The organism is Streptomyces sp. NPDC107521, from assembly GCF_055598485.1.
Window position 1 is genome coordinate 76,844 of the sequence record NZ_JBVKAT010000009.1, and the last position, 55,426, is coordinate 132,269.

Below are 55,426 nucleotides of genomic sequence, written 5' to 3' on the forward strand. Positions count from 1 at the left end.
CACGGACTCGCGTCGTTGTTGGTGTAACGGTAGATGTTCCCGGCCGCGTTGACACCCCACACATTGGTCCGCGACCCCGCCGAGATCCGGACGAGCCCGCCGGGGATCTGCTTCCAGTGACCGCTGTCCTCGTCGCCGGTGTAGCGGTAGATGTTCCCCGCCGAGTTGACACCCCACACGGTGCCGTCCGCCGCCGCCCCGATGTCCGCCAGAGCACCGGGCACCTGCACCCACGGACTCGCGTCGTTGTTGGTGTAACGGTAGATGTTCCCGGCCGCGTTGACACCCCACACATTGGTCCGCGACCCCGCCGAGATCCGGACGAGCGCACCGCTGATCTGCTTCCAGTCGGCCATTTCACCGGCCCCTTTCCGTCTGGGACTGCTCTGCGGAGACCCTCCCGCGACGGAACGATTCAGCATTCACACGGACTTGTGGCACGATCCTGCCTTTGTCCGGAAAGAAGTGTTTACCGGATGGGCACACATCCGGACCGGACCGGCACGGCCCAGTGGTTCACCAAGGGTGACCGGAACAGAGGTCCCGCCTGTGGGTTATCCACGGCGCCCCCCTTGACGCCCGACGCCCCGAAACGGGGCGCGACCGACCGCCGGGGGGCCGAACCCGCACGGAAGGAGCCGGAACGGCGCCCGCCCTCGCCCGGCCTCGCTCCGGAACGGCGGCTGCCGAGCCCCCGGCACGTGCGCCCCCCGCGTTCATCTGCCCCACGCCACCGGACGCGTGCGGCCCGAGTCCGCCACGGAAGAGTCCCGCTACCGAGCCGCCCGTCGGCGCCGCCGCCGGGAACGGCCCCACCAGCCTTGCCCGCACGCCCGATTGACGGCACCCGCGTCCGACGGGGTGGCACGCGCCCTCGCCCCCCGCTCACGCCTCCGGCCGCCACGGTGCCGCCGTGGCGGCCGGAACGCGGGATCACGGCCTCGCCGCCGGTCCGCCGGGTCAGCTCACGGGCTGGCACACGGCGTAGACCTCGTAGGAACCCGAGGTGCCCGCCGAGTTGTTGAAGGACACCGTCCATGTGTCACCGGCGGACGGATAGGACTCGTACACCTGGACCGTGAGGTTGTTGCCCCCGAGCGGCGTCCTCAGCCCACCACCCGTGATGGCCGTCCCTTCCGGGCAGGTGGCGGTTCCCGTGTTGAGCCCGGACACCAGCATGTGGGTCGTGTGGACGATCTCGGTCGGCAGGGTGGGTCCGGCGGGCCCAGCAGGACCAGCAGGCCCAGCGGGCCCAGCGGGCCCGGCAGGCCCGGCAGGCCCGGCAGGACCAACAGGCCCGGCAGGCCCGGCAGGCCCGGCAGGACCAGCAGGCCCGGGCGGGCCGGGCGGGCCGGGCTCACCGGGCGGACAACTGCTCGGGCAGCCGTTCCCCGTCCCGTGGTCGCCCCCCTCGTCGGCCGCGGCCTGGGGCGCCACCACTCCCGTGAACACCGCGGCGGCCAGCACCGGCAGGGCGGCACCGCGCAGCAGGGCCATGCGTTTCCGTATCAACCCGTCCTCCATGGTTCGGCTTCGAGTCGGCCCGCGTTCCGAGCAGGAGCGACGGGGCGGGCGACATGCCGGAAAGATCTCAGATGCCACGATCTGAACACGTCCGAGAAGCCCGCGCGAGCGAGGAGACCCCTTTGGGCCCTCACCGGGCCGAGGAGGTCGGCACGGCCACCGGCGGACGAGGACACCCCGGCACCGCCCGGATCACCCCGGGCGGCACGGGACGCCCCGAAGCGAACCCGTCCCCGACTAATCAAATTTGATTAGACTCCCGGCATGAGCGAGACGACCATCCCGATCCTGCCGTGCCGGACCATCCAGCCCGTTCTCGACTTCTACACCGTCCTCGGGTTCACGGAGACCTTCCGGCAGAAGAGCCCCAACCCGTACGCGGTCGTGGAGCTCGGCGGCATCCAGCTCCACTTCTTCGCGATGAAGCGGTACGAGCCGACGGAGTCCCACAGCACCTGCTACATCCGCACCGACGACGTCGACGGGCTGCACGACGCCTTCCGGGCCCGGCTCAAGAAGGCGTACGGGAGGATCCCGACCCGTGGGCTCCCGCGGATCGGGCCACTGAGGGACACCTCCTACGGCATGCGGCAGTTCCTCGTGACCGATCCGGGCGGGAACTGCCTCCGCGTCGGCCGGCCGACGAGCCGGGACCAGCACCATCGCCCCGCCCCCGACGAACCCGTTTCCCGGGCCCTCCACCACGCCTCCCTGCTCGCGGACTCGAAGGAGGATCCCGAGGGCGCCGCGAGGGTCATCGACCGGATTCTCGGCGCCGAGGACCGGCGGCCCGCGCCGGCGCAGGCGCTCCGCCTCCTCGTGCTGCGGGCTGACGTCGCCGGACGCCTCGGTGACGAGGAGACCGTGAGGTCCGCGGTGGCCCGGGCCACCGCGATCCGCCTCACCCTCCAGGAGCGGGAGTCGGCCCGCGACGACCTGGAGCGCCTTGCCGAGCTGAAGGAATGAGAGGGTGCCGAACCGTCTGCCGGACGGGCTTGTCGGGGGCATCGGACGGCGTCGGCCTACGCGCCCCGGCCGTCCCGGACCTCACCGCCGGTGTGGACCACGGCACCGTCCGGCGGGCGGGCGGCGCACTCCGTGGGGCCGGGGGTCACCAGGGGAGCACCCGGCGGACGAACACGTCGTCGTGCCCGTTGGTGTCCCCCGGGTACCCGAACGCGTCGTCCGACCCCGCGACGACGAGCGCGGTGCCATGGCCGTCGACACCCGTGACGGCGCCCGCCTCGTCCGGCGCGTCCCCGAGGTCGAAGATCATCCCGGTGCGTCCGGTGAGCAGGTCGTGACGGAAGAGGTCGGGCCGCCCGTCGGTGTCACCGGGCACCAGGCCGTCCGACGAGGAGGTGAAGTAGACCCAGCGGCCGTCGCCGCTGGTGATGATCGTCGTGTCCTGGCCGTTGCCGTCCCCGCCGTCGGCGGTCAGGCCCGCCTCGGTCGTCCTCCCGGACCGCAGGTCGTGGACGTAGGCGACGTAGCGGTGGCGCAGCAGGCCCCCGGAAGGGGTGCCGGGCCGCTCGTCGATCTCCCAGCCGATGAAGGCGACGTGCCGCCCGTCCGGGGCGATACGGCCGCCGGCGGCGCCGAGTTGTCCCTCCGGCCCCCTGCTGCCGGTCCGCACCCGGCCGGTGGCCTGGTCGAAGACCCGGAGCGGGTAGAGGGTGGGCTTCCGGAGGGAGGGGTCGGTGCCCGCGTCGATCCCGTCCGTCCGCAGCTCCGGCGTTCGTGCGGTCTCCTCGGGCTCCTCCGTGTCGTCCCACGGGTCGTCCGTCGGCAGGTTGCTGGTCCGGGCGATGAAGGCGACGCGCTGCCCGTCGTCGCTGATGGTGGCCGCCCGGGACGGGTGGACGGGGACCGCGCCCTTGCTGGTGATGCTGGCCAGCCGGGTGGTGCCGGTCCTGCGGTCCAGGACGAAGACGTTCTGATGCCCCCGCCGCCCGCCGGGAAGGTCCAGCTCGCGGGTGGGGGAGAAGGCGATGTACCGGCCGTCGCCGCTGATCGCCGGGTCGAACCCGCCGCCGTCGGGACCGGAGGTGGCCCGTACGGTACGGCCGGTGACCCGGTCGAAGACGAAGATGTCGTGGCGGGTGTCGGTGTCGTCGTCCACCAGGCCGGGCTCGGCCGAGTCGAAGGCGACGTAGCGTCCGTCGGCGCTCAGCGAGGCGCCGCCGAGCCGCTCGGCGGTGAGCTGCCGGCCGTGATCGCCCCACGGTGACCCGCTGGACGCGCCCGGTCCAGGTGTCCCGCACGAACCCGTCCTCGATGCCGTTGGTGTCCCCGGGCACCAGATCGTCCGCCGCCGAGGAGAAGAGCACGTACCGCCCGTCCCGGCTCACGCCGCCGCCCAGCGCCGGGGCGTCGAGCCGGCTGCCGCCCGGCCCGTAGGACACCCGCTGGGTGATTCCCGGCACCGTGCGCACGGACCCACCCGGATCGGCCGCCGCCGGCAGCACCGTCCCGGCGCCCAGCAGGAGCGCCACCGCCGGCACCCCGCCGCCGCGGACCGCCCGCCGGGCCGGCGACCGCCCGTCGGCCGCCTTCCCGCCCGTCCTCGGCGTCCCCCCACCAGCCATGGCCGGTCCTCCGGTCCGCCCCGCCACGCGCCGTCGCGGCCCGCCCGGACCCGGGCGCCCGCCGCGCGCAGCAGAGCAAACCGCCCCGCCGCTCGTCCCGTCAACGGCCCGGGCGGACAGGGACCACAACGCGCCTAGGGAGGCTCGGCCTCCGCCCGGTGCCCGGCCGGCCCGTCCCCGCAGCGCCGGGCGGGCGGGGCAGGACGTCCACGGCCCGCTGCGCCGGTCCGGCGGCGGCTCCCCCGTGCGCCTCCGCGCCGACCGTGTCGATGAGGGCGTCGGGGCCGCGCCCGTCGGTCCCGTCCTGGAAGGCGGCGACCAGGGCCTTCTCCGCGTCGAAGGGGCGCAGTTCGTAGGTCTCCACGCCTTGGGCACGGACCCGTTCCAGGCGTTCCGGGACGAGGTCCGCGCCGAACACCCGTCCGGCGCCCTGGACGAGGGCGATCCGGGCAGGCCATGTCGCCGACGGGGCCGAGGCCGGCGAGGGTGCCTCCCCTGGGAACGTCGGCGTAGCGGACGGCCTGCCCGGCGACGGGCAGGCCGTCGGGGAAGTGGACGAAGCGGTCGTCGGCCGGTCCGTGGTCCGCCTTGACCGGCCCGAACCGGGCCTGCGGCATCCGCAGGTACTCGGCCTGGCCGCCGGGAACGGCACCGTACAGGCGGGTGCAGCCGAAGAGCTGGGCTCCCATGCCCTCGGCGGTGACCTGTGTGCTCTCGCACCGGGTGGGCGGGCTGGTCCCGCACCTGTGGCAGTGACCGCACGCGATCCGGAAGGGGACCACCACCCGGTCTCCGGGAGCGATGTGCGTGACCTCGGAGCCGACCTCCTCCACGATGCCCATGGGCTCGTGGCCGAGGATGTCGCCGGGGGTCATGAACGGGATGAGCACCTCATGGAGGTACGGGCCGGAGCCGCACGGGCCGCTGCTGGTGACGCGGATGAACCGACCGCCCCGGCTCCCCGCGCCGGGAACGCGCCTCCGGCACGGGAGGGGGCCCTCCGGGGCCGGGCACGGACGCGTGGAGGGCGGACCGGGGCGGGAGGCCGCTCGTCGGGGCGGTCGACGGCGCCCTCCGCGGAACACGGACCCACCTCCACTACGAGTTGAGGCGAGACGTCTCGTCTTGCTAGGGTGGGGTCATGGCCTTCCTCTTCTTCGTCTGAGTCCGGGCACGGCCCCGCCGCCGTCTCTGCCGCCCGTCGACCCTTCGTACTCCCGGGGAAGCCCCATGCGCGACCGCGCCCATCCCGCCCTGCCCTCCGTCGTCCCCGCCGCCGCCCAGCTGTCCGTCAGGTCCGTCACCAAGTCGTACGGCACCCGGACCGTCCTCGACCAGGTCTCCTTCAGCGTCCGGCCGGGCGAGAAGGCCGCCGTCATCGGGGAGAACGGCTCCGGCAAGTCCACCCTGCTGCGGCTGCTCGCCGCGGCCGAGCCGCCGGACGCCGGGGAGGTCACCGTCCGGTTCCCCGGCGGAACGGGCCATCTCACCCAGACCCTTGACCTCGGCGCGGACCGTACCGTGCGGGACGCCGTCGACCTCGCGCTGGCCGAACTGCGCGGCATGGAGCGGGGCCTCCGTGCGGCGGAGGAGTCCCTCGCCGGCGCCTCCCGGGAGGAACTCGACGCGTACGGCGGGCTGTTGAACGCCTACGAGGAGCGCGGCGGATACACGGCGGACGCCCGTGTGGACGCCGCCCTGCACGGACTCGGGCTGGCCGGGGTCAGCCGGGAGCGTCCGCTCGGCTCGCTGTCCGGCGGCGAGCGGTCCCGGCTCGCGCTCGCCTGCACCCTGGCCGCCGCCCCCGAACTGCTGCTCCTGGACGAACCCACGAACCACCTCGACGCGGCGGCCGTGCGCCGGCTGGAGGAGCACCTGCGCGCACACCGGGGCACCGTCGTCGCGGTCACTCACGACCGCGGTTTCCTGGAGCGCATCGCCACCACGGTCCTGGAGGTCGACCGGGACGAGCGCACCGTGCGCCGGTACGGGGACGGATGGGCCGGCTACCGCGCCGCGAAGGCCGCCGCCCGGCGCGGCGCGGAGCAGCGGTACGCGGACTGGGCCGAGGAGGTGGCCCGCGCGGAGGAGCTGCTGGAGGCCGCGGGAAGGCGGCTGACCACCACCGGCCGCGACCCGAAGCAGGGCTTCGGCAAGCACCGCCGCTCCAGCGAGGCCAAGCTCGGCGGGCAGGTGCGCTCGGTGCGGGAGCGTCTGGACCGGCTGCGGCGCGACCCGGTGGCGAAGCCGCCGGCACCGCTCCGGTTCACGACGGCGCCGCCGTCGGCGAGCGACGGACCGGCTCGGGGCACACTCGCCGCGCTCGACGGCGTACGGGTCGGGGAACGGCTGCGCCTGGACGGGCGCCTGGCCCTCGGGCCGGGCGGACGCCTGCTCGTCACCGGTGCGAACGGCGCGGGCAAGTCGACGCTGCTCCGCGTCCTGGCCGGGGACCTGCGGCCGGACGCGGGAACGGTGCTCCGCCCCGCCCGGACCGGCTACCTCGCCCAGGACCTGCCCGCGCACACCACCCGGCTGCCGCTGCTCGCCGCGTTCGCCGCCGGGCGGCCCGGACCGCCGGAGGAGCACGCCGAACGTCTCCTGTCCCTGGGCCTGTTCCGCGACCAGGACCTGCACGTCCCCGTCGCCGCCCTGTCCGTGGGGCAGCGGCGACGGTTGCAGATCGCACGGCTGGTGACCCGGCCCGCGGACCTCCTCGTCCTCGACGAACCGACCAACCACCTCGCGCTCGACCTGGCCGAGGAGCTGAGGACGGCCCTCACGGCGTTCCCGGGGGCGGTGGTCGCGGTCTCCCACGACCGCGACTTCCGCGCGCGCTTCGAGGCCGAGCGGCTGGAACTCCACGCCGGCCGCGGGCGCTGACCCGGCCCAGCGCGGAGGGCGCGTCCTCGAACCCGTCGCACGCTCACGGGCCGCCGCCGGGAGGCGGTTCCCCGGCGGCGCCCTCCGGCCCGTCCACGGCGGCTCCGCGAGCACCGCCGACGCGGGGGCGGCCGTGGCGCCGGTTTCGAGTCCGCCGCGCCGGGGTCGCGGCGGAGCGTTCCCGGCGGGCGGTGCCTCCCGGCCGCGGCGAGGAGAAACGTCACGGCTAGGGTGCGCGGGTACGCCGACCGTTCCTTCCTGGAGATCCCCCGCTCATGGAGCCGCTCCATCCGGCCCCGGTGGTCCGCCGTCACCGCCGGTCCCTGCAACTCTGCTTCGCGATACCCGGGCTGTCGCTCGCCACCTGGGTGACCCGCACCCCCGACGTACGGGACCGGCTGGGGGCGTCCACCGCGGAGATGGGCCTGGTCCTGTTCGGCATGTCGATCGGCTCGATGCTCGGCATCCTGGTGGCGGGCGCGCTGGTGGCGCGGTTCGCCACCCGTCCGGTGATCCTGGCCGGCATGGGCCTGGTACTGGCCGGTGTCGGGGCCGCCGCGCTGGGCGCGGCCACCGCCTCGGCCCCGGCGGTGGCCACCGGGCTGGCGTTCATCGGTGCGGGCATCGGCCTGTCCGAGGTCGCCAGCAACGTCGACGGGGCGTTGGTGGAAGGGGAGTTCGGCCGACCGGTGCTCCCGGCCCTGCACGGTTGCTACAGCCTCGGCACCGTGATCGGCGCCTGCCTCGGCGTGGCCGGAGCGGTCGTCGGCATGCCGGTGTCCTGGCATCTGGCCGCGACACTGCTGCTGGCGACCGCCCTGTTCGCCTGCGCGGTGCCGGGCCTCCGCCCCGGTCTCGGCCGCCCGCAGCCGGGCCCCGGAGCGCCGCCCCGGGGAGCGGGGCCGGGGGCCGGCGGTTCCCGGGGGCACCGGCTGCTCCTGGACCCCCGGCTGCTGATGATCGGCGGCGTGGTGTTCGGCGTGACGCTCGCCGAGGGCGCCGCCACCGACTGGCTGCCGCTGCTGATGGTCGACGGCCACGGCATGCCGACGGGTCTCGGATCGGCGGTCTACGCGGGGTTCGCCGCGACCATGGCGGTGGGCCGGTTCGCCGGCGGCCCCGTGGTCACCCGCTTCGGACGTCCCGCGGTGCTGGGCACGGGTGCGCTGCTGACCGCGGCCGGGATCGCCCTGGTGTCCTTCGTGGACGTCCCGGCCGCCGCGGCCTGCGCCGTGCTGCTGTGGGGGCTCGGCACCTCGCTCGGGTTCCCGCTGGCGCTCTCCGCGGCCGGTGAGTCCGGCCCGGACACCACCGCCCGGATCGCCCTCGCCTCCCGGATCGGCTACATCGCGCTGCTGGCCGGGCCGCCGCTGCTGGGCCTGCTCGGCGAACACCGGGGGCTGCGCGCCGCGATGCTGCCCGTCATGCTGCTGATGCTGCTCGCGGCCGTGCTCTCACCCGCCACCGCCCGAGGCGGGCCCGACCGGCGGCGGTGACGGCGGCGGCACCGCCCGGGACTCCGGAAGGCTGACCGATGCCGGCGGCGGCAACGCCACCGGCGGACGTGGCCACTGCCCGCCGGACGCCGATCGGCCCGCCAACCGTGTCGGGCGGGCCCTCCGTACCGCCCTGCTCCCACGCCGACGGTCCCTCCGGAAACGCGCGGGGCCGCGACATCCTCCCGGGCGGGGCCCGCTTCCGAACCGGGGCGGGCCGGCTCGTGACGGGCGCGCGCCGCGGACCGGCGGGCGCGCCCGCCGCACGAGCGACTCCCCGGAGCGCGATCCCGCTCACGCGGCCGAGGCCCGACGGTGGCCTCGGACAGCGGGTGTCACACCCGTGCGTCGACGTGGTGCGCTCCGGCCGTTCCGACCGGACGGGACGCCGTGACCGGTCCTCGGCGCCCGGGCGGACGAGGGCGAGCGGCGACGGCGCGCCGTGAGCCGTCACGCGCAGCCCGGGCGGCCACGGGCGCCCCCGCCGCGGATCGTGCCGCAGCCCGGTGGGGTCGTGGGGCGACGGGGTGACACACGCGCGGCGGGCGTGCTGTGGCGGGGGCCGCACACCTGACCGACCCTGGTCCGAAGGGGACGACCGGCGAGCGGGCCGACCGAAGGAGACCCATTCATGGCCATCACCACGACCGACCACGCGGTCCCTCACACATCGACCGTCCCCGCGAACGCGGGCCAGAAGGTGGAGCTGTTCGTCAGGGAACACGACGGCTCGCCCTCGGGTCCGCCCGCGGACCGCAAGGTCGTCCTCATGCTGCACGGCAGGAGCGTGCCGGCGCTGGCGGGCTACGACCTCCAGCACACCTCGTACGCGTGGGGCAAGGCCCTCGCCCAGGCCGGGTACGACGTCTTCATGATGGACCTGCAGGGCTCCGGCCGGTCGCCGCGGCCCCGGATGGACGACCCCTGCAATGTCAATCCCGGCCAGCAGGCCGCCGTCACTCCCCCGCTGGAGGGGCCGCGCCCGCCCAGCTACCCGTTCGTCCTGACCAACTCCCAGAGCGACCAGGACGAACTCGGCACCGTCGTCGAGTACATCCGCGACAAGCGCGGCGTCGCGAAGGTCGCCTTCATCGGCTGGTCGGCGGCGGCGTTCGCCATGGGGCCGTACGCGATCAGGAACCCGGGGAAGGTGGAGAGCCTGTTCCTCCTCGGCCCGATCTTCCCTCCGAAGGGGCCCTCGAACCCGCCGACCCTGCCGGTGCCCGGCTTCCCCACCCATGTGCTCACCCACGCGAGCATCGAACAGGCCCTGGCCATGAAGTGCCCGAACCAGCACGAGCCCGGCATGGTCGACGTCGCCTGGAACGCGCTCATGGAGAACGACCCGATCGGCCGCGGCTGGGGGAAGATCCTGCCCTCCGGACAGCCGGCGGGCGTCAGCCGCTTCCGGAACTTCGTTACATGGGGCTGGAACACCACCACCGCGGGGCAGGACGGCGTCCTCGGCGGCAGCGTGCCCGCGCTGATCGTGCACGGCGAGCACGACCAGACGGCCAACACCACACCGCCCAGCACCAACCCGGCACTCGACTTCCACGTCCCCGCGCTCTACGACGCCATCAAGGGGCCGCACAAGCTCCTCGTCACGGTGAAGTGCGCCGGCCACTCGATGCCCTGGGAGACCCAGCACAAGAACCTGCACAACCTGTCGAAGTACTGGCTCAAGCACACCAAGGTCGACGGCAAGAGCCAGGGCAGCTTCGTGATGGACGAGAACGGCGACTTCAGCCCGGCACCCTGAACCGGGCCGCCCCGGCGGGCCGTCAGGGCTCGGCCCCCGACGGCCCCGCACCGCCCGCGCGCAACTCCCTCGCCAACGCGCCCCCGATGCTTGCGGTGGTTCCGGTCACGAGGTTCAGGAGCGCGCTCTCCCGTCGTCAGGGCCGGCTCCGGAGCACGCCGGACCCGGGGAACCCGGCGCTTCGCCCGGGGAACCGCTCCCCCTCGATCGCCCGCGCCCTCGCCGCGGCAGGGCCACCACCGTCCGGACCCGGGACGACCGCGCTACTCGAAGAGCGGGAATCTCGCCTCGTCGGGGCACTCGATCTCCACCGCCGCCAGGGCGAGCCCGACGTCGCCCCGGAAGAGGCTGTGGCTCGACCCGGCCCCCGACGGGGACGACTCCCGGTCGATGAGGGCGCCGTGCAGTCGTTCCGCAGCGAGCCCGAGCCAGTGCCGCTCCCCCGTGGAGCGGTACATGTGGAGCAGCGCGAAGACGTGTCCGGCCCGGCCGCAGCACAGCGAGGTGTTGGCTCCCCCGTCGTCGACGGTGGCGAACCCGGCGGCGGCGGCGAGGTCGTGATGGGCCGTACCGCCCAGGAGACGGTGTGCCGCGTTCCAGAGATACACATGGCCGGGAGACCCGTGGCACCAGCTGTTCATGTACGACGGCGTCGCCTGGTGGGTGCGCACGGGCCACCGCAGCCCCCTCCCGCGCCGTACGCCGAGGTCCGCCAGTTCGGCGAGGGGCCCCACGATGTCGCCGTCCGCGTCGCGGTCGGTGACCTCCCACCACGCCATGAGCGTGTGGAGCAGGCCGGCCGAGCCGTGCGCGGCACCCGTGTAGCGGGGACCCGGATGACGGTCCCCGTGCCCGTGCCGCAGGGCGCTCCGGAGCACGTGGTCGGCGAACACGTCGCCGCGGCCGGTCAGTTGCGCGAGTACGGACGCCGTCGCGTCGTCCGGGTGCTCGGTCTCCCGCAGGCACCGCACGAGGTGCCGGCAGCCGGCGAGCACGCCGGGCGTTCCGAAGGTCGGATCCGTGCCGTGGTCGGGCTCGTCCATGAATCCCAGGTAGGCCCGGGCGGCACCGACGAGCGTCCGGGTGTCGCCCCGGGCGTGGGCGACCAGACCTCGCACCAGTTCGACTCCCGACCCGGTGTGGTAGGGGGACACCGAGCCGACGACGTCCCGGCCGACGCCCGCGCCCTCGTCGTACAGCCCCCGCGGTTCCCGGGCCGACCGGGCGGCGCGCTCCGCCCACCGGTCGGCCGCGGCGAGCGGCGCGGGGTCTCCTCCGAGCAGGGCCAGGCGCAGAAGGTAGTAGGCGATCCCCGCGGCACCGTTCGTGAAGGTCGCCCGCGGACCGGTCGCGGGCCCCTCGGCGAAGAGACGGCGGTCCGGGTCGATCCGCTCGCCCACGCTCCCGATCAGCCGGTCCGCGCGGTTGACGACCGGCACCGGGGGGCGCCCGGCGGGCCGCCCGTCGAGCACCACCCGGGAGACCGCCGTCGCCATCGCGGCCACCGAAGGGAACCTGGCGCCGGCGGACTTGGACAGCGCGCGGCGGAGCACGTCCTCCAGCTCCGGCCACGGGACGGCGCCCGCCTCGGCGAACGACCGGGGCGGTGTCCGCACGATCCGCTCGTGGAACCGGTCCGCCTCGGGCGGGAAGCTCACGTAGTCCCGACCGGTCGCCACCCGGTAGCAGAGCGCTCCCAGCGCGTACTGTTCCGCGGCGGCGGTCGCGGCGGGCGGTGGTCCGCCCGCGCGGGCGGCTCGGGCGTGGTCCGGGTCGAAGTACTCCGGCGCCCCTCCGCGGGGGACCCGGGTGCCGGGCTCGTCGAGCAGCCGAGCGAGCCCGAAGTCCAGGACTCTGACCGTTCCTCGGGCGTCGACCAGGACGTTCCCGGGGTGGACGTCGCCGTGGAGCACCCGGCGATCGTGCAGCGTCGCGTACGCGGACAGCAACGCGAGGAGCAGGTCGCGCGTCGTCCGGCGTGAGCCCGTGTCCCCGCCGACGGGAGCGACCGCCCGGGTGATGTCCGTGCCCTCGCACCATTCCATGACCAGGAACCGGTGTCGCCCGTCGTCGCCGAGCCCCAGGAAGCGGGGACCCGGGGAACCGTCCAGGCGTCGAAGGACGCGCCCTTCCCGCTCCAGCGCGGCGACGCAGCGGCCGCTCGTCGCGTCGACCGCCTTGATCGCGCGGAGGGCTCCCGTGGCCGTGCGCACGCGGTAGACCTGGGTGTCGTCGGTGATGTGGACGCACGCCTCGACCGTGTGGCCCGGGAGTGAGGCACCCGGGGCGTACCAGGGTGCGAGCTCCCGGCTCAGACGGGAGTCCTCGGGGACCAGCCACCTGGCGTGGAGGAAACGGGTCAGGACCGGCCAGGAGGCGTCGAGGACGCCTTGCGGGTCGAGCGCGTGCTCGCCGGCGTACCGGCCGATGGCGTCGGGGATCGTGCGGGGGGTACGAAAGCCCAGGAACAGCTCCGCCAGGTCCGGGGAGACGACCATGGACCGCGCACGCGATCCCGGCCGGGTGACGAGCCAGTCCCCCTCGTCGACCTCCAGACCGGCCAGGCCGGCGGGGTCGAAGTCTCCGGCGGGGGCCAGGGTGACATCGGGCGGGAGGACCAGTCTGTCGGTCGTCGCCTTCACAGGGCGCTCCGTTCCCCCGCGCGGACGGGCTCCGCCGTCGGTCGCCATGTGGCGGGGTCGACCCCCGCCGCCCGGACGCGGTGCAGCGCGGCGGAGTGCGCCCGGTGGCCGGTCAGCCCGCCGCGCCGGGCCTGGGTCAGCCCGCCGGCCAGTCGCGCGGTGATCCAGGTCCGCCAGCTGTCGACGAGTGCGTGGTGGCCGTCCGGCGCCGGTGCCGGGTCGAGCCCCCAGGAGAGCAGCCCGTCGAGGCCGGTGTCACAGGTGAAGGGAACGCCGTGCACCTCGGTTCCGGCCAGAACCGGCGCGAGCGCCGCGGCCAGGTCCCGCAGGGTCCGCTCGGATTCGAGGTAGACCACGAACTTGTCGGGCCGGGCCGTCGCGCCGACACTGTCGGCCACCTTCCAGCCGATGACCCCGTCGGCCTCCGCGATCAGCGGGACCGCCGCGGCCACGGTGTCCGCGAGGTGGCCGGGGGTGGGACTGACGTAGAGCTTCGGGGTCGTCCGTCCGGCGCGTGCCGGGAGGTCGCGGCGGCGGAGGGTGCGCCACGGGTGGTTCACGCTCTCGCTCCAGCGCGGCCCCGGTCGGTGCGGCGCGGCACGCCGCATCCGCGCGCGGAAGGCGTCGCCGTACGCGGTGGTGCGCCAGGCGGGGCGGATCGCCGTCCGGTGGAACGCGTACAGCCGCGCGGCGATGTCGGCCTGGGCGTCGAGGTGGAGCGACTCCGCGTGGGCGATCGCGTCGCGGGACAGGGTGGCGAGGCGGCCGACGGGCGGGGCCGGGCGGTCGGTGGCCAGTCGGGCGAGGGCGTCCACGCCGGTCACGAACCGGCCGGCGACACGGACTTCGAGCACCTCGGCGCCGACGAGGTCGCCGAGTGCCTCGCCGTCGAGAGCGGGCCACTCCGGTGAGGGCAGCCGGCACGGAGCGGCGAGTCGTGCGAACAGGCTCCCCAGTGACGGGCTCACGGCCTTGATCGTGCCGTCCTCCGGTGCGGCCGGGACGAGCAGTCCGCCGACGGCGGAGCGGGACGACGGGCCGGCCACCGCCCGTCGCTGCGAAGGGTCGAGAGCGTCCAGGCCACGCAACGCGTAGCGCGGGTTCGCCCGATAGAGGCGCCGGTCATTGGCCGGTCCGCCCACGTCGACTCCTGATCCGCCGTTCACGCACCGAACGCTCCGACCGCCTGGCAACGGGCCTCAGCTCTTCTTGAGCTCCGCCTTCGCGCTCCGCACCGCTTCGAGGGCCGCGGTGAGCTTCTGTTCCAGCTCGTCGGCCTCCTCGACCGTCGCGGGCGCGAGGCGGGTGTGCGACTCGACCTCGGCCGTGGCACGGACGACCTGAAGGGCCTGGTCCAGTTCGATCTTCATCTCGTCGAACTCCTCCCGCTGGATCACCGAAGTGATGCCGCAGGTGACGCCGCCGCAACCGACCGTCGGCAGGTCGCACGAGATGACCGAGCAGCCTCCACAGTGCGGACCGTCGACGTCCGCCACCGTGATCATCAGATCCTTGAACAGGAAACGCACGACCAATCCTCCTCAGGCGAATCGACATCGGACAAGATATACAAAAGCACACGAAAACCATGCCTGCTCACGATGGATCGCATATCACCTCAATGCACCACAGGGCGCGTGCACGGGTGGTGCACCGGACCACTGCCTGGAGCCCGTCCCGCCATGACACCGCCCAATCCGCCCGCCCCCCGTGTCGGCGCCGTGCTGCCGCACCCGCTCCTCCGGGACGCCGCCGAAGCGCTGGCCCGCGGAATCGCGTGCCCCGCGCCGCCGCGCCGGGATGCCGAGGCCGACATCGCGGCGGACTACACGGAACGCGTCGGACGCGATCTGACGGAGGGCGAGGCGCGCCTGCTGGAGTCGGTCGCCGTCGCGCGGGAGAGGGGGCTGGCGCTCTGCCGGGCCGGCCGCGTCCGGGAGGGCGGCTCCGTGCTGGCGGACGCGCGAGGGGCGCTGACCCGGGCGGAGACCGGCAGGGAGGCATATGTGCTGGCCGACTCGTTCCTCCGCGCGGCCGAGGGCTTCGCGCACTTCGCCTCGGGCCGGACCGGACCGGCGGTCTCCTCGATGCTGCTCGCGCTCGACCGGTGCCGGGAACTCCGCGACCGCTGGGACTATCCCGTCGAGGGCCGCCGCATCCACATCGCCTGCAACATCGAGCGCGTACGGGTCGAAGCGGGCCGTACGCGGGAGAGCGCGGTCGCCCTGACGCGGTTGCTGAGCCTGATCGACACCGCGGACCGGCACCACTGGCCCCACCCGCACCTCGAGTACGACGGCGAGCCCGACCTGCTGGACGACGACGTGCGGTGGGAGTTGACCGACCAGGCCCTGGCGGTCCTGTCGAGGCTCGACCCCGCGGCCCTCGCCCGGGCCGCCGCGCTGCTCGCCCGGCCGGACGGAGAAGCGACGGGCCCGAGGGCCGCCCGCGCCCGCTGCTTCACCGAGACGCTGCGTGCCGATGCGTCAGGTGATCCCGCGGCCTTTCTGTCGGGCTGTGCCGCGTTCCTCCCCTCCGGGCCGCAGCACCTCCCCCGGGCCTTCCGCATCCTGTCCGAGCGGCTGCTGAGGGTGATCGGGTGACGTCCGCCCCCGGCTCCCGGCCAGGACCGGGCGGGCGGGGTCATGGCGGGGAGGGCAGCGACGACGGGGACGGCAACCGGCCTCACGGGAACGTCCGTCGAGTTCCCGTGTCCAGACGCCGGGCCCGTGGTGCCTCCGCCGGGAAGCCGGTTCGCCCGGTCCGGAGCGAGCGGGCCGGCCGCCGCGGGCGTGACGCTCGACGACCCGAAGGAGCCGGTCCGTCGGCGGGTACGACGCGCTCCCGGTGCGCCCTGACGAGGCGTACGACTCCGACCCGGGTACCGGACGTGGACGGAGCCCGACCGCCCGGCACGGGAAGGGCAGCCGGGTGCTGGATCCGGGCCGCGGCGGTGGAGTCCCCGGCGGACCGGTCCCCGCCGCACGGCGGTTCGCGCCGACGACGGCGCGTAGCGCGGACCTCCCCGGGCTCCGTGCCCGGCGGAAGGGCGGCGAGCCCCCGGGCGGACTCCGTACGGGCACCGCCGGAGCGGGCCGCCGACGAACCCGCGAGCGCCAACAGCGGCCTTCTGTCATTCTGCCGGTCATGTCCGCACGCAAACGAAGGCTGCCCCGGCACCTCGCCTGGCCCCTGACCACCACCGACATCGACCGATGCCTCGGCCCCCTCATGAGCGACGTCACGGACCTCGGGTTCCTCACCGGGCACGACAGCGGGACCATCGTCCTGGGGGCCGCGTGGATCGCACCGATGCCCCACAACTACGGCGGGGGAGTCCACCCCGACATGGTGGGATTCCGCATAGACGTCCACCCGGTCGACGCCACTGAGCGCGCCGCCGTCCGCGCCGTGCTGCGGGCGCACGCCCTTCCGCAGCTCCACGCATGGATCACGCGGGCGCTCGCGGCCGACGAGACCTGGCGGCTGACACCCCACCAGCACTACTGGCGGCTCGCGGACGGCCGCCTCACGCACCGCGACGAGGAGTGAACCGGGCCCGGCCACGCGGCACGTGCTCGCGCCGGTGAGGTCACCCGCGCGGTCCCGGCGCGGCGCGCGCCGCCTCGGACGACGGCGACGCCGCCGACGGATACCGCCTCCCGCGGGTCGGCAACGAGGCCCGGTCCCGCGGTCGAACAGATCCAGGTCGGACACGTCCTCGTCGAGCGATACCGCCAGGTGGACGCGCGTTTGCCCGCCCCGGGCCCCGGGGAGCCGCCCCGGCCGGGGCACGGGACACATTCGCCTTCTCGCATGGTGACGGTTACATTCCACTTGGAACGTCGGCACGCCGGACACGGCGGTCAAGCACCGCGCCGCGCCCGGCCGCCACCGCCACGACCGCTGTCCCGACGCCGGGACGGCGGCACCGGCGGTATCAGTGTCACCAGCAAGTGGGGGAGAACATGCACAAGGCACGTATCGCGTTCGCGGCCGCCCTGGCCGTCGCCGGACTCGGCCTCACGGCCTGCGGCGGCGACGACGAGGCGGGACCGGAGAAGGAGACGCCCGCCGTGTCGGCCGAGGCGTCGCCGGAGGCGTCGGCCACGCAGGAACGGACTCAGGCGCCCGACGGGGACAAGGACAAGGAGGACGTCCCGGCCACCGAGGACGGTGACGTCACCAAGCCGGGCACGAAGCTCGGGATCGGCGAGCGGGCCGTCCTTCCGTTCACCTACGGGACGACGAAGAAGGGCACCATCGCCGTCACCGTCACGGCGATCGAGAAGGGCACCGAGGCGGACATGGCCAGGTTCGGCGAGAAGGCCAAGGGCATGACGCCGTACTTCATCAGGATGAAGGTGGAGAACGTCGGCGGCACCGACCTGTCGTACTCCTCCCTCAAGCTGGACGGCGCGCTGGAGGGCGGCGGCGGCACCGGCGTCATCCTGATCGGCGGCCTCCCGGACAAGTGCGCCGGCAAGAACGCGCCCGCCGATTTCACGACCAAGGGCGCCTCGTTCGAGACCTGCTCGCTCTCCGCCACCAAGACCGCGCCGATCGCCGCCGCCGAGTTCGACGAGGGCGACGCGTACCGCGACAACCCGGTGGTCTGGAGCAACTGACGGCGCTGCCCGCCGCATGCCCCACCGATGACCACTCCCCCGCCCGGCCGCTCCGCCCGAGCGGCCGGGCGGGCCCCGGCCGTCGGCCCGTACGGCGCGCCCGCCGGAACCGGACCGGCGGATCCGAGCCGGGCTCCTCAAGAGCGCCGTCACCGCCGGCGGCCTCCGGCCGGCGGGAATCCGGGACCGGAGGCGGCGGCGCCCGGTCAGTTGGCGACGTAGACGTGCCGGCGGCCGAGGTCGTCGCGCTCGGCGATGTCGAGCAGCGCTGTCGCCATGTCGGCGGCGGTGACCTTCCACCCGCGCTTCAACGGCCCCTCGGTGCTCAGCCGGTAGCCGTGCCGGGTCGTGGCCGGCTGGATGCGCGGGGCGCGGACGGCCGTCCACCGGACGCCGCTCTCCCACAGCACGATGTCCATCCGGCGCATGTCGTCGTAGGTGGCCCCCAGGAACTTCTGCAGGAGCGGGAGCACGATCCAGAGCTTGAGCGGCCCCTGGTGCGCCCAGTGTTCGGCGACCTCGGAGGAGATGACCACGAGCCGTTCGACGCCGTGGGCGGTCATTCCGGCGATCAGGTTGCGCGTGCCCTGCGAGTACAGGGTCGTCGGGGTCCTCGACGCGCCGATGCCCACGGTGCTCACCACCGCGTCGATCCCCGCGAGCGCGGGGCGGACCGCGGAGGGGTCGAGGATGTCGACGGCCTCCGCGCCGAGGTTCGGATGCTCCATTCCGAGCGCGGCGGGATCGCGGGCGACGGCCCGCACCTCGTGCCCACGCTGGAGCGCCTGCTCCACGACGAGGCGTCCGACGGTGCCCGTCGCACCGGGTACCAGGATCCTCATGCCCCCTCCTCTGCTGCCGGGACGATAGACTGAACGATAGTTCCGAATGCGTATGGTTCCGATTCGGTAATAACTCTAACAGGGGGAGGTCACATGGAAACCGAGGAGCTGGTGGTGAGGGTGCGCGCGGCGATGCAGCGGCAGATCGTCCACGCGATCCTGGGCAACGAACGGGTGGCGCGCGATCACGGACTGCTCGTCACGGATCTGCAGACGCTCCACCTCCTGGTCCTGCGCGAGGACGCACGCACCCCGCGCCGGATCAGCGCCATCACCGGGATGCCCCCGAGCACCGTGACCAAGCTCGTCGACCGGCTCGAAGCCGCCGGATTCATCCGCCGCACCCCCGACCCGGCCGACCGCCGGCGTACGGTGCTCGAACTGGTGCCGAGCGCGATCGCCCCGCTCCGGACGCTGTACGGTCGCACCGACGAGCAGTTCGACGGACTGAGCCGGCGGTTCGCCCCCGAGGAACTCGAGGTCGTGGCCCGGTACCTCGACGCGGTCAGCGACTTCTACACGCTCCGCTAGCCGGGCCCCTCCTCGAAACGACCGGCCGTACGGCGGAGTCGGCGGAGCACCGGGGGCGCCCCCGCCCCGGTGCCCTTCCGTACCCACAACAGCGGTGCGCGACCCGGACGTTGGGGTCGGTCCGGCGTGGAACACGTCCGGGCCGGGACGCGGCGGGAAGCACGGGGGCGGGAACCGCGAAGGCAGGGGTAGCGTTCCGGCATGACGTCAGCGCCGCCCCGGTTCCCGCCGCGTCCGATCCATGGCGTGCGGGTGCTGCATCAGAGACAGAACTGCGCACCGCAGTTCGCGGGGATCGAGGTGGATTTCGAGCCCGCGGCGGAGGGCTTCGCCTTCGAGGCGGCACGGGAACTGACCGTGGACCACGAACCCGCCGAACCCCTGGCCCACCTCGTCGCGGCTGCCGCCGCGGGGATCGAGGAGCAGTTGCGCCTGCCCGACCACGGACTCGTGGTCGCCGCTCGGGTGGTGCTGCGCCGCGTACGCGTCGACTCCCTCGGCTCCCACGCGCCGGCGTTCAGGATCGCGGGCCACCTGGCCGCCCGCGAGGCACTGGAACGTGCGGGGTACCCGCACCACTGAGTACCGCCCCGCGACGAGACAGCGGGCTCCCCACACCCGACCGGGTCGTGAGTGCCCACCGAGCGTGCGTCCCGGGCGAGGTGGCGGACAGGGCGACCGGACGCGACGGGCGTGCCGTGGGAAGTACGCCCGTGACGGGCGCCGTCCGGATCTCCGGGCTCCACGGGCGGGCCCCGCCCCCGCTCCGCCGTCCACCGGCGCCGTCCGCACGCGGCCCCCGCGGCGAGAAGCCGCGGGGGCCGCGTGCGGGTGATCCGTCCACGGTGCGGCCCGGCAGAGGACCTCCGCCGCCACCCGCCGGGCCGGGCGGGTCCCGGCCCGCGATCCAGCCGGACAGGAGCAGGGCGAGTCCCATGGGGACGAGCGCCCAGGCGGCGAGGTCGGCCGGAGCGGTCCCGGCGGTGAGCAGACTGCCGCCGAGTGCGGCCCCGACGGCGGAGCCGGGGTACAGGGCCGCCATCCGGAACCGGCGGCGGCCGCCGTCGCGACGGCGGTGAGCACACCGGCACCCGCCCCGGCGATCACCCGTGAGGCGAGGAAGACGCCGGTGCCCGGTGCCACCGTGGTGACGAGATTGCCGAGGTTGAACACTCCGAGCGCGATCATCAGCGCCCGTACCGTGCCGCTCCGGGTCAGCCGGCTCGACAGCAGGGGTCCGGCGACCGCGTGGGCGGCGGTGAAGGCGGTGACGCCCAGGCCGATCATCGCCACCGAGGCCGCCAGGGAATCCGCGATCCGCGGGAGCGCCCCGGCCAGGACGTAGGCGTCGATGCCGAGCGCGACCGCGGCCGTGACCAGGGGCCAGATCCTGCAGATCACTCGCCGTCCTCCTCGTCCAACGAGCGCGCCCCGCGCACCTCGCGCGCCCCGTCCGGGCGTGCCGTCCGGGCGTGCCGTCCGCCGGAGGTGAGAGCCGGAGTCCCCGCGGGCCGGAGCGGCGCGTGGACCGGCCCTCTTCCGCGTGTTCCGTCCTGGACGGCCGCCACTCCGCATCGCGGAGAACAAGCCCCCACGGGGTCGTGCGGTCCGCCCACTCGCACTGCGCGCCGCGGGGTGCCGACCGTGGGGTGATCCCCGAGCCGGGCCGCCGGGACGTGGATGCGGGGCCCGACGCCGAGGGGCCGTGGTGGTGCCCCCGCGCCGTCCCACCCCTCCCCCGGCCCGGCCCCCGGCGACGGCGGACGGCGGACGGCGGACGGCTCGATGCTCGCGCCGTGCGGCCACGAGGGGGCCGCGGCCGGGCCTGGACACCCGGCGGGACGGACGGCGGCCGTTCCACGACCCGCCGAACCGGCGGCACGCGCCGCCGCCCCTCCCGGACACGGAACGGGCGGGAGACGAGGCACAACGGCTCGTCTCCCGCCCGTCACCGGCCGGCCGGTCGTCCTGTCGGGTCAGCGCACCCTGCCCCGCGGCTTCAGCGGCACCGCGGGCAGTGCGGGGGCCGGGATCGGCGCGCCGTCGTAGCCCTTGACCTCACCGAAGCGCGTGCCCTCCGTCCAGTCCCGACGGGCCTGCTCGATCTCCTCCTGGGAGCGGCCGATCCAGTTCCAGAACATGATCAGCTCCTCCTCGAACGGCTCGCCGCCCAGCAGCATCACGCTGGCGTCCGACGCGGCGCGCAGCGGGAGTTCGTCCCGTCCGCAGCCGAGGTAGAGCATGGAGCCGGGGAGCACCGGCACACCGTCGACGTGGACCTCGCCGGACATGGAGAGGACGGCGTACTCGAAGTCCGGCAGCAGCGGCAGCCGCGCCTCCGCGCCGTCGGCCAGGCTCAGGTCGGCGCCGACCAGCGGGGTGTACGTGGTGCCCGGGGAGGTCGCGCCGTCCAGGTCGCCCAGGAGCAGCGTGGCCGTGAGGCCCGGTGCGGTGACCCGGGGCAGCTCGGCGTGGAACTCGAAGTGCGGGTCGGTGTGGCGGTGGGCGTCCGGGAGCGCCACCCAGAGCTGCGCGCCGTGCAGGAAGCGGGCGTGCGGGCGGGGGCTCTCCTCCGAGTGGCTGATCGCCCGGCCGGAGGTCATCAGGCCGAGCTGGCGGGGGCGGATGGCCTGGAGGCTGCCGGTGGAGTCGCGGTGCAGCACCTCGCCGTCGTGCAGCCAGCTCACCGTCTGGAGACCCATGTGGGGGTGGGGCGGCACCTGCATCCCGGGCTCGTCCGCGATGTCGTCGGGGCCGTAGTGGTCGACGAAGCACCAGGCGCCGACCATGCGGCGGCCCAGGTTGGGCAGCAGCCGCCGGACCTCGGTGGAACCGCCGAGCTTGACCCGGCGGGGGCTGAGGAGTTCGCGCACCGGTTCCGCCACCACGAAGCCCCGGCCGCCGCACACGGAGGGGACCGGCTCCCGATCAAGATTGCTCATACCGCCCAACCTAGCCCCGTCCGGTCCGTACCGTCAGTCCGCCCCGGCCGCTGTCGCCGGTTCCGGTCCCCCGTTCCGGCGCCGCCGCCCGCCCTCCGGCACCGCGCCCCTCCCGACCCCACCAGGGCAGTAGTGGAATTTTCAACCACACCGTTCCGTTGGAGAGGACGAAGGAGGCCACCGGTGAACACGACGTACAACGACGGGGCGTACTACGAGCAGGGGACGGCCGCGGAGCGCTGGGAGCGCGCGCGGATGTTCTTCGACGCCAGGGACTACGCCGCGGCCGCCCGCGTGCTGGGCGGACTGGTCGAGGAGGTGCCGGAGCAGACCGGCCCCCGGCTGCTGCTGGCGCGCGCCTACTACCACTCGGCGCAGCTCGGGCGTGCGGAGGCGGAGCTGCGGGTCATCGTCGAGCGTGATCCCGTGGAGCACTACGCCCGGCTGATGCTGGGCCGCACCCTCGAACGGCAGGGACGGCAGTCGGAGGCGGACACGCACCTGCGGATCGCCTCCGCGCTCGCGGGCGAGGTCACCGAGCGGTCCTGACCGCCGCCCGCGTGGCATGCTGGCGCGATGGGATCTCCGAGTGATCACGCCGCGCCGCTCGCCGAGCGGGTCGAGGAACTGCTCGCCGCCGACGGCCCGTTGCCGATCGTCGCGGCCGGCGTGCCGGTGCTCCGGCACGCCGCCGCGCCCTTCGACGGCCAGCTGGCGCCCGGCCTGCTGGCCCGGTTCGTCGAGGCGCTGCGGGTGACCATGCGCGCGGCGCCGGGCGTGGGCCTGGCGGCGCCCCAGGTCGGGGTGGGGCTCAGGATCGCGGTGATCGAGGACCCGGCACCGGTCCCGCAGGAGGTGCGGGCGGCGCGCGGCCGGGTGCCGCAGCCGTTCCGGGTGCTGGTCAATCCGCGGTACGAGGCGGTGGGGACCGCGCGGGCCGCGTTCTACGAGGGCTGTCTGAGCGTGCCGGGCTACCAGGCGGTGGTGGCCCGGCCCGCCGAGGTGCGGCTGACCGGGCAGGACGAGACCGGGCGCGCCGTGGACGAGGTGTTCACGGGCTGGCCCGCCCGGATCGTCCAGCACGAGACGGACCACCTCGACGGCACGCTGTACCTGGACCGCGCCGAGCCGCGCTCGCTCGCCTCCGCTCCGGCGATGGAGCGGCTCTGGACCCAGCCGACCCCCGCCCTGGCAGCGGAGGCGCTCGGCTTCCCCCTTCCCTGAACCGCCCTCCGGGTACCGCCTCAGGCGTCCCGGTAGCCCTCCAGCAGCCGCAGCCACACCTCGCTGATCGTCGGGTAGGCCGGGACCGCGTGCCAGAGGCGGCGCAGGGGCACCCGGCCGGCGACGGCGACGGTCGCCGAGTGGAGGAGTTCGCCGACGCCGGGGCCGACGAAGGTCACGCCGCGGACGGTCTCGTCCTCCAGGCCGACCACCATGCGGGCCCGCCCCCGGTAGCCGTCCCGGTACAGGCTCGCCCCGGCCACCGTCGCCAGGTCCACGTCGACCGCGCGGACCCGGTGTCCGGCGGCCTCCGCCTCGGCCAGGGAGAGACCCACGGAGGCGGCCTCGGGGTCGCTGAAGACCACCTGCGGTACGGCGTCGTGGTCGGCGGTGGCGGCGTAGGGGCCCCAGGGCTCGGGCTCCGGTCCGGGCCCGCCCGCGGCGCGGGCGGCGATGGCGGCGCCCGCGATCCTGGCCTGGTACTTGCCCTGGTGGGTGAGGAGTGCCCGGTGGTTGACGTCCCCGACGGCGTACAGCCAGTCGTGGCCGTCGACGCGGAGGCTGTCGTCCACCGGGAGCCAGGAGCCCGGTTCCAGGCCGACGCTCTCCAGGCCGAGGTCGTCGGTGCGCGGCGCGCGGCCGGTGGCGAAGAGGATCTCGTCGGCCGCGACGCGGTCACCGGTGTCGGTGACGGCGACGACGGTGCCGTCCTCCCTGGTCACGGAGGTGACGGAGACGCCGGTGCGGAGATCGACCCCGGCGTCCCGGAGGGCGGCGGCGACGAGTTCCCCGGCGAAGGGCTCCATCCGGGTGAGCAGCCCCGGGCCGCGCACCAGGAGGGTGACCCGGGAGCCCAGGGCCTGCCAGGCGGTGGCCATCTCGACGGCGACGACCCCGCCGCCGACGACGATCAGCCGGCCGGGCGCGCTCCGGGCGCTGGTGGCCTCCCTGCTGGTCCACGGGCGGACGGCGGTGAGCCCCGGCAGGCCGGGCAGGGCGGCGCGGGTGCCGGTGCAGACGGCGACGGCGTGCCGGGCGGCCAGGACGTGCCGGGTGCCGTCGGGGGCGGTCACCTCCACCGCGCGCGGCCCGGCGAGCCGTCCCTGTCCGCGGTACAGGTCGGCGCCGATGCCCTCGACCCACCGGACCTGGCCGTCGTCCTTCCAGTGCGAGGTGAAGTCGTCGCGGTGGGCGAGGACCGCGGCGGTGTCGAGCGGCTGCCGTGCCGCGCCGCCCAGTCCGGCCGTGTGCCGGGCGTCCGCGTGGGCGAGGACCGGGCGGAGCAGGGCCTTGCTGGGCATGCAGGCCCAGTAGGAGCACTCGCCGCCGACCAGCTCGCTCTCCACGATCGCGGTGGACAGGCCGGCCGCGCGGGTGCGGTCGGCGACGTTCTCGCCCACGGGGCCGGCCCCGATCACGACGACGTCGTACGTGCGGGATTCCGTTTGCGTCATGGGCTCAGTGTGGTGGCCGGTGTGCCGGGTGGCCACACGGGTACGCGCGCGGAATAGCCGTCCGGTGGCATGTGTTGTCCCGACGGCGTGACGCCGACACCAGGAAGAGGGATGACGCCATGAGCAGCACCGTGGAACTCACCAAGGAGAACTTCGACCAGACGGTCACGGACAACGAGTTCGTCCTGATCGACTTCTGGGCGGCGTGGTGCGGGCCCTGCCGCCAGTTCTCCCCGGTCTACGAGAAGGCCGCCAAGGAGAACCCCGACCTGGTGTTCGGCAAGGTGGACACCGAGGCGCAGCCGGAGCTGGCGGCGGCCTTCGGCATCCAGTCGATCCCGACGCTGATGATCGTGCGGGACCAGGTGGCCGTGTTCGCGCAGCCGGGCGCGCTGCCCGAGGCCGCGCTGACGGACGTGATCGGCCAGGCGCGGAAGCTGGACATGGACGAGGTCCGCAAGGCCGTCGCGGAGCAGCAGGCCCAGCAGGGGGAGCAGGGGCAGCCGGGCCCGGGCGGCCAGTAGGGCGGGACCGCCACCGGTGCCCCGCCCCCGCGTGGCACGGTCAGCTCGAGTCGCGGTGGACGACCGTCGCGCCCAGCGCCGTGTGCCGTTCGGGCGGGGCCCCCGGGTCGTGGACGGCCCGCTCGACGAGGGCGGCCAGGTCCCGGCCGGAGGGCAGTTCCAGCCGGACGGTGCTCAGCCGGGGGCGGAGCAGCCGTCCCAGCATCAGATCGTCGGCGCCGATGAGGGCGGTGTGGCCGGGGATGTCGACGCCCTCGTCCTGGAGCGCGCGCATCAGCAGCATGGCGTACTCGTCGTTGTACGTGAACACGGCGTCGAGGCCGAGGAGTTCCCAGCGGGCGGCGAGCCGGGCGGCGGCCTCCTCGTCGTACGGGAGGGGCAGTTCGGTGACGGTGGCGGTCGTGCCGCGGACCGCGCGGCGGACGCCTTCGAGGCGGGGTTCGGAGAAGACGCGTAAGCCGGGATCGGCGGGCACGACGACGCCGATGCGGCGGCGGCCCCGCTCGTAGAGGTGGCGCCCGGCGCGGCGGCCGATGGTCCCGTGGTCCAGCAGCAGTGCGTGGGCGCCGTCGACGGGCCCGGAGCCGACGGTGACGACGGCACGGGCCCCGGAGCGTTTGAGCAGGTCGACGCCCTGCGGGGTGAGGTCGGTACCGGGCACGAGGACGGCGACGGGACGCAGTTCGGCCCAGGCGCGGACGGCGTCGTCACCGCTGAGTCCGACGGCACCGTACTGGACGACGGTGTACTCCAGCCGCCCGAGGGCGCGTTGCAGCTCCGCGAGGAAGCCGGTGAACAGCGGTCCGGCGGGGAAGGACGGGGCGGGCATGAGCACGATGCGGCTGTGTCCGGCCCGCAGGCTGCGGGCGGCGGCGTGGGGGACGTAGCCCAGTTCACGGGCCGCCTCGCGCACCCGGTGGCGGGTGGCCTCGCTGATGCGGACGGTGCCGGTGTTGTTGAGGACGTAGGAGACCGTCGCACGTGAGACACCGGCCAGGCGGGCCACGTCGGCACTCGTGGGGACGGTGGGCGCCGGAAAGGCGGGAGCGGGCGTTTTCGGTATCTGCACCATGACGTACGGCATCTTGGCAGAGACCGTCCGTGAAACCTCAATCGGGGCCACATCACCCGGAGTTGGGGCGCCCTGAGGACGTGCCGTCAGATGCTCAGGAGGAGGCGGGGGCGCCGGTGACCCGGGTGACGAGGTCGTTCCAGCCGGCCTCCAGTCGGTCGACGGGCATTCCGCACTGGGTGGTGAGGTGGTGGACCAGGGGGGCGTCGAGCGTGGCCATCAGCATCTGGGAGAGCAACTCGCCGTCCGCGTCCGGGACGGCCTGGCGCAGCAGCAGGGCGACGTGGCCGCGCAGGAAGCGGCGCGGGGCGACGGTGTAGCGGCGGTCCGCGCTGGGCTCGGCGGCCAGTTGCAGCGCCAGGTCCTCGGTGCAGCGGCGGAGCATGGCGCCGCCGAAGGCGCGCAACCGGTCGGCGGGCGGGGCGCCGGGGCCGAGCGGCGGCGGCCCGTGGAGCAGGGCGGCCTGGAACTTCCGCTCGGAGTGGTCGAGCAGCGCGAGGAGCAGGCCGGTGCGGTCGCCGAAGCGGCGGAAGACGGTCCCCTTGCCGACCGAGGCCGCCGCGGCCACCGCCTCCATGGTGAGGGCGGCGGCGCCGTGCTCGGCGACCAGCCGGGCGGCGGCCTCCAGCAGCCGGGCGCGGTTGCGCGCGGCGTCGGCGCGCAGGCAGGGCTCCTCCGCCCCGGCGTCCGTGTGCGGCCCGGGGACCGTGCTCAGGTGCAGCAGTTCGGGGGCACCGTCGGTCTCCTGGGGCTGGGCGAAGGGCGGCAGAGCGGCGGACATGAACTCAGCGTAAAGCATGGGAACAAAACTGGACCCTGGTCCGCTTAGGATGCTAGAAATTGAAACGGACCTCGGTCCGGATCATCTCCGGCGGGGATCCGCCCCAGTCTTTTTCCTTAGTGGGAGTAGTCAATGTCTGTTCGCATCCTTGCGCTCGTCGGCAGCCTTCGCGCCGGTTCGCACAACCGTCAGCTCGCCGAGGCGGCCGTCAAGCACGCGCCCGAGGGTGCCGAGGTGCAGCTCTTCGAGGGCCTGGCGGAGATCCCCTTCTACAACGAGGACATCGACGTCGAGGGCAGCGTTCCGGCCGCCGCCGCCAAGCTGCGCGAGGTCGCCGCGGGCGTCGACGCCTTCCTGCTCTTCTCGCCCGAGTACAACGGCACCATCCCGGCCGTGCTGAAGAACGCCATCGACTGGCTGTCCCGCCCGTTCGGCGCCGGCGCCTTCGGCGGCAAGCCCGTCGCCGTGGTCGGCACCGCCTTCGGCCAGTACGGCGGCGTGTGGGCGCAGGACGAGGCCCGCAAGGCCGTCGGCATCGCGGGCGGCAAGGTCATCGAGGACCTCAAGCTCTCCATCCCCGGTTCCGTGACCCGCTTCGCCGAGACCCGCCCGGAGGACGACGCCGAGGTCGTCGCCCAGGTCACGGACGTCGTCGCCCGGCTCCGCGGCCACGCCGGCCAGGCGGTCTCCGCCTGATCCGCACCGCGCACCCCGTACGGGGCCGGAGCTCGCCCGAGCCCGGCCCCGTACGCGTGCCCGGGCACGGTCCGGGGGCGCCCCCGGAGAGGCCCGGGGCGGTGCCGGGCACGGTCCGGGGCAGGTCGCGACGGGAGGGACCGGGGTGCGCCGGGCGCCGTCCGGGGACGGTTCCCGGCCACCGTCCGGACGCGGCCCGCGACGCGGTCCGGGGCACCGCGCCGCCCGTGCGATAGTGGTTCACGGCCCCGCCGGCATCCGTCGGCCCGGGCCGCCCCGCGCCCCGGCCCCACGGCGGCCTCCGCGAAGCCGGTCCGGACCCGGGGCCGCGCCCCGACCGCGGCGGCGTCGTCCCCCGCGCAGCCGCCGCACCGCTCCCGCCCCGCACCCTTCCGAGGAGTCGCCATGCCCGGCCCCACCGCCGCCTGCCCGCACTGCGGATGGCCGGACGACGCGGAGCCCTTCCGGACGATGTCCGCGCACCCCACCGCCGCGGGCGGCACCCTCTGGACCCGCTGCGCCTGCGGTTCGCTCCAGGCCCGGGTCGTCGACGACCGGGGGACGCGCGTCGTCTCCCGCAGCGGCCCCTCCCCCGCCCACACGGGCCCGGCCGCCCCCTGAACCACCCGGACCGCCCCGCCGCCCGGCCCGCGGTGTCCGACACCCCGCCGTACCACCCCGAACCGCACTTTTCAGCAGGCCAGTTGGGTGCTGATCCGGCCACGGTGTGACATGCTGCGATCATGACTGACCGAGACGACTGGGGCAGCCGGCTACAGACCGATCGACCCCATTCAGCACGTGTGTGGGACTACCTGCTCGGCGGAAAGAACCACTACCTGGTGGACAGCCAGGCCGGAGACATGATCCTCCAGAACTTCCCCGAGTTCGCGGCCGTCGCCCGCGCCCAGCGACGCTTCCTGGTACGGGCGGTGCGGTTCATGGCGCGCGACGCCGGTATCCGCCAGTTCCTCGACGTCGGCACCGGCCTGCCGACCGCCGACAACACCCACGAGGTCGCCCAGCGCATCGCGCCCGAGAGCAGGATCGTTTATGTCGACAACGATCCCATCGTCCTCGCCCACGCCGACGCGCTGCTGGGCAGCACGCCGGAGGGCAAGTGCGCCTATCTCGACGCCGATGTGCGCGACCCCCGGAAGATCCTCGCCGAGGCCGCCGGGACGCTGGACTTCGACCGGCCCATCGGCCTGATCCTGCTGGGGATCATCGGCCAGGTCTCCGACGAGGAGGGCCCGGGGCGGATCGTGTCCGAGTTGGTCGACGCCCTGCCCTCGGGCAGCTACGTCGCCCTGAGCGACGGCACGGCCACCAGCGAGGCGCTCCAGACGGCCGTCTCGGCGTACAACTCGCAGTCGGTGAACACCTATCACCTGCGCTCGCCCGAGCAGATCGGGAGCTTCCTCGACGGGCTGAGCCTGGTGGAGCCGGGTCTGGTCAGGTCCGCCGACTGGCGTCCCGACGCCGACCCCTCGGGCCTGCCGCAGGAGCAGGGCCACGGTGTCGGGGCGGTGGCGTTCAAGAAGTAACGGCCGGTTCCCCCGGCCGGGCCCCGCGGCCGGGGGCCGCCAGGTGCGGCGCGCACCGGGCGGCCGACGGGTCGCCGGGCGGGGGCGCCATCGGCCGCACGCGGCCCGGGAGCGCGTTCGCCCCGGGCCGCGCCCGCACGTCCGGGCCGCGCCTCCGCGTCCGGGCCACGGCCCCGCGCCCGAGGGTGTCCGGGAGCCGGCCCACGGCGGGGCACGTCCGGCCGCCGGAGGGCGGCTCCGGTACTGCGCCCGCGGCGGGCCCGCTCAGCGCGGCGCGGAGGCGTCGGCGTCCCGCTCGCGGCGCAGCCGCCGGGTCACCACGGCCACGTCCACCACGGCGATCACCACGAGCCCCGCGCACACCGCCGCCAGGGCGATGAGCGGGCCGCGCCCGGGGCTGCCGCCGGGGCCGGTGTCGGCGGCCCACACGCCGAGGAAGACGGCGCCCGCGAGGAAGACCGGCAGGAAGACGGCCGACAGCAACAGCCGCAGCCGCAGCGGGCTCTGCGCGGTGACCGGCTCGGTGCCGGTGCGCGGGGAGCGGCGGCCGACGGCGCCGGACCGCGCGCGGGAGCCGGGGGCGCGGGGGCCGGGGCCTCCGGGGCCGGGGCGGCCGTCGTCGGGACCGCGGGCGTGGCGGGCGTCGTCCATGCCGTGCCTCCGGTCAGTGGTCGGGCGCGGCGGTGGTGATGTCCGCGAGCGCCGAGTGCGGGTCCTCGGTGACCGCGAGGTCCCCGAGGGTGACCACGCCGACCGGGACGCCCCCGTGCTCGACGACCGGGAGCCGCCGGACGGCGTGCCGGCGCATCAGCTCCACCGCCCGGTCGGTGGTGTCCTCCGGCGCCAGGGTCACCACGGGCGGGGGCGTGCAGACCGAGCCGACGGTGGTGGTGTCCGGGTCGCGGCCGTCCGCGACGCTCCGCAGCACGATGTCGCGGTCGGTGAGCAGACCGAAGAGATCGCAGTCATAGGTGACCAGGACGTCCCCGACGTTCTCCTCGCGCATCAGCCGCGCGGCGCGGGCCACCGTGGTCATGGGCTCGACGGCCACCGCCGCGGGTGACATCACGTCCCGTATCCGCCGTGTCGTCCGCCGTGTCATGGGGCCTCCCGGGTGCGGCTTCGGGTGCGGGGCTCCGCTCCCCTGCGGGCCGCGTAGCCCTCAGCCGCGGGAGTAAACCGCCCGAGCCCGTCGGCCGGGCGGGCCGGGCGCCGCCGGACCGCCCGGGGGCCGCGCCCGCCGGTGTGCGGCCGGCCCGGCCCGGACCGGTCAGCGGGCGCCCGGGACCTCCTCGGTGACGTCGTTGAGCGGCGAGTCCGGGTCACTGCCGTACGGGCGGGTGAAGGCCTCCATGCCGTGACCGGACGGATCGGCGAAGTACACGCCGCGGCCCCCGTCGCCGCGGTTGATCCGGCCGCGGTGCTCCCGGTGCGGGTCGGCGAAGACGGGGACCCCGCCGTCCACGAGCCGCTCGAGGATCGCGTCGAACTCCTCCTCGCTCACGAGGAACGCGTAGTGCTGCGGGGCTATCTCGGTGTCGACGGTGGCGAAGTCCAGGACGACGTCGTTGGCCGTCCGGACGGGAAGGAACACCGCGTACGGCTCTCCGACCTCCAGACCCAGGATTCCGGCCAGGAACGCCGCGGACTCCTCGCGGTTCCGGGAGAGGACGATGGTGTGGTTGAACTGCACTGCCACGGTGAATGCCTCCATGGGCATCTCCACGGCGCCTCCATGCCTCACCCGGCCGGTGACCGGCACGCGACGCCGCACCATCGAGCCTAGGCGGACCACCGCGCGCCTGTCGACCGCCGCCACCCCGCGCCGGCACCGCGGCGCGAGGTGTCAAGTGGCCCGCCCGGACGGGGAGTTGTTGTCCCGCTCAGCCGGACGGGGTGACGGCGTCCTTGATCTCGCCCCAGCCGAACCAGCGTTCGACCTCGATCCGCACGCTGACCCGGCCCCGGTCCCGGTCCGGGTAGGCGGCTCCGCCGTAGTGGGCGGAGATGCGGTCGATGTCGGAGAGGTCCTCGTCGTCGCGGAACTCGGTGACCCTGCCCAGGAGACCGAGGTGGCTGTACCAGTTGGCGCCGTCGAAGACGGTCAGGGTCACCCGGGGGTCGGCGCGCAGGTGCTTCAGCCGCACGCGGCCCTCGTCGAGGTTGACCAGGACGCGGCCGTCGTCCTCCCACAGGTACCAGGTGGCGGTGGAGACGGGGGCGCCGTCCGGACGGACGACGGCCATCACGCACGGGTTGGGGCGGCGCAGCATCTCTACGGCCCGGGCGGGCAGCGGAGGGTTGGGCACGGTGACTCCTGTGGTCGGTGTGGACCGGGTGGTCGATTCTCCCCCACCGCTACCCCGCGCGCCCCGCTCCCATCCGGGCGGCGGGGTGCCGCTCAGCCGGAGGGCTCCCCGTCGAAGCTGGCGAAGTAGGCGGCGGCCATGTCCTCGCCGCCGTGGCCCAGTTCGGCGGCGCGCTCCAGCCGTCGCGCGCTCGCGGCGGCCACGTCCAGCCGCACACCGACGCGTTCACCGGCCGCCACGATCAGCCGGGCGTCCTTCGCGGCGGTGGTGACGGCGAACTGGGGCGGGGTGAGGGCTCCCCGGCGGATCAGATCGGTCTTGGCGCGCAGGTAGCCCATGTCGAGCGGGCCTCCGGCGATGGCCGCGAAGAAGTGCTCCGGGTCCACGTCCAGGGCCTCGGCGAGCGCGAGCACCTCGCCGGCCGCGTTGGTGGCCGCGATGACCCAGCTGTTGGCCACGAGCTTGAGCCGGGTGGCGCTGCCCGCCGCGCCGTCCTCACCGGTCCACACCGTGCGGGAGCCGACGGCGTCGAGCACCGGCGCCACGGTGTCCCGCGCGTCGGCGGGACCGGCGGCCAGGACCAGCAACCGCCCCGCCTCGGCGGGCTGCCTGGTGCCGAGGACGGGGGCGTCGAAGAAGACCAGGCCCTGCTCGCGCGCGAAGGCGGCCAGCCCGTCGAGGGCGTCCAGTCCGGCGGTGGTGGACTGGACCCACGCGGTGCCGGGGCGCAGCGCTGGGGCGGCCCGGCGCATCACGTCGAGGGCGGCGGGGCCGTCGTACAGCATGGTGAGGACGACGTCGGCGCCGCGCACCGCCTCCTCGGGACCGTCCGCGACGTGCGCGCCGTCGGCGGCGAGCGGTTCGGCCTTGTCCCGGCTGCGGTTCCAGACGCGGACGGCGTGTCCGGCCCGGGCGAGGTTGCGGGCCATGGCGGCACCCATGATGCCGGTGCCCAGGACGGTCACGGTGAGCTGGTCGGTCATGACGTCGGCTTTCTGCGCGCGGTGCGGAACGGAGGACGGAGGACGTCGGGACGGGGGAAGGGCGGGGCGGCGGGGGGAAGCGGCCGTCCGGGCGGCCGACCGCGTGCCCCGGGGGCCAGCCTGCCATCCGCCGCCCGCCGGGACGCCCCGGACCCGCCGCGCACCGGAGACGCCCCTGCGGTCCCCGGGGGTTGGTTCCCGGGAGGGAGGCCACGGCGACCCGTACGGGGCGTCCCGTACGGTACGGGCGTGAACGACTTCACCGAGAACACCGACGCCGACGTCCCCGGCCGCCGCGGACCCTCCGCGACCGCCCAGGCCGACCCCCGTGCCGTGGGCCGGGTGCGCACCGCGTACGCGCCCTCGCGCGACGGGGACCCCGACCCGGGGGAGATCGTCTGGACCTGGGTGCCGTTCGAGGAGAACGACGGGCGCGGCAAGGACCGGCCGGTGCTCGTCGTCGCCCGCGAGAGCGGCGGCACGCTGCTGGCCGTGCAGTTGTCCAGCAAGCGGCACGACGACGACCGGGAGTGGGTGCCGATCGGGAGCGGCCCCTGGGACCGGTCGGGCCGGGACTCCTGGGTGGACGTGGACCGGGTCCTGCGGCTGCACGAGGACGGGATGCGCCGCGAGGCCTGCGCGCTGGACCGCGGGCGGTTCGACCTCGTACGCGGACGGCTGCGCGAACGCTACGGCTGGAGCTAGTGACCTGAGTCAGAGATTCTTCGTCAGATCGCCGCCATCAGCCGGATGCCGTGCGGCCGGCAGGTCCGGCCCGGCCTGCCGGCATCCGGCCTCCGGCACGCCGGGCAGCTCGCGAGAACCACCCGAATATCTCTGACTCAGGTCACCAGACCGGGAGGGGCGGGGCTCCCCCGCCCCCTCGCCGCACCCCGAGGACGCACGCCCCGCGTTTCTCCTCCCCCGGCCCGCGCCCCGCACTCCCCACCGCCCGCCCGGACCCCGCGCTCCCCTCCGCCCGGCGCCCGTCCCGGCCGCCTTCCGCCACCTCGCCCGCCCCGGCCCGGCGGCCGGGCCGCCGCTCCCGGAGCCGGGCGACCGGTCGTATACCGGCCGCCGGGGTGGGCGGCACGTCCCGGCCGACGCGCGGCCCCCGGCCGCACCCGGGCAGCCCCCTCCCCCTCCCCGGGCGCCGGCGCGCCCCGCGGGACATGACCGCAGGCCGCACGGCCCGCTCCACCGTGCCCGCGCCGTCGTCCTGGGCGATGCTGGTCACGTCGCCCGACACCGCTTCCCGGCCCCGGACGGGCCGGGGACGGCGGGAGACGGGATCGGGAACGGCCGGGGAGCGGCACATATCCACGACGAGAAGTCCCGAAATGCGCCCTTGTGCCGAACGGCACGAGGGTTTTGGGTGGGACGGGTCCGCCGACCCGTCCCACCCGAACGGCCGGCGACATGGTGGAATCTCGGGAGGATACCGACATGTCAGATTCGGTAAGTGGCTGTATCCGGTCACGCACCGCCATCAGCGAGGCCGAGGCCGAGGCGCTGGTCCGCGGCATCTGCTTCAAGACCGGCCCGCCCCGGCGCCTGGGCGTCGAACTCGAATGGCTCGTCCACGACCGCGGGGCCCCCAGGCACCCCGTCCCCGCCGAACGGCTCGACTCCGTCTACGCCGCCCTGCGCTCCGTCCCGCTGGACTCGGCGCTGACCGTGGAGCCCGGCGGCCAGCTCGAACTCAGCTCCCGTCCCGCCGCCTCCCTCATGGAGTGCGTGGACTCCGTCGCCGCCGACCTCGACGCGGTCCGGACCGTGCTGGACGGGCACGGACTCGCCCTGGTCGGCATCGGCCACGACCCCTGGCAGCCGCCCCGGCGCTTCCTGCGCCAGCCGCGCTACGACGCCATGGAGGCGTGCCTCGACCGCAACGGCCCCGCCGGGCGCGCCATGATGTGCACCTCCGCGTCCGTGCAGGTCTGCGTGGACGCCGGGTACGAGGAGCCCGGTCCGCTCGGCTATGTGCGCCGCTGGTGGCTGGCCCACCATCTCGGCGCGGTCCTGGTGGCCGCGTTCGCCCACTCGCCGCTGGCCGCCGGGCGGCCCACCGGCTGGCTCTCCACCCGGCAGCTGCGCTGGACCCAGATCGGCCCCGCCCGCGCGGGCGGCGTCCCGCTGGACACCGATCCGCGCGGCGCCTGGGCCCGGCACGTGCTGGACAGCCCGGTGATGTGCGTGCGCGGCGACGCCGCTCCCTGGGAGGTCCCGGCGGAGCTGACCTTCCGCGAGTGGACCGGTTCCGGGACGCCGCGCCCTCCCACCCAGGAGGACCTCGACTACCACCTCACCACCCTGTTCCCCTCGGTCAGACCCCGCGGCCACCTGGAGCTGCGCATGATCGACGCGCAGCCGGGGGAGGACGGCTGGATGGTGCCGCTCGCCGTCACGGCGGCGCTGTTCGACGACCCGGAGGCCACCGAGACCGCCTACCGGACCGTCAAGCCGCTCGCGGAGCGCACCCTCGGCATGCCGGCCCCGCACAACCCGCTGTGGCGGGACGCGGCCCGTGCCGGGCTCACCGATCCCGAGTTGCGGGACGCCGCCGTCACCTGCTTCACGGCGGCCCTGGCCGCCCTGCCCCGGCTCGGCGCCGCCACCGGGGTGACCGAGGCCGTCGCGGGGTACCTGGACCGGTACGTCTCCCGGGGGCGCTGCCCCGCCGACGACCTGCTGGACCGGCCGGGCACCCCCGGCCCGGCTCCGCGCACGAGGGACACCCGCCCATGACCGAGCCCACCGAACCGACCACCGGCATCCCCGGCACCCCCGGTCCGGCCGCGCCGCCGACGGACCCCGAGGCCCTGCGCGAACGGGCCCTGGCGGCGCTGCTCACCGCCCGCGACCGCACCGCCCTGCTCACCGGCTGCGTCGACGGACCCGAACTGACCGCCCAGCACTCCCCGCTGATGTCGCCCCTGGTCTGGGACCTGGCGCACATCGGCAACCAGGAGGAGCAGTGGCTGCTGCGGACCGTGGGCGGGCACGAGGCGATACGGCCCGAGATCGACGGCCTGTACGACGCCTTCGAGCACCCCCGTTCCGAGCGCCCCCGGCTGCCCCTGCTGCCGCCCGAGGAGGCCCGCCGCTACGCCGCCGAGGTGCGCGGCCGGGCGCTGGACGTGCTCGCCGGGTCCGTCTTCGGCGGGACGCGGCTGACGGAGGCCGGCTTCGCCTTCGGGATGATCGCCCAGCACGAGCAGCAGCACGACGAGACGATGCTCGTCACCCATCAGCTCCGCAGCGGCCCCCCGGCCCTGTCCGCGCCCGACCCGGAGCCCGCCGGACCGTTCACCGGGCCCGCCGAGGTCCTGGTGCCCGGCGGCCCGTTCACCATGGGCACCTCCACCGAGCCGTGGGCCCTGGACAACGAGCGGCCCGCGCACCGGCGGGAGGTGGGACCCTTCCTCATCGACACCGTCCCGGTGACCAACGCCCGGTACACGGCGTTCGTCGAGGACGGCGGCTACGGGGACCCGCGCTGGTGGACCCCGGAGGGCTGGGACCACGTGCGGCGGCACGGCATCACCGCGCCCCTGTTCTGGCGGCGCGAGGGCGGCCAGTGGCTGCGGCGGCGCTTCGGCGTGACGGAGCCGGTGCCGCCGGACGAGCCGGTGCTGCACGTCTCCTGGTACGAGGCCGACGCGTGGGCCCGCTGGGCCGGGCGGCGGCTGCCCACCGAGGCCGAGTGGGAGAAGGCCGCCCGGCACGATCCGGCGACGGGCCGCTCCCGCCGCCATCCCTGGGGCGACGCCGACCCGGGCCCCCGCCACGCCAACCTGGGCCAGCGCCATCTGCGCCCGGCCCCCGCCGGGAGCTACCCGGCCGGGGCCTCGCCGCTCGGCGTGCGGCAGCTCATCGGCGACGTCTGGGAGTGGACGTCCAGCGACTTCGCCCCGTACCCCGGCTTCCGGGTCTTCCCCTACCGGGAGTACTCGCAGGTGTTCTTCGGGCCGGAGTACAAGGTGCTGCGCGGCGGCTCGTTCGCCGTGGACCCGGTGGCCTGCCGGGGCACGTTCCGCAACTGGGACTACCCGGTGCGGCGGCAGATCTTCTCCGGCTTCCGCACGGCCCGGTCCGCGGAGGACGTCTGATGTGCCGCCACGTGGCCTACACGGGACCCGCCGTGCCGCTGGGCCGACTGCTGGTGGAGCCGCCGCACGGCCTGTACCGCCAGTCCTGGGCACCCCGGCGGCAGCGGTACGGGACGGTCAACGCCGACGGCTTCGGCGTCGGCTGGTACGCCGGGGGCGATCCGGTCCCGGCCCGCTACCGGCGGGCGGGCCCGGTCTGGGCCGATCCCTCCTTCGCCGACCTGGCCCGGGTGGTGCGCTCCGGCGCCCTGCTCGGCGCCGTGCGGGACGCGACGGTGGCGGGCGCCGACGGGGAGGCCGCCGCCGCCCCGTTCGCCGCGGACACCTGGCTGTTCAGCCACAACGGCGCCGTCGCGGGCTGGCCCGATTCGTCGGCGCCCGTCGCGGCCACCCTGCCCCCGGCCGAGCTGCTGTCGCTGGCGGCGCGCACCGATTCGGCGCTCGTGTGGGCGCTGGTGCTGCACCGGCTGCGGGCCGGTGCGGACCCGGGCCGGGCGCTGGCCGACACGGTGCGCGAGGTGGCGGAGGCCGCCCCCGGCTCCCGGCTGAACCTGCTGCTCACCGACGGCGCGGTCATCGCCGCCACCGCCTGGGGGGACAGCCTCTGGTACCTGTCCCGGCCGGACGGCGGCACGGTCGCCGCCTCCGAGCCCTATGACGACGATCCGCGCTGGCGGGAGGTGCCCGACCGGACCCTGCTCACGGTCCGCGGCACCGAGGTGCTGCTCACCGCCCTCGGGGGGCCCGGCGGAGCAGCGCCGTCCGTGCCCGCCCCCGCCTCAGCGTCCGCATCCGCGAAGGAGCCCCGCCCTTGAGTCCGTTCCGCCTCACCCGCACGCTTCCCGAGGACGCCACGGACGCCGCCCTGCGCTCCGACGTCCGGACGGGCCTGACCGACACCCCCAAATGGCTGCCGCCCAAGTGGTTCTACGACGCCCGGGGCAGCGAGCTGTTCGAGCGGATCACCACCCTGCCGGAGTACTACCCGACCCGCGCCGAGCGGGAGATCCTCGTCGGCCGGGCCGGGGAGATCGCCGCGGCGACCGGTGCCCGCACCCTGGTCGAACTGGGCTCCGGTTCCTCGGAGAAGACCCGGTTCCTGCTCGACGCCCTCACCGGGCTGCGCGTCTACGTGCCCGTCGACGTCAGCGAGAGCGCGCTCACCGGAGCCGGGCGGGCCCTCGCGGCCGAGCGGCCGGGGCTCTCGGTGCACGCCCTGATCGCGGACTTCACCGCCGCTCTGGAGCTGCCCGACACCCCCGGTCCCCGGCTGCTGGCCTTCCTCGGCGGCACCATCGGCAACCTGCTGCCCGGGGAGCGGGCCGCCTTCCTGGCCTCGGTCCGCGCGCTGCTCGCCCCGGGGGACGCGCTGCTGCTGGGCACGGACCTGGTCAAGGACGAGGAGGTCCTGGTCCGGGCCTACGACGACGCGGAGGGGGTCACGGCCGCCTTCGACAAGAACGTGCTGGCGGTCGTCAACCGCGAGCTGGACGCCGACTTCGTGCCCGACGCCTTCGACCACGTGGCCCTCTGGGACGCCGGGCGGGAGTGGATCGAAATGCGGCTGCGCTCCCGCACGGCGCAGACGGTCAAGGTGAAGGCGCTGGACCTGGCCGTGGAGTTCGCGGCCGGGGAGGAGCTGCGCACCGAGGTGTCGGCGAAGTTCCGGAAGGAGGGCGTGCGCGGTGAGCTGGCCGCGGCCGGCCTGGACCTGGCGCACTGGTGGACGGACCGGGAGGGGCGGTTCGCGCTGTCCCTGAGCGTGGTGCGCTGAGCCCGGCGGGGGCCCGGGAGCCGGTCCGGCCCACCCGTCCGGCCCATCGGGCCCGCCCCGGTTCCCCGGGGCGGCGGCCCGTGCGGAAGACCCCCGTCCGGCCCGGTCCTCACGGTCCGGGCGGGGCGGGGGCGGCGGATGCCCGGATCAGCGGGTGTTGGGGTCCAGGAGCTCGGTGATCCGCCGGGACGCCTGCTTGGCCGACGTCCGCGCGTCGTCGCCGTTGAGCACCTTGGTCATGTACGCCTTGATGGGGTTGTCGCCCTCGACGGCGCCCCACCGCGGGGTGCTCGGGGTTGCCCGGCCCTGGGCGGCGCCGGTGGCCATGGCCTCCAGGCCCTCCTCGCCCGCGACATCGGCGGCCAGGGACTTCTTGTTGGGCACGTAGTTCATGCTGCGGGCCAGGTCGGTGTTCCACTTGGCCCCGGCCAGCGCCTCGATGACCGCGATGGCGCCGTCGCGGTTGTCGGTGTTCTGCGGGACGACGAGGTCGGAGCCGCCGGTGAACACGGCGCCCGGCTTGTCGGCGGTCTTGCCCGGCACGGGGAAGAAGCCCAGCTTGTCCTTGAGGTCGGGGTTCTCGCGCAGGATGGTCGTGGCCAGACCCGGCACCGAGATGATCTGCCCGACCCGGCCCTTGGCGAACACGCCGGACTGCGGCGGGTGCTCCTCGTCGGCGTCCACGGGGCCGTTGCCCAGCTTCTGGAGCCGCTGGTAGAACTCCATGCCGCGCAGGGCCTCCTCGCTGTCCAGCGCGCCCGTCCAGGCACCGCCGGAGCCGGTGGCCAGCTCCCCGCCCTCGTCCCAGATGAACCCGGAGAGCGTGTACCAGTCCTGCCCGGCGAGGTAGATGCCCTGCGCGCCGCCCTGGTTCAGCTTCTCGGTGGCGGTGATCCACTCCTCGCGGGTGCGCGGCGGGGAGGTGACACCGGCCTCCTTGAACAGGTCCTTGCGGTAGATGACGACCCGGTTGGCCGCGTACCACGGGATGCCGAACTGCTGGGACATGTACTCGCCGGGCTCCGCGAGACCGGGCAGCCAGTCGCGGATGCCCCAGTCGCGCATCGACTCCAGCGTCAGGTCCTCCAGCTTGCCCCCCTCGGCGTACTGGGGCACCTGGGTGTTGCCGACCTCGATGACGTCGGGCTGCTCGCCGCCGCCGTCGGACTTCAGGGCGGTCTGCACCTTCTCGCCGATGCCGGTCCACTCCTGGATGCGTATGTCCAGGTCGAGGTCGGAGTGGGTCTTCTCGAAGTCCTCGGTGAAGCGCTTCAGGAAGTCGTCGGAGACGCTGCTCTTCATCAGCCACACCGTGACGGTGCGCCGTCCGTCTCCGTCGTCCGAGGACAACAGGCTGCAGCCGCTCAGCAGGGTGGCGGACACGCAGGCAAGGGCGAGGAGGCGACGACGTCTCACGAAGGGTCCTTCTGGTCGAGCAGGTGGCGGACAGGGTGTCCGGCGCACGCGTGGGGAGACCCGACGTGGGGGAACGAGCCGGAGACTCGCACGGGTGAATGGGATTTTGGTATGGACGAATGCGGAGGTCAAGGGGTGAACCACTGCACAGCTCCGACGCCTCGCGCTCCACCACGAGTTGGGGCACGGTGGAGTGACACATGACACAAGGCGACATAGGCGACATCCCCGTCGGGACGGAAGGAACACCACCATGTCGAACCACACCTACCGGGTCACCGAGATCGTCGGCACCTCACCGGACGGCGTCGATCAGGCTGTGCGTAACGGTATCGCGCGGGCCTCGCAGACCGTAAGGAACCTGGACTGGTTCGAGGTGAGCCAGGTGCGCGGCCAGATCGAGGAGGGGCTGGTCGCCCACTGGCAGGTCTGCCTCAAGGTGGGCTTCCGTCTGGAGGGGTCGGACTGAGACCCGCGCCCGGACGGGCGGGGACGGCCGGCCGGGGGCGTCATGTCCGGCCCTGCCGTTCCTGGGCGTCCCTCAGTTCGTCCGAGCCGGCCGCCCAGTCGGCGTGGACGACGGTGAAGCCGGCCTCGCGGGCGTCCGCGCAGACCAGTTCGTCGTCGTCCACGAGGACCCGGACGTCCCGGGTGCGGGCGAGCCGCCGCAGGATCTCCAGCTTGGTCCGCCGGGCGGGCCGCCGGTCGCCGTCGCGGCGCATGTGCACCCTTCCCTCGGGCAGGCCGTGGGCGGCCAGCCAGTCGAGGGTGTCGCGACGGCAGCGCTCGGGCCGCCCGGTCAGGTAGACGACCTCGCACTCCCCGGCCTCGGCGCGCGCCAGGGCGACGCCCGGGGCCAGCGGCGGATCGTGCGGCGCCGCCGCGAAGAAGGCGTCCCAGTCGCGGGGCCGCCGCTCCAGGAACCGCTGCCGGTGAGCGGTGCCGGCGAGGGTGTTGTCCAGGTCGAAGACGGCCAGGGGGCGCCGGCCGCCGCTCCTGCTGATCTCGGTCACCCTCCCACCCTAGGCCCTGATCCTGTGGACCCGGCCGCCGGGCGCGGGGCGCGGCCCGCCCGTCCGCCGGGCCCCGGCGGAACGGGGGACGGGCGGGGACCGGTCCGGCGCCGCGCGGGTGGTGAGCACCCGTCCGGGCCGGGCGGGTACGGCGGGCGGCGCGGGCGGGACAGAACCGTCACCGGGGGAATCCTCGCGCTCCCCGGGTGTTGAACGGAGTGTGAGCACCCCGATGGCGACGACCCGTTTCTCCGTACTCGACCGCTCCCGCGTCCGCGAGGGCCGCACCGCCGCCGAGGCGCTGCGCGACACCGTGGACCTGGCCCGGGAGGCGGAACGGCTGGGCTACCATCGGTTCTGGGTGTCCGAGCACCACGGGGTGCCCGGCGTGGCGGGTTCGGCGCCGACGGTGCTGGCCGCCGCGGTGGCCGGGGCGACGCGCGCCATCCGGGTCGGCACCGGCGGCGTGATGCTGCCCAACCACCGGCCGCTGGTGGTGGCCGAGCAGTTCGGGGTGCTGGAGGCCCTGTTCCCGGGGCGGATCGACATGGGCCTGGGCCGCTCGGTGGGCTTCACCGACGGGGTGCGCCGGGCGCTGGGCCGGGGCAAGGACGAGGCCGACGCCTTCGAGGAGCAGGTTGCGGAGCTGCTCGGCTGGTTCCTCGGCGCCTCGCCGACCGGTGTGCGCGCCCGCCCCGCCGAGGGTCTGACGGTGCCCCCGTTCGTGCTGGCCATGGGCGAGGGCGCCGCCGTCGCGGCCCGTGCCGGGCTGCCGCTGGTCATCGGGGACCTGCGGGACCGGGACCGGATGCGCCGGGGCATCGACCGCTACCGGGCCGGGTTCCGCCCCTCGCGGTGGAGCGCGGAGCCGTACGTCGTCGTCTCCGGCACCGTCGCCGTGGCCGCCACCGCCGAGGAGGCCCGGCGGCTGCTGCTCCCGGAGGCGTGGTCGACGGCGATGGCCCGCACCCGGGGCACGTTCCCGCCGCTGCCCCCGGCCGGGGAGGTGGAGGCCCGGCTGACGACCGTCCGGGAGCGCGAGCTGTACACCGCCGGGCTGCGCGGCCATGTCGCGGGCACCGAGGAGTTGGTGGCGCGGGAGCTGGAGGCACTGGTGGCGGAGACGGGCGCGCAGGAGGTGCTGGTCACCACGAGCACCCACGACCGGGCGGCGCTGCTGGAATCCTACCGGCGGCTCGCCCGGGTCACCGGCATCGGAGCGGTGGCCTCCGGGGCGTAGAATCGCGGGGTTTGTCCCCGGCCGCGGCGACACCCCGTCCGCCCGGCCCCGCCGTCCGCCGCTTCCACCGCCCGCCTCCCCCGCAACTCCACACCCCGTCCTCCTTCTCCCCCGGCCCGCCCGGCCGACGACCGTACGGAGTCCTCCGCGATGCACAGTCACCACGACCCGTACGTCCGCGTCCGCGGCGCCCGTGAGCACAATCTGAGGGGCGTGGACGTGGACGTCCCCCGGGACGTGGTGGCGGTGTTCACGGGGGTGTCCGGCTCGGGCAAGTCCTCGCTGGCCTTCGGCACCGTCTACGCCGAGGCGCAGCGGCGGTACTTCGAGTCGGTGGCGCCCTACGCCCGCCGTCTGATCCACCAGGTGGGAGCGCCGAAGGTGGCGGAGATCACCGGGCTGCCGCCCGCCGTGTCGCTCCAGCAGCGGCGCGCGGCGCCGACCTCCCGCTCCTCGGTGGGCACGGTCACCCATCTGTCCAACTCCCTGCGGATGCTGTTCTCCCGCGCCGGCACCTATCCACCGGGCGCCGAGCGGCTGGACTCCGACGCCTTCTCGCCCAACACGGCGGCCGGGGCGTGCCCCGAGTGCCACGGGCTGGGCCTGGTGCACCGCACCGACGAGGATCTGCTGGTCCCGGACCCGTCCCTGTCGATCCGTGAGGGTGCCATCGCCGCCTGGCCGGGCGCCTGGCAGGGGAAGAACCTGCGGGACGTCCTCGACGCGCTCGGCCACGACGTGGACCGCCCCTGGCGGGAGCTGCCCGCCGAGGAGCGCGCGTGGATCCTGTTCACCGACGAGCAGCCGGTGGTCACGGTGCATCCGGTGCGCGAGGCGGGCCGCATCCAACGGCCCTATCAGGGCACGTACATGAGCGCCCGGCGGTATGTGCTGAAGACGTTCGCGGACTCGCGGAGCGCCACTCTGCGGGCCAGGGCGGAGCGCTTCCTGACCAGCGATCCGTGCCCGGTGTGCGGGGGCAGCAGGCTGCGCGCCGAGGCCCTGGCGGTGACCGTCGGCGGGCGGACCATCGCGGAGCTGGCGGCGCTGCCGCTGACGGAGCTGGCCGGGGCGCTGCCCGGCGGCGAGGGGGCGGCGGGGGTGCTCACCGAGGACCTGACCGCCCGGATCGCGCCGGTGACGGAGCTGGGCCTCGGCTATCTGAGCCTCGACCGGGCCACGCCCACCCTGTCGGCGGGCGAGCTGCAACGGCTGCGGCTGGCCACCCAGTTGCGGTCGGGGCTGTTCGGGGTGGTGTACGTCCTCGACGAGCCGTCGGCGGGGCTGCACCCGGCGGACACCCGGGCGCTGCTGACGGTGCTGGAGCGGCTGAAGGCGGCCGGCAACTCGGTGTTCGTGGTGGAGCACCAGCTCGCGGTGGTGCGGGAGGCCGACTGGATCGTGGACGTCGGCCCCGGGGCGGGCGAGCACGGCGGGCGGGTGCTGTACAGCGGGCCGGTGGAGGGGCTGGCCGGGGTCGGGGCGTCGGCGACGGCCCGGTACCTCTTCGACCGCTCCCCGGTGCCGGAGCGGACGGCGCGGGTGCCGCGCGGCTCGGTGCGCGTCGGCCCGGTGACCCGGCACAACCTGCGCGGCGTGACCGCCGAGTTCCCGCTGGGGGTGCTCACGGCGGTGACCGGGGTGTCCGGCTCGGGGAAGTCGACGCTGGTCGCGGAGGTCACGGAGGAGCTGCCGGGGGTGGGCCGGCTGGTCCGGGTCGACCAGCGGCCGATCGGCCGCACCCCGCGCTCCAACCTGGCCACGTACACGGGCCTGTTCGACGTGGTGCGGAAGGTGTTCGCGGGGACGGACGAGGCCCGCGCCCGGGGGTACGGGGTGGGCCGGTTCTCCTTCAACGTGGCCGGCGGGCGGTGCGGGACGTGCCAGGGCGAGGGGTTCGTCAGCGTCGAGCTGCTGTTCCTGCCGAGCACCTACGCGCCGTGCCCGGACTGCGGCGGGGCGCGCTACAACCCGGCGACGCTGCGGGTCACCCACCGGGGGCGGAACATCGCCGAGGTGCTGGACCTGACGGTGGAGGAGGCGGCGGAGTTCTTCGCGGACACCCCGGCCGCGGAGCGCGCCCTGACGGCGCTGCTGGACGTGGGGCTGGGCTATCTGCGGCTCGGCCAGCCGGCCACCGAGCTGTCGGGCGGGGAGGCGCAGCGCATCAAGCTCGCCACCGAACTGCAGCGGGGGCGGCGCGGGCACACCCTGTACCTGCTGGACGAGCCGACGACCGGTCTGCACCCGGCCGACACGGCGGTGCTGATGCGGCAGTTGCACGGTCTGGTGGACGCCGGGCACACCGTGGTCGTGGTGGAGCACGACATGGCGGTGGTGGCGGGCGCCGACCGGGTGATCGACCTGGGGCCGGGCGGCGGGGACGCGGGCGGCCGGATCGTGGCCGAGGGCACCCCGGCCGAGGTGGCGCGGGCCGCGGGCGGCGCGACGGCGCCCCATCTGGCGGCGGCCCTGTACGGCGAGGACGCGGGCGGGCACCGGTGACACCGCACCGGCGCCCGCCCGCGTGGGCGCGCCCGCCCGTTCATCCGCGGTCCGGCCGCGTCTCCTCGTCCTCCTCCACGACGCCCTCGACCTCGATCCGCTCCTTGCGGACCTGGCCGTGCACCGTCTCGTTCTCGATGTGCTCCTCGGTCGTCAGCCGGACCCGTTCCATGGGCACGGCCTCGGTCTCCACGAAGGTGTGCTCCTCGTGCAGGGTGATCTCGTGCTCGGCCTCGCCGATCTCCGGTCCGGCCATCGCCGCGTCGCGGTTGGCGTCGGTGATCGGCTCGCGCTCCACGTGGACCTCCTCGTGGCGCACGGGGACGGTCTGCTCGACGTCTTCCGTGACGACGTACTTGCGGATCCTGGCCCGGCCGGACTCGCGGCGTTCGACGCCGACGTGCATCCGCTCCTCCGAGCGGGTCATGGCCTCGTCCGCGCGGGAGCCGGCGCGTTCCGCGGTGTCCCGGTCCGTGTCCGTTCCGGTCCGGTGGCCGGCGATGCCCGCCGCCCCGGTGGCCCCGGCGGCGCCCGCCGTGCCGGAGGCGGTGGTCATGCCGGTGGTGTCGGCGGGTCCGGTGGCCGCGGCGCCGGCGGTGCCGGTGCCCATGGTGCCGGTCCCGCTGGTGGTGTCGCGGTCGGGGTCCGTGCGTTCGGCCTCGGTGAGGACGCTGCTCCAGTTGATGCCGTAGTAGTCGTAGAGCCGGTGCTCCTCGCCCTCCGACAGATGGCCGCCCGCGTCGACGTCGACATCGGGCGCGCCCTTGACCTGCTCCTTGCCGTACGGGACCTCCAGGTGGTCCCGCACCAGCGCGGCGTCGCGGATGGGGACGAACGACTCACTGGTGCCGAACACCCCGGTCCTGACGCTCACCCATTCCGGGCGTCCGGTCATGTCGTCGAAGAACACGTGCTTGGCGTCGCCGATCTTGTTCCCGTCCCCGTCGTAGACCGGGTGGTCCAGGACGTTGGCGAGTTGTTCACGGGTGATCATCTGCCATCACCCTCCTTCCGGAGTCCCTCCACTCCGTCTGTCCGCTTCGGAAGGTCGAAAACGGAATAAACGCCACAAAAGGCACGTACTTTTCGGTGGTGCTTTCCCTCGCTCACCGTTCCCCGGGCGGAATGTGGCGCCCCACCGGCACCTCCGGGTCCGGCGGCCGGGCGGCCAGGGCGAGGGAACGGCGGTCCGGGTGGCGGCCGGGCGGGATCACGGGGCACACCTCCACCTCGGCGGTGAGACGGCGGGCGGTGACCACCCGCCACACCGAGGCGAACAGGGAGTCCTCCCCGATGAAGGCGGCGGCGGTGCCCGGCGCCCCGCAGCCGTCCCGGTAGCGGATGCGGACCGGCTGGACGGCGGCCCCGGCGTCCAGGGCGGCCTGGAAGGCGGCCCGGCGGAAGCGGCCCCGGGCCCCGCCGCACCAGGTGCTGCCCTCGGGGAAGACCGCGACCGCGCCGCCGGCGCGCAACCGCCCGGCGATCACGGCGACCGTGGCGGGCAGGGTCCGCAGCCGGTCCCGGTCGATGAAAAGGGTGCCGCCGCGCTCGGCGAGCCATCCGGCCACCGGCCAGCGCCGGATCTCGCTCTTGGCCAGCATCCGGGCCGGGCGCACGGCGGCCAGCAGCGGGACGTCCAGCCAGGAGACGTGGTCGGCGACGAGCAGCAGCCCGCCGCCGGGCGGGGCGGAGCCCGTGATCCGGACCCGGACCCCGGCCGCCCGCACCGTCCACCGGCACCAGCGTCGCACCGGACCGGCCGGGAGCCACCGGGCGAACGGCGACAGCGCGGACCCGGCGGCCAGCAGCGCGGCGAGCGCCGCGAGCCGCAGCACCCCGCGCGGCACGGCCGCCGCGCCCCGGGGCGGCTCCAGGCACGCGGCGGGGCTGCAGGGAGCGGTCGGCAGCCAGACGTTCACCGGCGGCCGAGCGGCGGGAACCGGCGCGAGGGCGGGCGCGGGCGCGGGAGCGGCGGGAACGGGAGCGGTGGCCGGACCGGGGAGGGAGAGGCGGCCGGGGACGGACGGGGCGTTCACCGGGCCGGGACCAGCGAGAGGAAGTGGCGCAGATAGCGGGGGTCCACGCGGTCCATCCGCAGCAGCACGTAGAGGTCGGCGACGCCGAAGTCGACGTCGTGCGCGGGCTCCCCGCACACCCGGGCGCCGAGCCGGAGGTAGCCGCGCAGCAGCGCGGGCAGGGGCGGGCGGGGCCCGGCGGGGGCGGCGGCGCGCGGGACCCAGGGCCGCAGGGGCCGCACCCGGTACTCCTCGGGGGCGAGGTGCCGCTCGCGCACCCGGTCCCAGGTGGCGGCGGCCAGGGCGCCTCCGTCGGCGAGCGGGAGGGAGCAGCAGCCCGCCAGCCAGGCGTGGCCGCGCTCGGTCATGTAGCGGGCCAGTCCGGCCCATATGAGGCCGATGACGGCGCCGTCGCGGTGGTCGGGGTGGACGCAGGAGCGGCCGACCTCGACCATCGTGGACCGGACGGGGCCGAGCGCGCTCAGGTCGAACTCGTTCTCCGCGTAGAGGCGCCCGGCGACGGCGGCGCGCTCCGGCGGCAGCAGCCGGTAGGTGCCGACCACCTGCCCGGTGGTCTCCTCGCGGACGAGCAGGTGGTCGCAGTGGGCGTCGAACGGATCGATGTCGAGGCCGGGTTCGGGGCTCGTCAGCAGGGCGCCCATCTCACCGGCGAACACCTCGTGCCGCAGGCGCTGCGCGGCCCGTACGTCCGCCTCGTCGCGGGCGAGGCCGACGGTGTAGTGGAGGGGCGCGGCGGGCCGCGTGGGACGGTCGACGGTCAGGACACCGCTCATGGATGCTCTCCTGGTCGCGGGGGCGGGGGCCCCGGTGGGCGGCCGCAAAGTCCGGCCGCCTCAGTTCTTCCGGTGCGGGCTGTCCTGCGCGTGACCGGGGCCGGGAGGGCGGGTGTGGGGTTGCTGAATGCCAGGGGCCGGGCCACCTCCGGGACGGCGCGCGGAAACGGTCCCGGCGGTCCCGGCCCCGCCCGGTGCGCGAGGGGGGCTCGGCCCCGCCCGGTGCGCGAGGGGGGGCTCGGTGTCACCGGTGCGCGGGGCGGCGCGGCCCGGGCGGCGGGCGCGGAACGGCTCGGTCCCGTCCGGTGGGCGGGAAAGCGAGACGGGGCCGGGGAGAGCACCTCCCCCGGCCCCGTCCGTCCGCACCTGTCGGCGAACGTCGGTCGGGCGGCCCCGGGAGGGGCCGCCGGGCGGCTCGGGCCCCGCCGCCGGACGGAGGGGCGCGCCGCCGTACGGCCAGGGCCTCTCGTTTGGATCGGGCCGGGCTCGCGGGCCCCGGCACCGCACCCTGATCCAGACGAAGGACCCTAGCGGCCCGCACCCCCGCGGGCCGCGCGCAGCCACTCCCGGTTCATGCCGGTGATGGACATGAGCGGGATGCCCTTGGGACAGGCGGTGGCGCACTCGCCGGTGAGGGTGCAGCCGCCGAAGCCCTCCTCGTCCATCCGGGCCACCATGTCCAGCACCCGCGTCCCGCGCTCGGGCGCGCCCTGGGGCAGGACGTTGAGATGGTTGATCTTCGCCGAGGTGAACAGCATGGCCGCGCCGTTGGGGCAGGCGGCCACGCAGGCGCCGCAGCCGATGCACTCGGCGTGCTCGAAGGCGAGGTCGGCGTCCGGCTTGGGCACCGGCGTCGCGTGGGCCTCGGGCGCGGCGCCGGTGGGGACGCTGATGTAGCCGCCGGCCTGGATGATCCGGTCGAGGGCCGAGCGGTCCACGACGAGGTCCTTGACCACCGGGAAGGCCGCCGCCCGCCAGGGCTCGACGTCGATGGTGTCGCCGTCCCGGAAGGAGCGCATGTGGAGCTGGCAGGTGGTGGTGCGCTCGGGTCCGTGCGCGTCGCCGTTGATGACCAGTGAGCAGGCGCCGCAGATGCCCTCGCGGCAGTCGTGGTCGAAGGCGACCGGGTCGTCGCCCTTGACGATCAGTTCCTCGTTGAGGGTGTCGAGCATCTCCAGGAAGGACATGTCCGGCGAGATGCCGTCCACCTCGTACGTGGACATGGTGCCTTCGGCATCGGCGTTCTTCTGCCGCCAGACGCGCAGGGTGAGCCTCATGCGTAGCTCCGCTGGGTGGGGTGGACGTACTCGAAGACCAGGTCTTCCTTGTGCAGGGTGGGGGCCGTGCCGGTGCCGGTGAACTCCCAGGCGGCGGCGTAGCCGAACTCGTCGTCCCTGCGGGCGGCCTCGCCGTCGGGGGTCTGGGACTCCTCGCGGAAGTGGCCGCCGCAGGACTCGGAGCGGTGCAGGGCGTCGAGGCACATCAGCTCGGCCAGCTCCAGGTAGTCGACGACGCGGTTGGCCTTCTCCAGCGACTGGTTGAACTCCTGGCCGGTGCCGGGCACCTTGACACGCCGCCAGAACTCCTCGCGGATGCGGGGGATGCGCTCCAGTGCCTCGCGCAGTCCCCGCTCGGTGCGGGCCATGCCGCACAGCTCCCACATGAGTTCACCCAGTTCGCGGTGGAAGGAGTCGGGGGTGCGGTCGCCGTCGGCGGCCAGCAGCCGCTCCAGCCGGTCCTCGGTCTCGGCCAGGACCTCCCGGACCACGGGGTGTCCGGCGTCGACCTCGTCCCGGTGCGGGTTGCGGGCGAGGTAGTCGTTGATGGTGGCGGGCAGGACGAAGTAGCCGTCCGCGAGGCCCTGCATCAGCGCGGAGGCGCCGAGCCGGTTGGCTCCGTGGTCGGAGAAGTTGGCCTCCCCGACGGCGAACAGGCCGGGGACGGTGGTCTGGAGGTCGTAGTCGACCCAGAGGCCGCCCATCGTGTAGTGCACCGCCGGGTAGATCCGCATGGGCACCCGGTAGGGGTCCTCGTCGGTGATCCGCTGGTACATGTCGAAGAGGTTTCCGTACCTGGCCTCGACGGCGTCGCGGCCCATCCGGCGGATGGCGTCCGCGAAGTCCAGGTAGACGCCCTGGCCGCCGGGGCCCACGCCCCGTCCCTCGTCGCAGACGTTCTTGGCGGCGCGGGAGGCGATGTCGCGGGGGACGAGGTTGCCGAAGGACGGGTAGATCCGCTCCAGGTAGTAGTCGCGCTCGTCCTCGGGGATCTCGTTCGGCGGCCGGTCGTCGCCCTTGGCCCTCGGCACCCAGATCCGGCCGTCGTTGCGCAGCGACTCGCTCATCAGCGTCAGCTTGGACTGGTGGTCGCCGGTGCGCGGGATGCAGGTCGGATGGATCTGGGTGAAGCAGGGGTTGGCGAAGTAGGCGCCGCGCCGGTGCGCCCGCCACACGGCGGTGGCGTTGGAGTTCATGGCGTTGGTCGACAGGTAGAAGACGTTGCCGTAGCCGCCGGTGGCGAGGACCACGGCGTCGGCGAAGTGGGTCTCGATCCGCCCGGTGACCAGGTCGCGGGCGACGATGCCGCGGGCCCTGCCGTCGACGACGATCAGGTCGAGCATCTCGGTGCGCGGGTGCATCTCGACGGTCCCGGCGGCGATCTGCCGGCTGAGCGCCTGGTAGGCGCCGAGCAGCAGTTGCTGGCCGGTCTGGCCGCGGGCGTAGAAGGTGCGGGAGACCTGGACGCCGCCGAAGGAGCGGGTGTCGAGCAGGCCGCCGTACTCGCGGGCGAAGGGCACGCCCTGGGCGACGCACTGGTCGATGATCTCGACGGAGACCTGGGCCAGCCGGTGCACGTTGGACTCGCGGGAGCGGAAGTCGCCGCCCTTGACGGTGTCGTAGAACAGCCGCTGGACGGAGTCGCCGTCGTTGCGGTAGTTCTTCGCGGCGTTGATGCCGCCCTGGGCGGCGATGGAGTGGGCGCGGCGCGGGGAGTCCTGGTAGCAGAACTGGACGACGCGGTAGCCCTGTTCGGCGAGGGTGGCCCCGGCGGAGCCGCCCGCGAGACCGGTGCCGACGACGATGACGGTCTGCTTGCGCCGGTTGGCCGGGTTGACCAGCCGGGCCTCGAAGCGGCGGGTGTCCCAGCGCTCGTGGACGGGGCCGGAGGGGGCCTTGGTGTCGGCGACCGGCTCACCGGTCGTGTAGGAGGCGTAGGAGGTCATGGTCAGCTCACCACTCCGGTCATGACGCCCACGGGGACGGCGATGAAGCCGACCGTGAGCAGCAGTGCGAGGACGTTGGCGGCGGCCTTGAGGGCCCGGTCGCGGGAGCGGCTGCCGACGCCGAGGGTCTGGGCGGCGCTCCAGAAGCCGTGCCGGATGTGCAGGCCGACGGCGAGCATCGCCACGAGGTAGATGACGTTGCCGTACCAGGTGGAGAAGGTGTCCACCACGTTCTGGTAGGGCTTGCCGGACTCGAAGCCGCCCGAGTGCACGGTGCCGGTGGTCAGGTCCAGCAGGTGCCAGACGATGAACAGGCCGAGGATGATCCCGCCCCAGCGCATGGTGCGGGTCGCGTAACTCGCCCGGCGCCTGCGGTGCGCGTACGGGACGGGCCGGGCGCGGATGTCGCGGCGGCTGAGCTGGTAGGCCGAGACCGCGTGGGCGACGACGGCGGCCACGAGGACGACCCGGATCAGCCAGAGCGTCCACTCCTCGTGCATGACCGGCCCGCCGATGGTGCGCAGCCAGTGCGCGTAGGCGTTGAACTCGTCGCTGCCGAAGAAGATCTTCAGGTTGCCGATCATGTGGGCGACCAGGTAGAGCAGCATGACGAGCCCGCTGACCGCCATCACCGTCTTCTTGCCGACGGTCGAGTCCCACACCGTGCGCGCCATGGACGGCCGTCGGCCCGTCCGCGTTGCCAGAGCCATGTCACGGGACGCTACGGCCATGGGACCCGATCGGTCCAAGACATGGTGTGCCTGGTTTCCATAGTGCTTGGCTATCGAACGCGTATGCTGGCGGTATGCAGTTCCAACAGCTCCTGTACTTCGTGGCGGTCGCCGAGACCCGGCACTTCACGCGGGCGGCGGAGTCGGTCCATGTGGCGCAGCCCTCGCTCTCGCAGCAGATCAAGGCGCTGGAGCGGGAGCTGGGGGCGGATCTGTTCCGGCGGGCGCGGGGCAACATCACCCTGACGGACGCCGGTGAGGCGCTGCTGCCGCTGGCCCGGCGCATCCTGGCCGACGCGGACACGGCCCGCCACGAGGTGATGGAGCTGGCGCAGCTCCGGCGCGGCCGGGTCCGCCTCGGCGCGACGCCGAGCCTGTGCACGGGGCTGCTGCCGGACGTGCTGCGGGCCTTCCACGACCGCTATCCGGGCATCCGGCTGCTGGTCGAGGAGGGCGGCTCGCTCGACCTGGTGCGGGAGCTGGCGCGCGGGGCGCTCGATCTGGCGCTGGTCGTGCTGCCGCTGCCGACCGCCTCCCCGGCGCTGACCACGGTGGAGCTGCTGCGGGAGGACCTGGTGGTGGTCTCCTCGGCGCAGGCGCCCCCGCCGGGCGGCGGACGGACGGCGGTGCGGATCGCCGATCTGGAGGGCGAGCGGCTGGTGATGTTCCGGCACGGGTACGACCTGCGGGAGCTGACCGTGGCCGCGTGCCGCGCCGAGGGGTTCGAACCGGACTTCGCGGTGGAGGGCGGGGAGATGGACGCGGTGCTGAACTTCGTCCGGGCGGGCCTGGGCGTGGCCGTGGTGCCCCGCATGGTCGCCACCCGGCCGGGCCTCGGCCTGCGCGTCACCCCGCTGTCCGGCCCGGACCTGCACCGCACCATCGCCCTGGCCCACCGCAGCGACGTGGACCCGCCCCGGGCGGCGCGGGAGCTCCAGCGGATGCTGCTCCACCGCTGAGGGGCGCGGCGGCCGGGGCGCGGTGGCCTCGCCCGGTGCCCCGTTCCGGGCCGGTGCGATGGCGGGCGGCCTCCGGCCCGGGTGATGACCGGCGGGACGCTCGGGTCAGGGAACGCCCGAGGGCACCGGCGTGCCCTGGTGGTAGTACATCCGCCAGGAGGCCGTGGTCCCGTCCCAGCGCCACAGGGAGGTGCGGCGGGCCCGCCGCCCGGCGAGGCGGGTCTCGTAGTGGAGCTGCACCAGCCCCGGGGCGAGCAGGACGCCGGTGAGGCCGGACGGCTCGTACACCGCGTCGTCCCCCGGGCCGCCCGGGTGGTCGGGCAGCGAGGCGACCGTGTCGGCGTAGGTGTGACGGCGCCCGGAGGAGCCGACCTCGGTGAACTCCGGGTCCAGCAGCGCGGCGACGAGTGCGCGGGAGCCGCGCACCGCCGGGTCCAGGAGGCGCAGTTCGGCGGCGACGGCCGCGGCGACGGCGCCGGATTCCTCGGTCATCCGCACAGGATCACCGACGGCCCGGCGGTTCCGCCACCGGCTTTCCCCGGCGCCCCGCCGCCGGGGCGACGGCACCGCCGCCCGGCCGCCGGCCCTCCGCCCGCCGCGCTCCCGCGGCGCCTCACCTCGCCGCGTCCACCAGCGCCAGCTCGTGCAGGCGGTCCGGCGGTCCCGGACGCGCGTAGTACCAGCCCTGGGCCGTGTCGCAGCCCAGCAGGCGCAGTTGCTCGGCCTGGGCACCGGTCTCCACGCCCTCGACGGTGACCGCGAGGTCCAGGCTGTGCGCCAGGGCGACGATCCCCTCCACGATCTTGAGGTCGACGGGGTCGGCGGGGAACCGCTGCATGCCCTGGGTGAAGGAGCGGTCCAGCTTGAGGACGCTCACCGGCAGCCGGCGCAGATTGGCCAGGTTGGAGTAGCCCGTGCCGAAGTCGTCCAGGGCGATGTCGATGCCCATGTCGGCCAGCCGCCGCAGCGGGTTGAGCAGGTCGTCGTCCGCGCCGATGAGCGCCGACTCCGTCACCTCCAGGCAGAGCGCGTCGGGTGCCACCCCGGCCCGCTCCAGGATCTCCACGGTGTCCTGGACCAGCCGCGGATGCTGCAACTGGCAGGGCGAGAGGTTGACGTTGATGCGCAGCGGGGCCGCCGCGCCGCTGCCGCCGTACCGCTCGCGCCAGGCCCGGGCCTGGCCGACGGACTGCTCCAGCACCCAGCGGCCGAGCGGGACGATCAGTCCGGTGCGCTCGGCGAGCGGGATGAACCGGTCCGGGCCGAGCACCCCGTGCTGCGGGTGCAGCCACCGCACCAGCGCCTCGGCGCCCCGCACGCTGCCGTCCCCGAGGTGGACCAGCGGCTGGTACTCGATGAAGAACTCGCCCCGCTCCAGCGCGGCCGGGAGCGCGGTGGTCAGGCCGTGCCGGGTGATGGCGCGGGCGTCGGCCTCGGGGTCCGCCAGCTCGAAGCGGTTGCCGCCCGCCGACTTGGCCCGGTACATGGTGATGTCGGCGCTGCGCAGCACCTCCGCCGGGCTGCGCTCGCCCGCCGGCCCCTCGACGATGCCGATGCTGCCGCGCACGGTCAGCTCCCGCCCGTCGATGCTGATGGGGGCGAGCAGCGCGTTCATGATGCGTCCGGCCAGCTCGTCGACCTCGCGCCCGGTGTCCGGACCGGTGGTCAGCGCGACGAACTCGTCGCCGCCGAGCCGGGCCACCATCTCGCCGGGCGCGGTGGCGCAGGACTGCAGCCGGTCGGCCACCTCGACCAGCAGCCGGTCGCCGGCCGCGTGGCCGAGGCTGTCGTTGACGGTCTTGAAGCCGTCGAGGTCCAGGTAGCAGAGGCCGAAGCGCTGGCCGGGGCCCGCGTTGACGGCCTTGTCCAGGCGCTCGAAGAAGAAGCTCCGGTTGGGCAGCCCGGTCAGGGCGTCGTGCGTGGCCTCGTAGCGCAGCCGCAGGTTGAGCAGCCGACGCTCGGTGGTGTCCTCCATCAGCGCCAGCTGGTACTGCGGGGCGCCGTCGGCGTCGCGGAGCAGGGAGACCGTCAGATTGGTCCAGAGGACCGTGCCGTCGGGCCGGTAGAAGGCCTTCTCGCAGCGGTACGCCTCGCGTTCGCCGCGCACCAGCTCCTCGTAGAGCCGCCAGGTCTGCGGTGCGTCGTCGGGATGGGTCCACTCCATCACGTTCCGGCTGCGCAGCGAGGGGTCGGTCAGCCCGAACATGCGCGTCAGGGCACCGTTGACCTGGAGGACCCTGCCGTCCAGGTCGGCGATGCCGATGCCTATGGCCGCGCCCTCGAAGACCGCGCGGAAGCGGGCCTCGCTGGCGTGCAGCGCCTGCGCCACCACGCCCTGCGCCGTCAGGGCGGCCCGGGCGATGGACTCCTGCTCGCCCAGGGTGCGGGCGCGCAGCGCCCCGGCGAATCCGGCGGCCATGGCGTGCTGGAGTCGGGCCGAGCGGGCGCGCAGCGCCTCGGCGTCGCCGCCCTCGCCGCAGTACAGCACCAGATAGGCGTCGACGCAGTCCAGGGTGCGGGCGAGCGCGTCGGGATCGGTGCAATGCGCGTCGACCAGCGCGGCGCCGACCGCCCTCGCCTCCCGTCCGTCGAAGCCGCGCGCCCGCAGCACCTCGCTCAGCCGGCGTGCCAGCGGCAGCAGTTGCTCCTGGAACTCGGGACGGGTCGATGACGTCGATGTCACCGGATACACCGCCCGGCTCCAGATCGTCGCGAACCGGCGCAGTCTGTCCTCCGCCCCGCCGGGCTCCCCGCTCACGCGGCGCGTCCCACGCCGGCGAAACCGGAGAACGCGTACGGGTCCTCGTCGTCCGGCTCCGTCTCGGGCCGCCAGAGCGGCATCGGAACCAGACCCGGTTCCACCATGTCGTACCCCTCGAAGAACCGCGCGACCTCGGCGCGCGAACGCATGATCAGTGGATTGCGGATGCGCCGGTACACGTCCACCGCGCCTCCGGCCCGCTCGGCGGGCAGCGGGATGCCCTCGTACGAGGCGTGGGTGAGCACCAGCATGCTGCCGGGTGCGAGCGCGCGGCCCAGCTCGGCCACCGCCGCGTACGGGTCGTCCTTGTCCTCCACGAAGTGCAGTATGGCAACGAGCAGCAGGGCGACCGGCCGATTCAGGTCGATCAGCCGCCGCGCTTCGGGGCTGGAGAGGATCTCCCGGGGCCGCAGCAGATCGGCGGCGACCACCTCCGCGTTCCCGTTGTCCGCCAG

At 74.7% G+C, this 55,426-nt stretch carries 51 protein-coding genes and 2 pseudogenes (1 of these 53 only partly in view); 24 read left to right on the plus strand and 29 right to left on the minus strand.

Annotated features, from left to right (window positions below; genetic code table 11):
• Together ACZ7LB_RS15880 and ACZ7LB_RS15885 are read right to left on the minus strand one after the other, a co-directional pair.
• The coding region (locus tag ACZ7LB_RS15880) for a tectonin domain-containing protein (protein WP_471468612.1) at nt 1-356 on the minus strand (356 nt) is incomplete at its 3' end.
• A 604-nt stretch (nt 357-960) separates the two neighbouring features.
• A complete protein-coding gene (locus tag ACZ7LB_RS15885) occupies nt 961-1,179 on the minus strand; it encodes a hypothetical protein (RefSeq protein WP_471468614.1) in 219 nt (72 codons plus the stop codon).
• Nucleotides 1,180-1,788: 609 nt separating this feature from the next.
• Between ACZ7LB_RS15885 and ACZ7LB_RS15890 the strand changes: the two genes are divergently transcribed.
• Complete coding sequence (locus ACZ7LB_RS15890; protein WP_471468616.1) at nt 1,789-2,490, plus strand: bleomycin resistance protein; 702 nt, start codon at nt 1,789-1,791, stop codon at nt 2,488-2,490.
• 145 nt (nt 2,491-2,635) lie between these two features.
• Here the strand turns inward: ACZ7LB_RS15890 and ACZ7LB_RS15895 are convergent, their stop codons facing one another.
• Together ACZ7LB_RS15895 and ACZ7LB_RS15900 are read right to left on the minus strand one after the other, a co-directional pair.
• A complete protein-coding gene (locus ACZ7LB_RS15895; protein WP_471468618.1) occupies nt 2,636-3,646 on the minus strand; it encodes a TolB family protein in 1,011 nt (336 codons plus the stop codon).
• 659 nt (nt 3,647-4,305) lie between these two features.
• Nucleotides 4,306-5,053, minus strand: a pseudogene (locus tag ACZ7LB_RS15900) (alcohol dehydrogenase catalytic domain-containing protein); the annotation flags it as partial.
• Nucleotides 5,054-5,342: 289 nt separating this feature from the next.
• On the opposite strand from ACZ7LB_RS15900, the gene abc-f reads away from it, so the two are divergent.
• The 3 genes from abc-f to ACZ7LB_RS15915 all read left to right on the plus strand — a co-directional run bounded on the left by abc-f (nt 5,343) and on the right by ACZ7LB_RS15915 (nt 10,253).
• A complete protein-coding gene (gene abc-f / locus ACZ7LB_RS15905) occupies nt 5,343-6,995 on the plus strand; it encodes a ribosomal protection-like ABC-F family protein (protein ID WP_471468619.1) in 1,653 nt (550 codons plus the stop codon).
• A 275-nt stretch (nt 6,996-7,270) separates the two neighbouring features.
• Nucleotides 7,271-8,491 carry an MFS transporter gene (locus ACZ7LB_RS15910; protein WP_471468621.1) on the plus strand — a complete coding sequence of 407 codons (1,221 nt, stop codon included), beginning with the start codon at nt 7,271-7,273 and terminating at the stop codon, nt 8,489-8,491.
• A 631-nt stretch (nt 8,492-9,122) separates the two neighbouring features.
• A complete protein-coding gene (locus ACZ7LB_RS15915) occupies nt 9,123-10,253 on the plus strand; it encodes an alpha/beta fold hydrolase (RefSeq protein WP_471468623.1) in 1,131 nt (376 codons plus the stop codon).
• Nucleotides 10,254-10,516: 263 nt separating this feature from the next.
• Here ACZ7LB_RS15915 and ACZ7LB_RS15920 read toward each other — a convergent pair whose 3' ends face one another.
• The 3 genes from ACZ7LB_RS15920 to ACZ7LB_RS15930 all read right to left on the minus strand — a co-directional run bounded on the left by ACZ7LB_RS15920 (nt 10,517) and on the right by ACZ7LB_RS15930 (nt 14,424).
• Nucleotides 10,517-12,895, minus strand: a complete 2,379-nt coding sequence (locus tag ACZ7LB_RS15920) for a lanthionine synthetase LanC family protein (protein ID WP_471468625.1) — start codon at nt 12,893-12,895, stop codon at nt 10,517-10,519.
• The gene (locus ACZ7LB_RS15925; RefSeq protein WP_471468626.1) at nt 12,892-13,863 is read right to left on the minus strand and encodes a hypothetical protein; all 972 of its coding nucleotides are present in this window, start codon (nt 13,861-13,863) and stop codon (nt 12,892-12,894) included. Before ACZ7LB_RS15925 ends, ACZ7LB_RS15920 begins: the two co-directional genes overlap by 4 nt.
• Before the next feature lie 231 nt (nt 13,864-14,094).
• Entirely contained in the window at nt 14,095-14,424 is a 330-nt protein-coding gene (locus tag ACZ7LB_RS15930) for a hypothetical protein (RefSeq protein WP_471468627.1), read from the minus strand.
• Nucleotides 14,425-14,577: 153 nt separating this feature from the next.
• On the opposite strand from ACZ7LB_RS15930, the gene ACZ7LB_RS15935 reads away from it, so the two are divergent.
• The 3 genes from ACZ7LB_RS15935 (at nt 14,578) to ACZ7LB_RS15945 (ending at nt 17,523) form a co-directional block, all read left to right on the plus strand.
• Entirely contained in the window at nt 14,578-15,498 is a 921-nt protein-coding gene (locus ACZ7LB_RS15935; protein WP_471468628.1) for a hypothetical protein, read from the plus strand.
• Nucleotides 15,499-16,042: 544 nt separating this feature from the next.
• Nucleotides 16,043-16,447 carry a hypothetical protein gene (locus ACZ7LB_RS15940; protein ID WP_471468630.1) on the plus strand — a complete coding sequence of 135 codons (405 nt, stop codon included), beginning with the start codon at nt 16,043-16,045 and terminating at the stop codon, nt 16,445-16,447.
• A gap of 416 nt (nt 16,448-16,863) precedes the next feature.
• Nucleotides 16,864-17,523, plus strand: coding sequence for a hypothetical protein (locus tag ACZ7LB_RS15945; protein ID WP_471468632.1), 660 nt, complete (start codon nt 16,864-16,866; stop codon nt 17,521-17,523).
• 206 nt (nt 17,524-17,729) lie between these two features.
• Here the strand turns inward: ACZ7LB_RS15945 and ACZ7LB_RS15950 are convergent, their stop codons facing one another.
• Nucleotides 17,730-18,365, minus strand: a complete 636-nt coding sequence (locus tag ACZ7LB_RS15950) for an NAD(P)-dependent oxidoreductase (RefSeq protein ID WP_471468634.1) — start codon at nt 18,363-18,365, stop codon at nt 17,730-17,732.
• 93 nt (nt 18,366-18,458) lie between these two features.
• On the opposite strand from ACZ7LB_RS15950, the gene ACZ7LB_RS15955 reads away from it, so the two are divergent.
• Both ACZ7LB_RS15955 and ACZ7LB_RS15960 read left to right on the plus strand, forming a co-directional pair.
• Nucleotides 18,459-18,896: a MarR family winged helix-turn-helix transcriptional regulator gene (locus ACZ7LB_RS15955; protein ID WP_471468635.1), complete on the plus strand. Its 438-nt coding sequence runs from the start codon at nt 18,459-18,461 to the stop codon at nt 18,894-18,896.
• 252 nt (nt 18,897-19,148) lie between these two features.
• The gene (locus ACZ7LB_RS15960; protein WP_471468876.1) at nt 19,149-19,478 is read left to right on the plus strand and encodes a hypothetical protein; all 330 of its coding nucleotides are present in this window, start codon (nt 19,149-19,151) and stop codon (nt 19,476-19,478) included.
• 528 nt (nt 19,479-20,006) lie between these two features.
• Here the strand turns inward: ACZ7LB_RS15960 and ACZ7LB_RS15965 are convergent.
• Together ACZ7LB_RS15965 and ACZ7LB_RS15970 are read right to left on the minus strand one after the other, a co-directional pair.
• Nucleotides 20,007-20,471: pseudogene (locus tag ACZ7LB_RS15965) on the minus strand (hypothetical protein); the annotation flags it as partial.
• Nucleotides 20,472-20,872: 401 nt separating this feature from the next.
• Entirely contained in the window at nt 20,873-21,838 is a 966-nt protein-coding gene (locus ACZ7LB_RS15970) for a pirin family protein (protein WP_471468637.1), read from the minus strand.
• A gap of 255 nt (nt 21,839-22,093) precedes the next feature.
• On the opposite strand from ACZ7LB_RS15970, the gene ACZ7LB_RS15975 reads away from it, so the two are divergent.
• On the plus strand, nt 22,094-22,387 hold the full coding sequence (locus ACZ7LB_RS15975) for a tetratricopeptide repeat protein (RefSeq protein ID WP_471468864.1): 294 nt from the start codon (nt 22,094-22,096) through the stop codon (nt 22,385-22,387).
• Between the two features lie 27 nt (nt 22,388-22,414).
• The gene (locus ACZ7LB_RS15980) at nt 22,415-23,062 is read left to right on the plus strand and encodes a peptide deformylase (RefSeq protein ID WP_471468639.1); all 648 of its coding nucleotides are present in this window, start codon (nt 22,415-22,417) and stop codon (nt 23,060-23,062) included.
• A gap of 20 nt (nt 23,063-23,082) precedes the next feature.
• Here the strand turns inward: ACZ7LB_RS15980 and ACZ7LB_RS15985 are convergent, their stop codons facing one another.
• On the minus strand, nt 23,083-24,516 hold the full coding sequence (locus tag ACZ7LB_RS15985; protein WP_471468640.1) for a dihydrolipoyl dehydrogenase family protein: 1,434 nt from the start codon (nt 24,514-24,516) through the stop codon (nt 23,083-23,085).
• Nucleotides 24,517-24,635: 119 nt separating this feature from the next.
• Between ACZ7LB_RS15985 and trxA the strand changes: the two genes are divergently transcribed.
• Nucleotides 24,636-25,040, plus strand: coding sequence for a thioredoxin (gene trxA, locus ACZ7LB_RS15990; RefSeq protein WP_471468642.1), 405 nt, complete (start codon nt 24,636-24,638; stop codon nt 25,038-25,040).
• Between the two features lie 40 nt (nt 25,041-25,080).
• Here the strand turns inward: trxA and ACZ7LB_RS15995 are convergent, their stop codons facing one another.
• Nucleotides 25,081-26,112 carry a LacI family DNA-binding transcriptional regulator gene (locus tag ACZ7LB_RS15995; RefSeq protein ID WP_471468643.1) on the minus strand — a complete coding sequence of 344 codons (1,032 nt, stop codon included), beginning with the start codon at nt 26,110-26,112 and terminating at the stop codon, nt 25,081-25,083.
• 94 nt (nt 26,113-26,206) lie between these two features.
• Nucleotides 26,207-26,893 (minus strand): TetR/AcrR family transcriptional regulator, encoded by a 687-nt coding sequence (locus ACZ7LB_RS16000; protein ID WP_471468644.1) that lies wholly within the window; start codon nt 26,891-26,893, stop codon nt 26,207-26,209.
• 132 nt (nt 26,894-27,025) lie between these two features.
• Between ACZ7LB_RS16000 and ACZ7LB_RS16005 the strand changes: the two genes are divergently transcribed.
• From ACZ7LB_RS16005 to ACZ7LB_RS16015, 3 genes are all read left to right on the plus strand, one after another.
• Nucleotides 27,026-27,589 carry an NAD(P)H-dependent oxidoreductase gene (locus tag ACZ7LB_RS16005; protein WP_471468645.1) on the plus strand — a complete coding sequence of 188 codons (564 nt, stop codon included), beginning with the start codon at nt 27,026-27,028 and terminating at the stop codon, nt 27,587-27,589.
• 405 nt (nt 27,590-27,994) lie between these two features.
• Nucleotides 27,995-28,210 (plus strand): hypothetical protein, encoded by a 216-nt coding sequence (locus tag ACZ7LB_RS16010; RefSeq protein ID WP_471468647.1) that lies wholly within the window; start codon nt 27,995-27,997, stop codon nt 28,208-28,210.
• Between the two features lie 122 nt (nt 28,211-28,332).
• A complete protein-coding gene (locus ACZ7LB_RS16015) occupies nt 28,333-29,136 on the plus strand; it encodes an SAM-dependent methyltransferase (protein WP_471468649.1) in 804 nt (267 codons plus the stop codon).
• Nucleotides 29,137-29,400: 264 nt separating this feature from the next.
• Here ACZ7LB_RS16015 and ACZ7LB_RS16020 read toward each other — a convergent pair whose 3' ends face one another.
• From ACZ7LB_RS16020 to ACZ7LB_RS16040, 5 genes are all read right to left on the minus strand, one after another.
• Nucleotides 29,401-29,787 carry a DUF6343 family protein gene (locus ACZ7LB_RS16020; protein WP_471468651.1) on the minus strand — a complete coding sequence of 129 codons (387 nt, stop codon included), beginning with the start codon at nt 29,785-29,787 and terminating at the stop codon, nt 29,401-29,403.
• A gap of 13 nt (nt 29,788-29,800) precedes the next feature.
• Nucleotides 29,801-30,238: a CBS domain-containing protein gene (locus ACZ7LB_RS16025; RefSeq protein WP_471468652.1), complete on the minus strand. Its 438-nt coding sequence runs from the start codon at nt 30,236-30,238 to the stop codon at nt 29,801-29,803.
• Nucleotides 30,239-30,406: 168 nt separating this feature from the next.
• A complete protein-coding gene (locus tag ACZ7LB_RS16030) occupies nt 30,407-30,835 on the minus strand; it encodes a VOC family protein (RefSeq protein WP_471468865.1) in 429 nt (142 codons plus the stop codon).
• 184 nt (nt 30,836-31,019) lie between these two features.
• On the minus strand, nt 31,020-31,445 hold the full coding sequence (locus tag ACZ7LB_RS16035) for a PPOX class F420-dependent oxidoreductase (RefSeq protein ID WP_471468653.1): 426 nt from the start codon (nt 31,443-31,445) through the stop codon (nt 31,020-31,022).
• Nucleotides 31,446-31,537: 92 nt separating this feature from the next.
• Nucleotides 31,538-32,428, minus strand: coding sequence for an NAD(P)-dependent oxidoreductase (locus ACZ7LB_RS16040; RefSeq protein ID WP_471468654.1), 891 nt, complete (start codon nt 32,426-32,428; stop codon nt 31,538-31,540).
• A gap of 249 nt (nt 32,429-32,677) precedes the next feature.
• On the opposite strand from ACZ7LB_RS16040, the gene ACZ7LB_RS16045 reads away from it, so the two are divergent.
• The 5 genes from ACZ7LB_RS16045 to egtD all read left to right on the plus strand — a co-directional run bounded on the left by ACZ7LB_RS16045 (nt 32,678) and on the right by egtD (nt 38,314).
• Nucleotides 32,678-33,133, plus strand: a complete 456-nt coding sequence (locus ACZ7LB_RS16045; RefSeq protein ID WP_471468655.1) for a type II toxin-antitoxin system PemK/MazF family toxin — start codon at nt 32,678-32,680, stop codon at nt 33,131-33,133.
• Nucleotides 33,134-33,874: 741 nt separating this feature from the next.
• A complete protein-coding gene (egtA, locus tag ACZ7LB_RS16050; protein ID WP_471468657.1) occupies nt 33,875-35,176 on the plus strand; it encodes an ergothioneine biosynthesis glutamate--cysteine ligase EgtA in 1,302 nt (433 codons plus the stop codon).
• Nucleotides 35,173-36,540 (plus strand): ergothioneine biosynthesis protein EgtB, encoded by a 1,368-nt coding sequence (egtB, locus tag ACZ7LB_RS16055; protein WP_471468659.1) that lies wholly within the window; start codon nt 35,173-35,175, stop codon nt 36,538-36,540. The genes egtA and egtB overlap by 4 nt, the downstream gene beginning before the upstream one ends.
• Nucleotides 36,540-37,355, plus strand: coding sequence for an ergothioneine biosynthesis protein EgtC (egtC, locus tag ACZ7LB_RS16060; RefSeq protein WP_471468661.1), 816 nt, complete (start codon nt 36,540-36,542; stop codon nt 37,353-37,355). The genes egtB and egtC overlap by 1 nt, the downstream gene beginning before the upstream one ends.
• Nucleotides 37,352-38,314 (plus strand): L-histidine N(alpha)-methyltransferase, encoded by a 963-nt coding sequence (gene egtD, locus ACZ7LB_RS16065; RefSeq protein ID WP_471468663.1) that lies wholly within the window; start codon nt 37,352-37,354, stop codon nt 38,312-38,314. Before egtC ends, egtD begins: the two co-directional genes overlap by 4 nt.
• Nucleotides 38,315-38,461: 147 nt before the next feature.
• On the opposite strand, the gene ACZ7LB_RS16070 is transcribed toward egtD, so the two are convergent.
• Nucleotides 38,462-39,730 carry an extracellular solute-binding protein gene (locus ACZ7LB_RS16070; RefSeq protein WP_471468665.1) on the minus strand — a complete coding sequence of 423 codons (1,269 nt, stop codon included), beginning with the start codon at nt 39,728-39,730 and terminating at the stop codon, nt 38,462-38,464.
• Nucleotides 39,731-39,983: 253 nt separating this feature from the next.
• Between ACZ7LB_RS16070 and ACZ7LB_RS16075 the strand changes: the two genes are divergently transcribed.
• Nucleotides 39,984-40,199, plus strand: a complete 216-nt coding sequence (locus ACZ7LB_RS16075; RefSeq protein ID WP_471468666.1) for a dodecin — start codon at nt 39,984-39,986, stop codon at nt 40,197-40,199.
• A 40-nt stretch (nt 40,200-40,239) separates the two neighbouring features.
• On the opposite strand, the gene ACZ7LB_RS16080 is transcribed toward ACZ7LB_RS16075, so the two are convergent.
• Entirely contained in the window at nt 40,240-40,734 is a 495-nt protein-coding gene (locus ACZ7LB_RS16080; protein ID WP_471468866.1) for a phosphatase domain-containing protein, read from the minus strand.
• A gap of 241 nt (nt 40,735-40,975) precedes the next feature.
• Between ACZ7LB_RS16080 and ACZ7LB_RS16085 the strand changes: the two genes are divergently transcribed.
• On the plus strand, nt 40,976-41,983 hold the full coding sequence (locus ACZ7LB_RS16085; RefSeq protein ID WP_471468668.1) for an LLM class flavin-dependent oxidoreductase: 1,008 nt from the start codon (nt 40,976-40,978) through the stop codon (nt 41,981-41,983).
• Nucleotides 41,984-42,133: 150 nt separating this feature from the next.
• Nucleotides 42,134-44,488: an ATP-binding cassette domain-containing protein gene (locus ACZ7LB_RS16090; protein ID WP_471468670.1), complete on the plus strand. Its 2,355-nt coding sequence runs from the start codon at nt 42,134-42,136 to the stop codon at nt 44,486-44,488.
• Nucleotides 44,489-44,528: 40 nt separating this feature from the next.
• Here the strand turns inward: ACZ7LB_RS16090 and ACZ7LB_RS16095 are convergent, their stop codons facing one another.
• The 6 genes from ACZ7LB_RS16095 to ACZ7LB_RS16120 all read right to left on the minus strand — a co-directional run bounded on the left by ACZ7LB_RS16095 (nt 44,529) and on the right by ACZ7LB_RS16120 (nt 51,194).
• Nucleotides 44,529-45,482 (minus strand): DUF2382 domain-containing protein, encoded by a 954-nt coding sequence (locus tag ACZ7LB_RS16095; protein WP_471468672.1) that lies wholly within the window; start codon nt 45,480-45,482, stop codon nt 44,529-44,531.
• Nucleotides 45,483-45,594: 112 nt separating this feature from the next.
• Entirely contained in the window at nt 45,595-46,407 is an 813-nt protein-coding gene (locus ACZ7LB_RS16100) for a lysophospholipid acyltransferase family protein (protein WP_471468674.1), read from the minus strand.
• Between the two features lie 113 nt (nt 46,408-46,520).
• Entirely contained in the window at nt 46,521-47,297 is a 777-nt protein-coding gene (locus ACZ7LB_RS16105; RefSeq protein ID WP_471468676.1) for a GNAT family N-acetyltransferase, read from the minus strand.
• Between the two features lie 527 nt (nt 47,298-47,824).
• Entirely contained in the window at nt 47,825-48,574 is a 750-nt protein-coding gene (locus tag ACZ7LB_RS16110; protein ID WP_161228936.1) for a succinate dehydrogenase/fumarate reductase iron-sulfur subunit, read from the minus strand.
• Nucleotides 48,571-50,520: a fumarate reductase/succinate dehydrogenase flavoprotein subunit gene (locus ACZ7LB_RS16115; RefSeq protein WP_471468678.1), complete on the minus strand. Its 1,950-nt coding sequence runs from the start codon at nt 50,518-50,520 to the stop codon at nt 48,571-48,573. Before ACZ7LB_RS16115 ends, ACZ7LB_RS16110 begins: the two co-directional genes overlap by 4 nt.
• A gap of 2 nt (nt 50,521-50,522) precedes the next feature.
• Nucleotides 50,523-51,194, minus strand: coding sequence for a succinate dehydrogenase (locus ACZ7LB_RS16120; RefSeq protein WP_471468868.1), 672 nt, complete (start codon nt 51,192-51,194; stop codon nt 50,523-50,525).
• Between the two features lie 131 nt (nt 51,195-51,325).
• On the opposite strand from ACZ7LB_RS16120, the gene ACZ7LB_RS16125 reads away from it, so the two are divergent.
• The gene (locus ACZ7LB_RS16125; protein ID WP_471468680.1) at nt 51,326-52,210 is read left to right on the plus strand and encodes a LysR family transcriptional regulator; all 885 of its coding nucleotides are present in this window, start codon (nt 51,326-51,328) and stop codon (nt 52,208-52,210) included.
• Between the two features lie 105 nt (nt 52,211-52,315).
• Here ACZ7LB_RS16125 and ACZ7LB_RS16130 read toward each other — a convergent pair whose 3' ends face one another.
• The 3 genes from ACZ7LB_RS16130 to ACZ7LB_RS16140 form a co-directional block, all read right to left on the minus strand.
• Nucleotides 52,316-52,702, minus strand: coding sequence for a nuclear transport factor 2 family protein (locus tag ACZ7LB_RS16130; protein WP_471468682.1), 387 nt, complete (start codon nt 52,700-52,702; stop codon nt 52,316-52,318).
• Between the two features lie 121 nt (nt 52,703-52,823).
• Nucleotides 52,824-54,968: a putative bifunctional diguanylate cyclase/phosphodiesterase gene (locus ACZ7LB_RS16135; protein WP_471468684.1), complete on the minus strand. Its 2,145-nt coding sequence runs from the start codon at nt 54,966-54,968 to the stop codon at nt 52,824-52,826.
• Nucleotides 54,965-55,426: the 3' portion of an SAM-dependent methyltransferase gene (locus ACZ7LB_RS16140; RefSeq protein ID WP_471468686.1), read on the minus strand. Its footprint extends 351 nt past the window's final position; 462 of the gene's 813 nt are visible here — the last part of the coding sequence; the start codon falls outside the window, past its right edge; the stop codon is at nt 54,965-54,967. Before ACZ7LB_RS16140 ends, ACZ7LB_RS16135 begins: the two co-directional genes overlap by 4 nt.

Excerpts from the sequence above, each read along its gene's own strand:
- ACZ7LB_RS15885 (WP_471468614.1), bottom strand. The coding sequence starts at position 1,179 with ATGCTGGTGTCCGGGCTCAACACGGGAACCGCCACCTGCCCGGAAGGG.
- ACZ7LB_RS15890 (WP_471468616.1), top strand. The coding sequence starts at position 1,789 with ATGAGCGAGACGACCATCCCGATCCTGCCGTGCCGGACCATCCAGCCC.
- abc-f (WP_471468619.1), top strand. The coding sequence starts at position 5,343 with ATGCGCGACCGCGCCCATCCCGCCCTGCCCTCCGTCGTCCCCGCCGCC.
- ACZ7LB_RS15910 (WP_471468621.1), top strand. The coding sequence starts at position 7,271 with ATGGAGCCGCTCCATCCGGCCCCGGTGGTCCGCCGTCACCGCCGGTCC.
- ACZ7LB_RS15915 (WP_471468623.1), top strand. The coding sequence starts at position 9,123 with ATGGCCATCACCACGACCGACCACGCGGTCCCTCACACATCGACCGTC.
- ACZ7LB_RS15935 (WP_471468628.1), top strand. The coding sequence starts at position 14,578 with ATGACACCGCCCAATCCGCCCGCCCCCCGTGTCGGCGCCGTGCTGCCG.
- ACZ7LB_RS15940 (WP_471468630.1), top strand. The coding sequence starts at position 16,043 with ATGTCCGCACGCAAACGAAGGCTGCCCCGGCACCTCGCCTGGCCCCTG.
- ACZ7LB_RS15945 (WP_471468632.1), top strand. The coding sequence starts at position 16,864 with ATGCACAAGGCACGTATCGCGTTCGCGGCCGCCCTGGCCGTCGCCGGA.
- ACZ7LB_RS15950 (WP_471468634.1), bottom strand. The coding sequence starts at position 18,365 with ATGAGGATCCTGGTACCCGGTGCGACGGGCACCGTCGGACGCCTCGTC.
- ACZ7LB_RS15955 (WP_471468635.1), top strand. The coding sequence starts at position 18,459 with ATGGAAACCGAGGAGCTGGTGGTGAGGGTGCGCGCGGCGATGCAGCGG.
- ACZ7LB_RS15970 (WP_471468637.1), bottom strand. The coding sequence starts at position 21,838 with ATGAGCAATCTTGATCGGGAGCCGGTCCCCTCCGTGTGCGGCGGCCGG.
- ACZ7LB_RS15975 (WP_471468864.1), top strand. The coding sequence starts at position 22,094 with ATGTTCTTCGACGCCAGGGACTACGCCGCGGCCGCCCGCGTGCTGGGC.
- ACZ7LB_RS15980 (WP_471468639.1), top strand. The coding sequence starts at position 22,415 with ATGGGATCTCCGAGTGATCACGCCGCGCCGCTCGCCGAGCGGGTCGAG.
- ACZ7LB_RS15985 (WP_471468640.1), bottom strand. The coding sequence starts at position 24,516 with ATGACGCAAACGGAATCCCGCACGTACGACGTCGTCGTGATCGGGGCC.
- trxA (WP_471468642.1), top strand. The coding sequence starts at position 24,636 with ATGAGCAGCACCGTGGAACTCACCAAGGAGAACTTCGACCAGACGGTC.
- ACZ7LB_RS15995 (WP_471468643.1), bottom strand. The coding sequence starts at position 26,112 with ATGGTGCAGATACCGAAAACGCCCGCTCCCGCCTTTCCGGCGCCCACC.
- ACZ7LB_RS16000 (WP_471468644.1), bottom strand. The coding sequence starts at position 26,893 with ATGTCCGCCGCTCTGCCGCCCTTCGCCCAGCCCCAGGAGACCGACGGT.
- ACZ7LB_RS16005 (WP_471468645.1), top strand. The coding sequence starts at position 27,026 with ATGTCTGTTCGCATCCTTGCGCTCGTCGGCAGCCTTCGCGCCGGTTCG.
- ACZ7LB_RS16010 (WP_471468647.1), top strand. The coding sequence starts at position 27,995 with ATGCCCGGCCCCACCGCCGCCTGCCCGCACTGCGGATGGCCGGACGAC.
- ACZ7LB_RS16015 (WP_471468649.1), top strand. The coding sequence starts at position 28,333 with ATGACTGACCGAGACGACTGGGGCAGCCGGCTACAGACCGATCGACCC.
- ACZ7LB_RS16020 (WP_471468651.1), bottom strand. The coding sequence starts at position 29,787 with ATGGACGACGCCCGCCACGCCCGCGGTCCCGACGACGGCCGCCCCGGC.
- ACZ7LB_RS16025 (WP_471468652.1), bottom strand. The coding sequence starts at position 30,238 with ATGACACGGCGGACGACACGGCGGATACGGGACGTGATGTCACCCGCG.
- ACZ7LB_RS16040 (WP_471468654.1), bottom strand. The coding sequence starts at position 32,428 with ATGACCGACCAGCTCACCGTGACCGTCCTGGGCACCGGCATCATGGGT.
- egtA (WP_471468657.1), top strand. The coding sequence starts at position 33,875 with ATGTCAGATTCGGTAAGTGGCTGTATCCGGTCACGCACCGCCATCAGC.
- egtB (WP_471468659.1), top strand. The coding sequence starts at position 35,173 with ATGACCGAGCCCACCGAACCGACCACCGGCATCCCCGGCACCCCCGGT.
- egtC (WP_471468661.1), top strand. The coding sequence starts at position 36,540 with ATGTGCCGCCACGTGGCCTACACGGGACCCGCCGTGCCGCTGGGCCGA.
- ACZ7LB_RS16075 (WP_471468666.1), top strand. The coding sequence starts at position 39,984 with ATGTCGAACCACACCTACCGGGTCACCGAGATCGTCGGCACCTCACCG.
- ACZ7LB_RS16085 (WP_471468668.1), top strand. The coding sequence starts at position 40,976 with ATGGCGACGACCCGTTTCTCCGTACTCGACCGCTCCCGCGTCCGCGAG.
- ACZ7LB_RS16090 (WP_471468670.1), top strand. The coding sequence starts at position 42,134 with ATGCACAGTCACCACGACCCGTACGTCCGCGTCCGCGGCGCCCGTGAG.
- ACZ7LB_RS16095 (WP_471468672.1), bottom strand. The coding sequence starts at position 45,482 with ATGATCACCCGTGAACAACTCGCCAACGTCCTGGACCACCCGGTCTAC.
- ACZ7LB_RS16105 (WP_471468676.1), bottom strand. The coding sequence starts at position 47,297 with ATGAGCGGTGTCCTGACCGTCGACCGTCCCACGCGGCCCGCCGCGCCC.
- ACZ7LB_RS16110 (WP_161228936.1), bottom strand. The coding sequence starts at position 48,574 with ATGAGGCTCACCCTGCGCGTCTGGCGGCAGAAGAACGCCGATGCCGAA.
- ACZ7LB_RS16115 (WP_471468678.1), bottom strand. The coding sequence starts at position 50,520 with ATGACCTCCTACGCCTCCTACACGACCGGTGAGCCGGTCGCCGACACC.
- ACZ7LB_RS16120 (WP_471468868.1), bottom strand. The coding sequence starts at position 51,194 with ATGGCGCGCACGGTGTGGGACTCGACCGTCGGCAAGAAGACGGTGATG.
- ACZ7LB_RS16125 (WP_471468680.1), top strand. The coding sequence starts at position 51,326 with ATGCAGTTCCAACAGCTCCTGTACTTCGTGGCGGTCGCCGAGACCCGG.
- ACZ7LB_RS16130 (WP_471468682.1), bottom strand. The coding sequence starts at position 52,702 with ATGACCGAGGAATCCGGCGCCGTCGCCGCGGCCGTCGCCGCCGAACTG.